This is a genomic window from Streptomyces misionensis, from assembly GCF_007896895.1.
Lineage (GTDB): Bacteria > Actinomycetota > Actinomycetes > Streptomycetales > Streptomycetaceae > Streptomyces > Streptomyces misionensis_A.
The window spans coordinates 57,891-113,665 of sequence record NZ_VOGW01000087.1; the positions used below are offsets into that span (position 1 = coordinate 57,891).

General features: G+C 71.3%; 54 protein-coding genes and 1 pseudogene (1 of these 55 only partly in view). 27 read left to right on the plus strand and 28 right to left on the minus strand.

The genetic code is table 11. The annotated features are described in order from the left end of the window. The first annotated feature begins 271 nt into the window (after nt 1–271). From FRZ03_RS15035 to FRZ03_RS15045, 3 genes are all read left to right on the plus strand, one after another. Complete coding sequence (locus tag FRZ03_RS15035) at nt 272–1,678, plus strand: family 2B encapsulin nanocompartment shell protein (protein ID WP_146465658.1); 1,407 nt, start codon at nt 272–274, stop codon at nt 1,676–1,678. 112 nt (nt 1,679–1,790) lie between these two features. Then, nucleotides 1,791–2,927: a family 2 encapsulin nanocompartment cargo protein polyprenyl transferase gene (locus FRZ03_RS15040; protein WP_146465659.1), complete on the plus strand. Its 1,137-nt coding sequence runs from the start codon at nt 1,791–1,793 to the stop codon at nt 2,925–2,927. A 152-nt stretch (nt 2,928–3,079) separates the two neighbouring features. Beyond that, entirely contained in the window at nt 3,080–3,427 is a 348-nt protein-coding gene (locus FRZ03_RS15045) for a DUF952 domain-containing protein (protein WP_146465660.1), read from the plus strand. Nucleotides 3,428–3,433: 6 nt separating this feature from the next. Here the strand turns inward: FRZ03_RS15045 and FRZ03_RS15050 are convergent, their stop codons facing one another. The 4 genes from FRZ03_RS15050 to sodN form a co-directional block, all read right to left on the minus strand. Next, nucleotides 3,434–3,853, minus strand: a complete 420-nt coding sequence (locus FRZ03_RS15050; RefSeq protein WP_146465661.1) for a VOC family protein — start codon at nt 3,851–3,853, stop codon at nt 3,434–3,436. 49 nt (nt 3,854–3,902) lie between these two features. Beyond that, entirely contained in the window at nt 3,903–4,256 is a 354-nt protein-coding gene (locus tag FRZ03_RS15055; RefSeq protein ID WP_398660440.1) for a helix-turn-helix transcriptional regulator, read from the minus strand. Between the two features lie 164 nt (nt 4,257–4,420). Then, nucleotides 4,421–4,762 carry a cysteine hydrolase family protein gene (locus tag FRZ03_RS15060; protein ID WP_146465663.1) on the minus strand — a complete coding sequence of 114 codons (342 nt, stop codon included), beginning with the start codon at nt 4,760–4,762 and terminating at the stop codon, nt 4,421–4,423. A gap of 407 nt (nt 4,763–5,169) precedes the next feature. Next, nucleotides 5,170–5,565: a superoxide dismutase, Ni gene (gene sodN / locus FRZ03_RS15065; protein WP_064535234.1), complete on the minus strand. Its 396-nt coding sequence runs from the start codon at nt 5,563–5,565 to the stop codon at nt 5,170–5,172. A gap of 145 nt (nt 5,566–5,710) precedes the next feature. Here sodN and sodX point away from each other — a divergent pair, with 145 nt between their 5' ends. Next, entirely contained in the window at nt 5,711–6,145 is a 435-nt protein-coding gene (gene sodX / locus FRZ03_RS15070) for a nickel-type superoxide dismutase maturation protease (RefSeq protein ID WP_146465819.1), read from the plus strand. Here sodX and FRZ03_RS15075 read toward each other — a convergent pair. Then, a complete protein-coding gene (locus tag FRZ03_RS15075) occupies nt 6,049–6,678 on the minus strand; it encodes a CGNR zinc finger domain-containing protein (RefSeq protein ID WP_146465664.1) in 630 nt (209 codons plus the stop codon). The two genes, sodX and FRZ03_RS15075, sit on opposite strands and share 97 nt — an antisense overlap. Nucleotides 6,679–6,779: 101 nt before the next feature. Here FRZ03_RS15075 and FRZ03_RS15080 point away from each other — a divergent pair, with 101 nt between their 5' ends. Next, nucleotides 6,780–7,538, plus strand: a complete 759-nt coding sequence (locus tag FRZ03_RS15080; RefSeq protein ID WP_146465665.1) for a class I SAM-dependent methyltransferase — start codon at nt 6,780–6,782, stop codon at nt 7,536–7,538. Between the two features lie 53 nt (nt 7,539–7,591). On the opposite strand, the gene FRZ03_RS15085 is transcribed toward FRZ03_RS15080, so the two are convergent. Further along, nucleotides 7,592–8,641 (minus strand): amino acid ABC transporter ATP-binding protein, encoded by a 1,050-nt coding sequence (locus tag FRZ03_RS15085; RefSeq protein ID WP_315902646.1) that lies wholly within the window; start codon nt 8,639–8,641, stop codon nt 7,592–7,594. A gap of 354 nt (nt 8,642–8,995) precedes the next feature. Here FRZ03_RS15085 and FRZ03_RS15090 point away from each other — a divergent pair, with 354 nt between their 5' ends. The 3 genes and pseudogenes from FRZ03_RS15090 to FRZ03_RS40295 form a co-directional block, all read left to right on the plus strand. After that, a complete protein-coding gene (locus tag FRZ03_RS15090; protein WP_146465666.1) occupies nt 8,996–9,178 on the plus strand; it encodes an SflA family class IV lanthipeptide in 183 nt (60 codons plus the stop codon). 2 nt (nt 9,179–9,180) lie between these two features. Then, nucleotides 9,181–11,730, plus strand: coding sequence for a class IV lanthionine synthetase LanL (lanL, locus tag FRZ03_RS15095; RefSeq protein ID WP_146465667.1), 2,550 nt, complete (start codon nt 9,181–9,183; stop codon nt 11,728–11,730). A gap of 167 nt (nt 11,731–11,897) precedes the next feature. Further along, nucleotides 11,898–12,109: pseudogene (locus tag FRZ03_RS40295) on the plus strand (class I SAM-dependent methyltransferase); the annotation flags it as partial. 40 nt (nt 12,110–12,149) lie between these two features. On the opposite strand, the gene FRZ03_RS15105 reads toward FRZ03_RS40295, so the two are convergent. Both FRZ03_RS15105 and FRZ03_RS15110 read right to left on the minus strand, forming a co-directional pair. Then, nucleotides 12,150–13,355 carry an acyl-CoA dehydrogenase family protein gene (locus FRZ03_RS15105; RefSeq protein WP_146465668.1) on the minus strand — a complete coding sequence of 402 codons (1,206 nt, stop codon included), beginning with the start codon at nt 13,353–13,355 and terminating at the stop codon, nt 12,150–12,152. Between the two features lie 24 nt (nt 13,356–13,379). Continuing rightward, nucleotides 13,380–14,936 carry a class I adenylate-forming enzyme family protein gene (locus FRZ03_RS15110; protein ID WP_146465669.1) on the minus strand — a complete coding sequence of 519 codons (1,557 nt, stop codon included), beginning with the start codon at nt 14,934–14,936 and terminating at the stop codon, nt 13,380–13,382. Between the two features lie 150 nt (nt 14,937–15,086). Here FRZ03_RS15110 and FRZ03_RS15115 point away from each other — a divergent pair, with 150 nt between their 5' ends. Next, nucleotides 15,087–15,683 (plus strand): TetR/AcrR family transcriptional regulator, encoded by a 597-nt coding sequence (locus FRZ03_RS15115; protein ID WP_146465670.1) that lies wholly within the window; start codon nt 15,087–15,089, stop codon nt 15,681–15,683. On the opposite strand, the gene FRZ03_RS15120 is transcribed toward FRZ03_RS15115, so the two are convergent. Then, the gene (locus tag FRZ03_RS15120) at nt 15,650–17,026 is read right to left on the minus strand and encodes an MFS transporter (RefSeq protein ID WP_146465671.1); all 1,377 of its coding nucleotides are present in this window, start codon (nt 17,024–17,026) and stop codon (nt 15,650–15,652) included. The genes FRZ03_RS15115 and FRZ03_RS15120 overlap by 34 nt on opposite strands. A gap of 162 nt (nt 17,027–17,188) precedes the next feature. Between FRZ03_RS15120 and FRZ03_RS15125 the strand changes: the two genes are divergently transcribed. Continuing rightward, nucleotides 17,189–18,373 carry a serine hydrolase domain-containing protein gene (locus FRZ03_RS15125; protein WP_146465672.1) on the plus strand — a complete coding sequence of 395 codons (1,185 nt, stop codon included), beginning with the start codon at nt 17,189–17,191 and terminating at the stop codon, nt 18,371–18,373. Between the two features lie 422 nt (nt 18,374–18,795). On the opposite strand, the gene FRZ03_RS15130 is transcribed toward FRZ03_RS15125, so the two are convergent. The 8 genes from FRZ03_RS15130 to FRZ03_RS15165 form a co-directional block, all read right to left on the minus strand. Further along, nucleotides 18,796–19,287 carry a hemerythrin domain-containing protein gene (locus tag FRZ03_RS15130; protein WP_146465673.1) on the minus strand — a complete coding sequence of 164 codons (492 nt, stop codon included), beginning with the start codon at nt 19,285–19,287 and terminating at the stop codon, nt 18,796–18,798. Then, a complete protein-coding gene (locus FRZ03_RS15135; protein ID WP_146465674.1) occupies nt 19,271–20,809 on the minus strand; it encodes an NAD(P)/FAD-dependent oxidoreductase in 1,539 nt (512 codons plus the stop codon). Before FRZ03_RS15135 ends, FRZ03_RS15130 begins: the two co-directional genes overlap by 17 nt. Beyond that, nucleotides 20,806–21,000, minus strand: coding sequence for a ferredoxin (locus FRZ03_RS15140; protein WP_070029219.1), 195 nt, complete (start codon nt 20,998–21,000; stop codon nt 20,806–20,808). The genes FRZ03_RS15135 and FRZ03_RS15140 overlap by 4 nt, the downstream gene beginning before the upstream one ends. A gap of 49 nt (nt 21,001–21,049) precedes the next feature. Then, nucleotides 21,050–22,270, minus strand: coding sequence for a cytochrome P450 (locus FRZ03_RS15145; RefSeq protein WP_146465675.1), 1,221 nt, complete (start codon nt 22,268–22,270; stop codon nt 21,050–21,052). Between the two features lie 313 nt (nt 22,271–22,583). Continuing rightward, entirely contained in the window at nt 22,584–23,243 is a 660-nt protein-coding gene (locus FRZ03_RS15150; RefSeq protein WP_261399067.1) for a TetR/AcrR family transcriptional regulator, read from the minus strand. Between the two features lie 614 nt (nt 23,244–23,857). Next, nucleotides 23,858–24,547, minus strand: a complete 690-nt coding sequence (locus FRZ03_RS15155; RefSeq protein WP_146465677.1) for a DUF4166 domain-containing protein — start codon at nt 24,545–24,547, stop codon at nt 23,858–23,860. Beyond that, complete coding sequence (locus tag FRZ03_RS15160) at nt 24,544–25,296, minus strand: hypothetical protein (protein WP_146465678.1); 753 nt, start codon at nt 25,294–25,296, stop codon at nt 24,544–24,546. The genes FRZ03_RS15155 and FRZ03_RS15160 overlap by 4 nt, the downstream gene beginning before the upstream one ends. Nucleotides 25,297–25,470: 174 nt before the next feature. Continuing rightward, on the minus strand, nt 25,471–26,409 hold the full coding sequence (locus FRZ03_RS15165) for a quinone oxidoreductase family protein (protein ID WP_146465679.1): 939 nt from the start codon (nt 26,407–26,409) through the stop codon (nt 25,471–25,473). A gap of 277 nt (nt 26,410–26,686) precedes the next feature. Between FRZ03_RS15165 and FRZ03_RS15170 the strand changes: the two genes are divergently transcribed. After that, nucleotides 26,687–27,001, plus strand: coding sequence for an SCO0607 family lipoprotein (locus FRZ03_RS15170; RefSeq protein WP_146465680.1), 315 nt, complete (start codon nt 26,687–26,689; stop codon nt 26,999–27,001). A 564-nt stretch (nt 27,002–27,565) separates the two neighbouring features. Continuing rightward, nucleotides 27,566–29,230: a ricin-type beta-trefoil lectin domain protein gene (locus tag FRZ03_RS15175; RefSeq protein ID WP_261399068.1), complete on the plus strand. Its 1,665-nt coding sequence runs from the start codon at nt 27,566–27,568 to the stop codon at nt 29,228–29,230. Between the two features lie 109 nt (nt 29,231–29,339). Here the strand turns inward: FRZ03_RS15175 and FRZ03_RS15180 are convergent, their stop codons facing one another. After that, complete coding sequence (locus tag FRZ03_RS15180) at nt 29,340–30,191, minus strand: LysR family transcriptional regulator (protein ID WP_261399069.1); 852 nt, start codon at nt 30,189–30,191, stop codon at nt 29,340–29,342. Between the two features lie 81 nt (nt 30,192–30,272). Between FRZ03_RS15180 and FRZ03_RS15185 the strand changes: the two genes are divergently transcribed. Next, a complete protein-coding gene (locus FRZ03_RS15185; RefSeq protein ID WP_186785433.1) occupies nt 30,273–30,755 on the plus strand; it encodes a cupin domain-containing protein in 483 nt (160 codons plus the stop codon). Nucleotides 30,756–30,849: 94 nt separating this feature from the next. On the opposite strand, the gene FRZ03_RS15190 is transcribed toward FRZ03_RS15185, so the two are convergent. The 3 genes from FRZ03_RS15190 to yicI all read right to left on the minus strand — a co-directional run bounded on the left by FRZ03_RS15190 (nt 30,850) and on the right by yicI (nt 35,071). Beyond that, entirely contained in the window at nt 30,850–31,512 is a 663-nt protein-coding gene (locus tag FRZ03_RS15190; protein WP_146465683.1) for a hypothetical protein, read from the minus strand. A gap of 133 nt (nt 31,513–31,645) precedes the next feature. Next, the gene (locus tag FRZ03_RS15195; protein ID WP_146465684.1) at nt 31,646–32,659 is read right to left on the minus strand and encodes a LacI family DNA-binding transcriptional regulator; all 1,014 of its coding nucleotides are present in this window, start codon (nt 32,657–32,659) and stop codon (nt 31,646–31,648) included. A gap of 144 nt (nt 32,660–32,803) precedes the next feature. Beyond that, nucleotides 32,804–35,071, minus strand: coding sequence for an alpha-xylosidase (yicI, locus tag FRZ03_RS15200; RefSeq protein WP_146465685.1), 2,268 nt, complete (start codon nt 35,069–35,071; stop codon nt 32,804–32,806). Nucleotides 35,072–35,555: 484 nt separating this feature from the next. On the opposite strand from yicI, the gene FRZ03_RS15205 reads away from it, so the two are divergent. The 7 genes from FRZ03_RS15205 to FRZ03_RS15240 all read left to right on the plus strand — a co-directional run bounded on the left by FRZ03_RS15205 (nt 35,556) and on the right by FRZ03_RS15240 (nt 42,683). Continuing rightward, nucleotides 35,556–36,818 carry a sugar ABC transporter substrate-binding protein gene (locus FRZ03_RS15205; protein WP_398660380.1) on the plus strand — a complete coding sequence of 421 codons (1,263 nt, stop codon included), beginning with the start codon at nt 35,556–35,558 and terminating at the stop codon, nt 36,816–36,818. 43 nt (nt 36,819–36,861) lie between these two features. Continuing rightward, complete coding sequence (locus tag FRZ03_RS15210; protein ID WP_261399127.1) at nt 36,862–37,776, plus strand: carbohydrate ABC transporter permease; 915 nt, start codon at nt 36,862–36,864, stop codon at nt 37,774–37,776. 5 nt (nt 37,777–37,781) lie between these two features. Then, a complete protein-coding gene (locus FRZ03_RS15215) occupies nt 37,782–38,624 on the plus strand; it encodes a carbohydrate ABC transporter permease (RefSeq protein ID WP_146465688.1) in 843 nt (280 codons plus the stop codon). Nucleotides 38,625–39,136: 512 nt separating this feature from the next. Continuing rightward, on the plus strand, nt 39,137–39,646 hold the full coding sequence (locus tag FRZ03_RS15225; RefSeq protein WP_146465689.1) for a GMC oxidoreductase: 510 nt from the start codon (nt 39,137–39,139) through the stop codon (nt 39,644–39,646). Between the two features lie 41 nt (nt 39,647–39,687). Continuing rightward, nucleotides 39,688–40,632 (plus strand): aldo/keto reductase, encoded by a 945-nt coding sequence (locus FRZ03_RS15230; protein ID WP_261399070.1) that lies wholly within the window; start codon nt 39,688–39,690, stop codon nt 40,630–40,632. A 427-nt stretch (nt 40,633–41,059) separates the two neighbouring features. Then, nucleotides 41,060–41,974, plus strand: a complete 915-nt coding sequence (locus tag FRZ03_RS15235) for a YceI family protein (protein ID WP_186785434.1) — start codon at nt 41,060–41,062, stop codon at nt 41,972–41,974. A 55-nt stretch (nt 41,975–42,029) separates the two neighbouring features. After that, entirely contained in the window at nt 42,030–42,683 is a 654-nt protein-coding gene (locus tag FRZ03_RS15240) for a YceI family protein (protein ID WP_146465690.1), read from the plus strand. A 20-nt stretch (nt 42,684–42,703) separates the two neighbouring features. Here the strand turns inward: FRZ03_RS15240 and FRZ03_RS41190 are convergent, their stop codons facing one another. Then, nucleotides 42,704–43,171: a M91 family zinc metallopeptidase gene (locus FRZ03_RS41190; protein ID WP_146465691.1), complete on the minus strand. Its 468-nt coding sequence runs from the start codon at nt 43,169–43,171 to the stop codon at nt 42,704–42,706. 179 nt (nt 43,172–43,350) lie between these two features. After that, on the minus strand, nt 43,351–43,839 hold the full coding sequence (locus FRZ03_RS15250; RefSeq protein WP_146465692.1) for a hypothetical protein: 489 nt from the start codon (nt 43,837–43,839) through the stop codon (nt 43,351–43,353). A gap of 254 nt (nt 43,840–44,093) precedes the next feature. On the opposite strand from FRZ03_RS15250, the gene FRZ03_RS15255 reads away from it, so the two are divergent. Then, the gene (locus tag FRZ03_RS15255; protein ID WP_146465693.1) at nt 44,094–44,657 is read left to right on the plus strand and encodes a GNAT family N-acetyltransferase; all 564 of its coding nucleotides are present in this window, start codon (nt 44,094–44,096) and stop codon (nt 44,655–44,657) included. 46 nt (nt 44,658–44,703) lie between these two features. On the opposite strand, the gene FRZ03_RS15260 is transcribed toward FRZ03_RS15255, so the two are convergent. From FRZ03_RS15260 to FRZ03_RS15270, 3 genes are read right to left on the minus strand one after another with little or no spacing between them, the layout of a single operon-like run. Continuing rightward, nucleotides 44,704–46,035: a flavin monoamine oxidase family protein gene (locus tag FRZ03_RS15260; protein WP_146465694.1), complete on the minus strand. Its 1,332-nt coding sequence runs from the start codon at nt 46,033–46,035 to the stop codon at nt 44,704–44,706. A gap of 60 nt (nt 46,036–46,095) precedes the next feature. Then, nucleotides 46,096–49,068: an aminotransferase gene (locus FRZ03_RS15265; RefSeq protein ID WP_146465695.1), complete on the minus strand. Its 2,973-nt coding sequence runs from the start codon at nt 49,066–49,068 to the stop codon at nt 46,096–46,098. A gap of 52 nt (nt 49,069–49,120) precedes the next feature. Continuing rightward, a complete protein-coding gene (locus FRZ03_RS15270; protein ID WP_146465696.1) occupies nt 49,121–49,561 on the minus strand; it encodes an Lrp/AsnC family transcriptional regulator in 441 nt (146 codons plus the stop codon). Between the two features lie 266 nt (nt 49,562–49,827). Between FRZ03_RS15270 and FRZ03_RS15275 the strand changes: the two genes are divergently transcribed. The 3 genes from FRZ03_RS15275 to FRZ03_RS15285 all read left to right on the plus strand — a co-directional run bounded on the left by FRZ03_RS15275 (nt 49,828) and on the right by FRZ03_RS15285 (nt 51,687). Then, on the plus strand, nt 49,828–50,322 hold the full coding sequence (locus tag FRZ03_RS15275; protein WP_146465697.1) for a winged helix-turn-helix transcriptional regulator: 495 nt from the start codon (nt 49,828–49,830) through the stop codon (nt 50,320–50,322). 70 nt (nt 50,323–50,392) lie between these two features. Further along, a complete protein-coding gene (locus FRZ03_RS15280) occupies nt 50,393–51,244 on the plus strand; it encodes an alpha/beta fold hydrolase (protein WP_146465698.1) in 852 nt (283 codons plus the stop codon). 50 nt (nt 51,245–51,294) lie between these two features. After that, a complete protein-coding gene (locus FRZ03_RS15285; RefSeq protein WP_146465699.1) occupies nt 51,295–51,687 on the plus strand; it encodes a nuclear transport factor 2 family protein in 393 nt (130 codons plus the stop codon). 40 nt (nt 51,688–51,727) lie between these two features. On the opposite strand, the gene FRZ03_RS15290 is transcribed toward FRZ03_RS15285, so the two are convergent. Beyond that, the gene (locus tag FRZ03_RS15290; protein ID WP_222443377.1) at nt 51,728–52,753 is read right to left on the minus strand and encodes a DMT family transporter; all 1,026 of its coding nucleotides are present in this window, start codon (nt 52,751–52,753) and stop codon (nt 51,728–51,730) included. A gap of 387 nt (nt 52,754–53,140) precedes the next feature. Further along, complete coding sequence (locus FRZ03_RS39115) at nt 53,141–54,133, minus strand: intradiol ring-cleavage dioxygenase (RefSeq protein WP_261399075.1); 993 nt, start codon at nt 54,131–54,133, stop codon at nt 53,141–53,143. A 230-nt stretch (nt 54,134–54,363) separates the two neighbouring features. On the opposite strand from FRZ03_RS39115, the gene FRZ03_RS15305 reads away from it, so the two are divergent. The 3 genes from FRZ03_RS15305 to FRZ03_RS15310 all read left to right on the plus strand — a co-directional run. Next, nucleotides 54,364–55,353: a S66 peptidase family protein gene (locus FRZ03_RS15305; protein ID WP_146465702.1), complete on the plus strand. Its 990-nt coding sequence runs from the start codon at nt 54,364–54,366 to the stop codon at nt 55,351–55,353. Between the two features lie 165 nt (nt 55,354–55,518). Beyond that, nucleotides 55,519–55,671 (plus strand): hypothetical protein, encoded by a 153-nt coding sequence (locus FRZ03_RS39120; protein ID WP_186785435.1) that lies wholly within the window; start codon nt 55,519–55,521, stop codon nt 55,669–55,671. Then, on the plus strand, nt 55,668–55,775 hold the beginning of the coding sequence (locus FRZ03_RS15310; RefSeq protein ID WP_261399077.1) for a cysteine desulfurase family protein. The gene runs 1,074 nt beyond the window's last position; 108 of the gene's 1,182 nt are visible here — the first part of the coding sequence; it begins with the start codon at nt 55,668–55,670; its stop codon lies off the right edge, out of view. The genes FRZ03_RS39120 and FRZ03_RS15310 overlap by 4 nt, the downstream gene beginning before the upstream one ends.

Genomic DNA, 55,775 nt, shown 5'->3' on the forward strand with positions numbered 1-55,775 from the left:
GTAGGAGGCGGCGCGGTGCGGACAGGGTTGGCCGGAGGGGCGCGGATGGATCATGGGAGTGCTGGGCACAGAGGCGGTCGGGTGCACGGGGGGGCCTGTCGCGGGGGAGGGCGCGACCGGCGCTCCCGTGGACGAGACCCCCTTTGTGCCCAGTAATCCGATGATCCATTCCCGCTCTTTCGGGTAATGGTGTCACCACCGCGCGTGATGGGACTCTCGTTGCGAGACCGGTGCACTGCGACCGGCGCGTTACATGGGAGGGCATTTCTCTATGTCGGTAGGCGATGAGGTCCGCACGGATCAGGGCAGGCCGCAGCAGTCCCTCGGGACGGCGGCAGCGCGGAACCTGGCCACCACCACCAAGTCCGTTCCGCAGATGCAGGAGATCACCTCCCGCTGGCTGCTGCGCACGCTTCCCTGGGTGGACATCCAGGGCGGCACATACCGGGTGAACCGGCGGCTGACCTACGCCGTCGGAGACGGCCGCATCACCTTCGTGAAGACCGGGGACCAGGTGGAGGTCATCCCCGCCGAGCTCGGCGAACTGCCGGTGCTGCGGTCGTACGAGGACGAGGAGGTGCTGACCGAACTGGCCCGCCGCTGCCGCCAGCGGGCCTTCGCGCCCGGCGAGGTCATCGCCGACTTCGGCAACCGCAACGACGGGGTCTACCTGCTCGCCCACGGCCGGGTCGAGAAGGTCGCCACCGGCCCCTACGGCGACGACTCGGTCCTCGGCGTCCTCGCCGACGGCGCCTACTTCGGCGACCAGGCGCTGCTGGACGGTGAGGCCATCTGGGAGTACACGGTCCGCGCGGGCACCGCCACCACCGTGCTGATCCTCAGCCGCCAGGACTTCCAGGAGGTCGCGGAACGCTCGCCCTCGCTGCGCGACCACCTCGCGCAGGTGCGCTCGATCCCGGAGCAGCGCACCAACAAGTACGGCGAGAAGGCGGTCGAGCTGGCGGCCGGCCACTCCGGCGAGCCGGACATCCCGCACACCTTCGTCGACTACGAACCCCGGCCGCGCGAGTACGAGCTGAGCATCGCGCAGACGGTGCTGCGCATCCACTCCCGGGTGGCCGACCTCTACAACCAGCCGATGAACCAGACCGAGCAGCAGCTGCGGCTCACCGTCGAGGCGCTGAAGGAGCGCCAGGAGCACGAGCTGATCAACAACCCGGACTTCGGCCTGCTCAGCAACTGCGAGTACGAACAGCGGATCCAGCCGCACGCCGGCGTGCCCAGCCCCGACGACATGGACGAACTGCTCAGCCGCCGCCGCGGGACCAAGCTGTTCCTCGCCCACCCGCGCGCGATCGCCGCGTTCGGACGCGAGCTGAACAAGCGCGGGCTGGTGCCGGAGACCATCGACATCGGCGGCAACCGCATCCCCACCTGGCGCGGTGTGCCGCTGTACCCGTGCAACAAGATCCCGATCAGCGAGGCGCGGACCACCTCGATCATCGCGATGCGTACGGGCGAGGAGGACCAGGGCGTCATCGGCCTGCGGCAGTCCGGCATCCCGGACGAGATCGAGCCGAGCCTGTCCGTCCGCTTCATGGGCATCAACGAGCAGGCGATCATCAAATACCTGGTCACGGCCTACTATTCGGCCGCCGTCCTGGTTCCGGACGCGCTCGGTGTGCTGGAGAACGTCGAGATCGGCCGCTGGAGGTGACGTTTCCGCACGTCGCGGCCGTGTCCCCGGCCGCCGGGGCGGGTACACCCTCGGGGTACGCGTCCGGCCGGGCCGGCGTCGCCGGCGCCCGCGGACCTGGCGAGGGGGAGGCATGGCCGACTTCATGACGGAGACCGAACACCGATCCTCCGGTGTGTCCCACAGCGGCGCACCGGGGGACCGGCGGGACAGCGGGGGCACCGGCCCCGGCCCGCTCGACGGGCAGGAGGCGGCGGCACTGCTGGAGCGGACCCGGGCCCTGGTGGACCCGGAGCTGCGCGCCGCCGTCGAGTCACTGCCCGACTCCATGCGCCGGATCGCGCGCTACCACTTCGGCTGGGAGCACGCGGACGGCACCCCGGCCGAGGGCAACGCCGGCAAGGCGATCAGGCCGGCCCTGGTGCTCGCCGCGGCCGCCGCGCTCGGCGGCCCGGCGGCCCGGGCGGCGGCCGTCCGGGCCGCGGCGGCGGTGGAACTGGTCCACAACTTCACCCTGCTGCACGACGACGTGATGGACCGGGACCCCACCCGCAGGCACCGGCCCACGGCCTGGACCGTGTTCGGGGACACCGACGCGATCCTCGCCGGGGACGCGCTCCAGGCGCTCGCGCTGCGGCTGCTGGCCGAGGACCCGCACCCGGCCGCCGGACGGGCCGCCGCCCGGCTCGCCGACTGCGTGGTGGAGCTGTGCGCCGGTCAGCACACCGACACCGACATGGAGCGCCGCGCCCCGGACGAGGTCACCCTGGACGAGGTGCTCGCCATGGCCGAGGCGAAGACCGGGGCCCTGCTGGGCTGCGCCTGCGCCCTGGGCGCGCTGTACGCGGGCGCCGGGCCCGAGGAGGCGGCCGCGCTGGACGGCTTCGGCCGCCAGGCGGGGCTGGCCTTCCAGCTGATCGACGACGTCATCGGTATATGGGGCGATCCGCTGCGCACCGGCAAGCCGGCCGGCGCCGATCTGGCGGCCCGCAAGAAGTCCCTGCCGGTGGTGGCGGCGCTCGCCTCCGGCACCCCGGCGGCGGCCGAACTCGCCGTGCTCTACGGCAAGCCGTACGTCTCCGGGGACAGCGAGGGCATCGCGCGGACGGCGCTGGCCGTGGAGCAGGCCGGTGGCCGGGACTGGGCGCAGGCGGAGGCGGCCGACCGGATGGCCCGGGCGATGCAGGAGCTGGCCCGGGCGATCCCCGACCCGGAGGCGGCGGGCGGGCTGCTGGCCCTCGCCGAGTTCGTGACCCGGCGCAGCAGCTGAGCGCCATCGCCGCCGGCCCGTCCGGCGGCCCGAAGGACCCGGAGTCCCCGGGCCCGTGCGGCTCCTGACCCCGCACGGCGCCCCGGGGGCTCCGGCCGGGCGGGCTCCGCACATCCCCACAGTGTGCGGGGCCCGCCGTCTACCGTGGGGCCATGCCGAAACCGACCCGCATCCTCCACCTCACCGAGCGCTCCCTGTGGGAGACGGCGCGCGAGCGCGGCACCTACGAGATGTCGACCCGCGGCCGCACCCTCCGGGAAGAGGGCTTCATCCACTTCTCCAGCCGTGCCCAACTCCCGCGCGTCGCCGCCTTCCTGTACGGAGACGACGGCCCCGAGGACCTGGTGGTCCTGGAGGTGGACCCGGACCGGCTGGACGCGCCGCTGCGCTACGAGGCGGCCGAACCCGGGGGCGAGGAATTCCCGCACTTGTACGGCCCGTTGCCGGTCACGGCCGTGGTGGAGGTGACGCCCTGGGCGGCGAACTCCTCTTCGGACTGAGGGAGTTCAGGCGGCCGCCGGCTGCTGGAAGCAGCGCAGCAGATTGCCCGCCGGGTCACGGAAGGCGCAGTCGCGCACGCCCCACGGCTGGTCGGTCGGTTCCTGGAGCACATCGGCGCCGTACTCGCGCAGCCGCTTCCACAGCGCGTCGCAGTCGTCGGTGGCCAGGATGACCCCGCGCAGCATGCCCTTGGCGAGCAGTTCGGCCAGGGCCAGCCGGTCGGCCGGGGAGGCGTCCGGGTTGGCGCCCGGCGGCTCCAGCACGATCTCCACGCCCGGCTGGTGCGGCGAGCCGACGGTCACCCACCGCATCCCCTCGAAGCCCACGTCGTTGCGGACCTCCAGGCCGAGGACGTCACGGTAGAAGGCGAGGGCCTTGTCGTGGTCGTCCACGGCGATGAAGCACTGCGCGAGTCTCACATCCATGGCATCACGCTAAGCCGCCGCGGCCGCCGCCGCGCGCGGCTCGGTCGGATCAGCAGGGCCGGCGGCGGGGCCGGGTGAACGTGCGCGCCACACAGGACGGGATCACCGCGGCCGGTTCGTGCGCGTCCGCCCGGTAGGCGCTCGGCGTCCGGCCGACCAGCTCGGTGAAGCGGGAGCTGAAGGAGCCCAGCGACGTACAGCCCACGGCCAGGCACACCTCGGTCACGGTGAGGTCGCCCCGGCGCAGCAGCGCCTTGGCCCGCTCGATCCGGCGGGTCATGAGATAGCTGTACGGCGTCTCGCCGAAGGCCTTGCGGAAGCTGCGCTGGAAGTGGCCGGGGGACATCAGGGCGTCGCGGGCCAGCTCGGTCATGTCGAGCGGTTCCGCGTACTCGCGGTCCATCCGGTCGCGCACGCGCCGCAGCCGTCTCAGATCCTCCAGGGTCACGGCCACAGCTTGGCACAGGGCACCGACACCCGGCCGGGGAAGGAGTGACACCGGTCCCGGTGCCGCATCCGTCGGGGCCGAGGCCTCCGCCGCGGCACCGGGGCCGGTGTCCCCGTCGGTCAGGCGGAGCCCAGCAGCTCGCGCAGGGCGGCCGTGTCGATGACGTGGGCACGCATCGGGAACACCTTCTCCAGCAGCACCCGGTGCACCTCCTGGTCGTGGTCGGCGACGCCGTCCGACAGCACGACGACGCGGAAGTCGCGGTCGGCGGCGTCGGTGAGGGTGGACAGGACGACACCGCTGGTGCTGATCCCGGAGAGGACCAGGGTGTCGATGCCGCGCTCGCGCAGCCGCTCGTACAGGTCGGTGGTGGAGGCCGCGCCGATGCGGACCTTGCGCACGACGATGTCGCCGTCCTGCGGCGCGATCCGCTCGTCGACCTGGGTGGCCGGGTCCTCGATCCGGCGCGCTGTGCACGAGTCCGGCCGCCTTCAGCACGGCGAGGCTCTGGGCGATGGCCTGAGGGGTGACGTGCTCCAGCACCGCGAGCTGCGCCGCCGTGACGCGCGATCCGGCGAGGGGCGGGGCCGAGGCTCAGGGGCCCGGTGCCGAGGGCGCGGCGCGCCGGCCGGCGTCCCGGGCGACGCCGCGGGACGCCGCACCCGTCGGCGACTCCGCCCGCGTTTCACCAACCGCTCGCCGGGCGGGGGCGTTTCCTCGCCGTCGAGCAGCGAAGCGAAGTCGGGGGCCAACAAAAAACCGCACCCGGACCGCCATGGCCGCCGAACTCGTCGGCGGCCTGCGGGCCGGGTGCGGGAGGTAGACCAGACGACTAAGGAAATCGCAGGTCAAACGGCATGACCGAAGGTCAGGCCTTCTTGGTCTCCCAGAAGATCTTGTCGATCTGGGCGATGTAGTCGAGCGCCTTCTGGCCCGTCGCCGGGTCGGTGGACGCCTTGGCGGCCGAGAGGGCCTTCAGGGTGTCGTTGACCAGCTGGTGCAGCTCGGGGTACTTCTCGAAGTGCGGGGCCTTGAAGTAGTCGCTCCAGAGGACGGAGACGTGGTGCTTCGCGAGCTCCGCGCGCTGCTCCTTGATGACGGTGGCACGCGCCTGGTAGTGGGGGTCGTCGTTGCCGGCCATCTTCTCCTGGACGGCCTTGACCGACTCCGCCTCGATGCGGGCCTGGGCCGGGTCGTACACGCCGCAGGGCAGGTCGCAGTGGGCGCTGACCTTGACCTTGGGGGCAAACAGGCGGGAAAGCATGGAGCATTCCTTCCTCGTGATCGTCTTCTCAGGTGCGACATTACTCCCTGAGAGACCTGTTTTCCTGAGTGCCCCCTAGGGCTTAGGACAAAAGTCCAGGGTCAGACTGAGACTGGTGGAGGAACGGACCGGGGAGGTGCCGGGAATGCCGGAGCTGTCGCAGGAGAGCGAGCGGGGGAGGTCCGCCGCGCCGTTCGGGCTGGCCGAGGTGACGGGGCCGTCCATGGTCCCCACCCTCCAGCACGGCGATCAGCTGCTGGTGCGGTACGGGGGTGCGGTCAAGCCGGGCGACGTCGTGGTGCTGCGGCATCCGTTCCAGCAGGACCTGCTGGTCGTCAAGCGGGCCGCGGAGCGGCGCGAGGGCGGCTGGTGGGTGCTCGGGGACAACCCGTACGCGGGCGGGGACAGCACCGACTACGGGGTCGTGCCCGAGGAGCTGATCCTGGGCCGGGCGGTGCTGCGCTACCGGCCGCTGCGGCCCGGTCAGCGTTCGCCGCTCGCGCTGCTGCGCTGGGCGTTCTCGGCCGCGCGGCCGCTGCTCGCCGACCGGTCGGCCTCCAGGCGCTTGCGGGCGCGGTAGGCGGCCACGTTGGCCCGGGTCGCGCAGCGGTCGGAGCAGTAGCGCCGGGAGCGGTTGGTCGAGGTGTCCAGGTAGGCGTTGCGGCAGGGCAGCGCCTGGCACAGGCCCAGGCGGTCCACGCCGTACTCGGTGAGGTGGAAGGCGAGGCCCATCGCCGCGATCGCCGCGTAGCCGGCGGTGGCGTTGGAGGGGTGGTCGGCCAGGTGCATGTGCCACAGCGGGCGGCCGTCCTCGTCCCGGTGGTCGTGGCCGGAGATCTGGGGGCTCACCGGGAACTCCAGCAGGAGCGAGTTCAGCTGGTTCACCGCGAGCGTCTCGTCGCCCCCGTCGGCCGCCTCGAAGACCGAACGCAGCCGGGCCCGCACCGAGCGGAAGCGGGTGACGTCGGCGTCGGTGGCGCGCCGGGCCGCGGACGCGTTGGCGCCGAAGAGGTCCCGCACGGCCTCGACCGAGGTCAGGGAGTCCTTGCCCCGGGCCGGCTCCTCGCTGTTGACGAGGCGTACGGCGTAATCCGAGTAATAGGCCAGTTCCACTTGTAGTCCTTACGAGGGGCGCTCTATCGTCGTACCTGCGGTCGGGTAACAGCCGATCGCGCTTCCAGGGTATTACCCAACCGAGGGGAAAGGCGGGTTCCATGACCACGGGTACCGGAACCGACTGGGCGGCCTGGCAGGAGAGCTGGGACCGGCAGCAGGAGTGGTACATGCCGGACCGGGAGGAGCGCTTCCGGATCATGCTCGACATGGTCGAGGCCCTCGTGGGGAAGGCCCCGCGCGTGCTCGATCTCGCCTGCGGCACCGGCAGCATCACCGCCCGGCTGCTGGCCCGGTTCCCCGAGGCCACCAGCACCGGCGTCGACCTCGACCCGGCCCTGCTCGCCATCGCGCGCGGCACGTTCGAGGGCGACGGGCGGGTCTCCTTCGTGACCGCCGACCTCAAGGACCCCGACTGGACCGCCCGGCTGCCGTACGAGTCGTACGACGCCGTACTGACCGCGACGGCCCTGCACTGGCTGCACAGCGAACCCCTCGCGGCTCTCTACGGTCAGGTCGCGCGGCTCGTCCGCGACGGCGGTGTGTTCATGAACGCGGACCACATGATCGACGAGAGCACGCCCCGGATCAACGCGGCCGAACGCGCCCAGCGGCACGCCCGCATGGATCAGGCCAAGGCGGACGGCGCCCTCGACTGGGCCGACTGGTGGCAGCTGGCCGCGAAGGACCCGGTGCTCGCCGAGCCGACCGCCCGCCGCTACGAGATCTACGGCGAGCACGCGGACGGCGACATGCCCTCCGCCGCCTGGCACGCGCGGGTGCTGCGGGAGAAGGGCTTCGGCGAGGCCCGGCCGGTGTGGTGCTCGCCGTCCGACACGCTGCTGCTCGCCGTCAAGTAGCCGTGGGGAGGGGGCGGTACGGCTCGCCCGTACCGCCCCCTCCCCACGCCCGGCTACAGCACCTTCGAGAGGAACGACTGCGTCCGCTCGTGCTGCGGATCGGTCAGTACGTCCCGCGGATGGCCGGATTCGACCACCACACCGCCGTCCATGAAGACCAGGCTGTCGCCCACCTCCCGGGCGAAGCCCATCTCATGGGTGACGACGACCATGGTCATGCCGGACTCGGCCAGGTCGCGCATGACGTCCAGGACGTCGCCGACCAGCTCCGGGTCCAGGGCCGAGGTCGGCTCGTCGAAGAGCATCAGCTTGGGGTCCATCGCCAGCGCCCGGGCGATGGCCACCCGCTGCTGCTGGCCGCCGGAGAGCTGCGAGGGGTAGTTGCCCGCCTTGTCGGCCAGGCCCACCCGCTCCAGGAGCTGCGCCGCCCGCTCCCTGGCCTCGCTCTTGGCGACGCCCCTGACCTGGACCGGCGCCTCCATGACGTTCTCCAGCGCCGTCATGTGCGGGAACAGGTTGAAGCGCTGGAAGACCATGCCGATGTCCCGGCGCTTCATGGCGACTTCGCTGTCCTTGAGCTCGTACAGCCTGCCGCCCCGCTGGCGGTATCCGACCAGCTCGCCGTCGACGTACAGCCGGCCGGCGTTGATCTTCTCCAGGTGGTTGATGCACCGCAGGAAGGTCGACTTGCCCGAGCCCGAGGGGCCCATCACCGCGGCGCCGCAGCCCCGGGGGATCCCGACCGACACACCGCCCACCCCGCGGACCCGGGTGCCGTCCTCCCCGTACACCTTGGCCACGCCGGCCAGCGTCAGCGCGGGCGTCCCGCCCCGTTCGCCGCCCCGGGGCCGGCCCCCGCCGCGCCCCACCCGCCCCGGCGCTCGTCCCCCCGCCTCGCCCGCCCCCGCCACCCGCCCTCCCGGCCGCTCCGCTTGCACACTGCCCCCCGCCCCCCGGCGCGCCCACCGGGCGGCCCGCCGGCACCCCCCCCCCGCACCGCGGCCCCCCCCCCGCTCACCTGCTCCTGCGGCACCCGTGAGCCGCCCGCCCGGCACCGCCGGCGCCAGCGCGCGCCGCCCGCCCCGCGGGTGCGGGCCGACCACATCGTGGCCACCGCGGCGCCCCCCTTCCCGAGCTGCTCCGCCACCTGCAGGAACTTTCCGACGCCCGCGACGACATCGCCCTGATCGCCTTCCGCGCCGACCCGGGCGGCTGACCTTGCGCGCTGATCACGAGGCGGCCGTCCGGGCAGGGCGGCCCCGGCCGTGCCCGGAGCCGTTGGTGATGGTGGTGCCGTCGTGCTTCCGCGGCACTCGCGAGAGCATTGCGATCTGACCCCTTGTCAGGATGTGCGCCGTTGCCTACGTTTGTGCGGCGAGTCCTTGGCACAGCGGGTCCACAGGCCCGCGTCGGCCATTTCCCGCTCCTCAGTGCACGACAAACCATGGAGGCTTCACATGCCCGTAGCCGTGCCGGAACTGCTGGAAGCCGACGGATTCCGCGACGCGGGTCCGCTGGAGATCGACGACGAGGCGATCGTGTTCGAGGACGACGACCGCGCCGACCGCGAGCACACGGCGTGCCTCTCCGACCCCTGGGTGACCGCCACCACCCGCTTCTCGTGTGACCTGAACTCGTAGCGGTGGCCGTCTCCATCGCCGGCCGCAGCGGTTGGTCCGACGACACGTGGTCGTACCTGAACGATCCGCGGATGCCGGCGATGGAACACGGCTGGAAACTGCACGTATCGGCGCGCCCCGGCAACCTCGACGCCGTGACCCGGCTCGTCCTGCCCGTGCTGTCCCGACACGTCTGCCACGCGAAATTCGCCCGCGACCCCGAGACGCTGCGCCGCCTCAACTCCGGGGTGGTGAGCGCCGGCGCCGTCGGAAAGGCGATCACCGTCTACCCCCTGGCAGGCACCGTGGTCGAGGTCGCCCGGGAACTCGCCGCCGTACTGCGTGACCGGGAGGGCCCGCGGGTCGTCAGCGACCGGCGGGTCGACCCTAGGGCCCCGGTCTACTACCGCTACGGCCCCTTCACCGGCGACTACCGGACCGGCCGAGCCGGACGGCTCGAATCCGTCATGACCGGGCCGGACGGCCAGGTCTTCGACGGCCTGGCCGTCGGCCGCTACCGGTGCCCACCCTGGGCCGAGGATCCCTTCGCGAGTGGTTGCGGACACGGTGACGAGCCGTCCGCGCCCGGCTTCGGCGGCGGCCGCTACACGGTCACCGCCGGCATCGCGCGTGCGCCCCAGGGCAACGTCTACCGCGCGGTCGACCGCACTCTCGGGCGGCCGGTGGTGGTCAAACAGGCGAGGGCCTTCGTGGGCGAGGACGAGTCCGGTACGGACGCCCGCCACCGGCTGCGCAACGAACACAGGGTCCTCACCGCGCTCGACGGAGTCACGGGCGTGCCCCGCGCCCGGGACTACTTCGCCCACCAGTCGGACGAGTACCTGGTGATGAGCAGCTGCGGCAACCGGGACCTGCGCAGGGAGGTCCTGCGGAACGGCCCCTACCGGGACGACGACACCCGGCCGGCGCGCGCCCTGTCCGCCCTCGCCTCCCGGCTCCTGCGCATCCTGGACGCGATCCACGGCCGGAACGTGGTCGTGCGCGATCTCAAGCCCGACAACGTCGTGCTCGACGACTCGGGCCACTGTCACGTGATCGACTTCGGGATCAGCGAGTTGGACGGCGCCGGCCTGGGCGGGTCGACCCCCGGATACAGCGAACCGGTTCTGCGCACGACCGGACCGGCCGCTCCCGCCGACGACCACTACGCCCTCGGCGCGACCCTCTTCTTCGCCGCCACCGGCATGGACCCGGTGATCGTCGACACCGACCACGAGGTCAACCGGGACAGGACCCTGGCCTGCCTGGCATGGGCATTGCCCGGACGCGCCCACCGGGAGATCCGGTCGTCGATCACCGGCCTGCTGAGCTTCGACCCCGCCGTACGGACCACCGCCGCCGACCGCCTGCGCACCGGCACGGCCGGAGCCGCACACCGGCCCGCGCGCCGGCCCGCGCGCCCCCGGCTCGACAGCGACCTGCTGGACGAACTCATCGAGCACACGGCCGCGTTCTGCGTCGGCGAAGCGCACGCGATCGTGGACCCGGTACGGGCCGCGCAGCTGAACGTCCCCACCGCGATCGACGTCTACGGCGGCAGTTCGGGACTCGGGCTGGAACTCCTCCACCATGTGCACCGGCCCCATGTGCGTTCGGCCGTCACCGAGTTGGCACGGTGGACGGCGCAGCAGTCCAGGAACCTCCCACCCGGCCTCTACACGGGGCACACCGGCGTGGAACTCTTCCTGGCGCAGGCGGAGTCGGAGACCGTGTCGGAGGCGGACACGGGGGCCCGGCATCCCGTCCTGCCGGACCGCGCGCCGGACGGCGGACCGCCGGAGGCGGACCTGATCGCGGGCGCCGCCGGAATCGGCCTGGGCCGGCTGCTGCTCGCCCGACACGCTCTGCGCTCCGGTCGCCGACACGCCGCGGACCGGCACCTCGCCGTCGCCGCCGAGTGCGACCGGATGCTGGCGTCGGGCGCCGCCCGGCTGAGCCCGACCGGTTCGGACACGGCCGGTGGCGCCGCACTCCGCGAGGGCCTCGCGCACGGCGAGGCAGGCATCGTCTGCTTCCTGCTCGAATACGGCGGCGCGACCGGGGACCCTGCCGCGGTCAGCCGCTCCGAGCAGGCCGCCACGCGCTTGGCCGCCGTGACACCTGACATCATCGCGGCGGCCACCGAACCGGGGGCGACACGCCGCTACGGCTCGTGGTGCCGGGGCCTGGCCGGCATCGGCACCGTACTCGTCCGGGCCGCCGAACGCCTCGGCGAGCCCGAGTACCTCCACCTCGCCCAGCGGGCCGCGCGTGCCTGCGCCACGCTGGCGCCACGGATGCCGCTCGTCACGCAGTGCTGCGGACTGGCCGGCGTGGGCGACCTGATGGTGGACGTCGCGGAGGCGTCCGCGTCCGAGGAGTTCTGGGATGCGGCCAAGACCGTCGCCCTCCTCATCCTGAGCCGCAGTGGCGGCACCTGGTCCCGTCCCGTGTTTCCGGACACCGGTCTGACCCGGTCGAGTGCCACCTGGGCCGGTGGCTCCGCGGGCGTGCTGGCCTTCTTCCGACGACTGCACGACCGGGGCGGTCCCCGGCTCGGCCTCGTCGCCTGACCGGGGCCGCCGGCACCGGTGGCCCGGCCGCCCACATCGTCACGGCCACGACCGGCCCGGCCCGGTCCGACCCGACCAGCTCCCCCGTCCGGGGCGTTCGCGTGCGCCGACCTCGGCGGCGTGGCGTGTCGGGTGAGTCGCCCCGCGGTCGGCGCGGCGCGCGCCGCCTCGCCTCCCGGCTGCAGATGTTCGAGGTCGATCAACCCGGCCCGCAGGCATGCAGGGCCCGCCGTTTGATCGAGCTCGGTTACGGCATCCCGGACCGGCTGCACCTCGTACCGGTCGGCTTCGAGGCCGACGCGTCCTGGTGGGAGCAGTTGATCGGCGCCGGGTCCGACACCGGCCGGCGGTCGTCGTCTCCACCGGCGTCCGCATGTACCCGCTTCACCACGAAGGCGGACGCGAGCGGCACCTCGGCGCTAATGGTGGTCGAAGGCCAGGAGCTTGGCGATGCCGTTGCGCTGGATCTCGGACGTGCCGGTCAGGATGCGGAACATGCGGATCTTGCGGAAGAGGTACTCGATCTCGTTGCCCTGGGTGAGTCCTTCCTTGCCGTGGATCTGCACGGCCTCGTCGAGGATGCGGAAGGCGGACTCGGCGACGAACAGTTTGCACATGAAGGCTTCCGCCTGCGCGTCACGGCCTGCGTCCAGGGCCGCCAGCGCGGCATAGGTCATGGATCGGGCGGCGTAGAACTCCGTGGCCATGTCGGCGAGCTTGTGCTGGATGGCCTGGAGCATCAGCAGGGGCCGGCCGCCCGCCACGTGGTGGTTCCGGGCGCGGTCGAGGGTCAGGGCGAGGGCGCGGCGAGTGGCGCCGAGGACGGTGGGGCAGTGCAGGAGGCGGTTGGTGGTGACCCGGCCGAGCGCGATGCGCATGCCCTTGCCTTCTTCCCCGAGGAGGTTGGCGGCGGGGACGTGGCAGTCGTCCAGGACGATGTCGCTCTCGATGTGTTCGCCCGACATGGGGGTCGCCCCGTCCTCGACACGGCAGCCGGGGCTGTCCAGGTCCACGAGGAATGCGGAGAACCGTGGTTTGTCGCCCTCCCGCTCGCCGGTGCCGGCCATGCGGGCGACGACGATCGCGAAGTCGGCGAAGGGGCCGGCGGAGGAGAAGACCTTGTGCCCGGTCAGCCGGTAGCCGTCACCGTCGGCGTCGCGTACGGCGACCGTGCGCATGGAGCGGACGTCGGAGCCGGCGTCGGTCTCGGTGAGGGAGAAGCAGCAAGCCCGCTCGCCGCGGATCAGCGGCAGCAGGTACGTCTCCAGCTGGTACTCGGTGGCGTGTTTGAGGATGTCGCCCGCGCGAAGGGGGCCGCCCATGTCACCGAGCACGCTGTGGGCGAGGACCCGCCCACTGGCGCCGATCTCCTCCTTCAGGGCGGCGAGCTGGGTGTGGGTGAGGTTCTGGCCGCCGTACTCCACGGGCAGGTGGATGCCGTAGAAGCCGAGTTCGCGGCTGCGGCGCCAGACCGGTTCCAGCTCGGCGCGGGTGAGGCGGCTGGCGTGGGTCAGGCCGCGTGCGTTTTCGTGGTCGGCGAGTTCGCCGTCGAGGTAGTCGCGCAGGCGGTCGACGAGTTCGGCGGTGCGCGGGTCGTCGTAGGCGGGGCGGAGGGAGAAGGTCACGGCAGGGCTCCGAACAGGATGCGGTCAGTTGACGCGGCGGGTGGCGTGCGCCCAGAAGGGTTCGCGTACGGCTTTGCGGTCGAGCTTGCCGTTGCGGTTGTGGGGAAGTTCGGGCACGAAGTCGACCGAGCGTGGTTTCTTGAAACGGTCCAGCCGGTCGGCGCAGAAGGTGATCAGTTCCCCCGCGGTGACCCGCGTGCCGGGGTGGGTGACGACGACGGCTTTGACGGCCTCGCCCCACTGCTCGTCGGGCACGCCGACCACACAGGCTTCCTGTACGGCGGGGTGCTCGTACAGGGCGGCCTCGACCTCGGTGCAGTAGATGTTGAAGCCGCCCGAGATGATCATGTCCTTCTTGCGGTCCACCAGGAAGAGGTAACCGTCCTCCCGCATCCAGGCCAGGTCCCCGGTGTGCACCCAGCCGTCGCGGAAGGTCTGCGCCGACAGTTCCGGCTCCCGCCAGTACTCCCGCACGCAGTCCGGTCCGCGCACGATCACCTCGCCGATCTCGCGAGGGCCGAGCTCCCGGCCCGTCTCGTCGACGACGCGTACCTCGGTGTCGTAGGACGCACGGCCGCACGACTGGAGCAGTTCCGGGTCCTCCTTCACGGCATGGGCGATCTCCTCGCTGCTCAGGCCCGCGACGACACTGGTGGTCTCGCCCAGCCCGTAGCCCTGGGCGACGACCGGACCGAAGAACCCCACCGCGTCCCGCAGGCGCTGCGGTGAGATGGGCGCGCCGCCGATGCGCACACTCGTCAGCGAGCGCAGGTCGTGGTCGGCGGCGCCGGGATGGGCGAGCACCGTGTTCAGCATGGCCGGCACCAGGAAGGTCGCGGTGATGCGTTCCTTCTCGACCGTCTCCAGGAAGCTCTGCGGGCTCCAGCTCGGCAGGACGTAGGTGGTCGAACCGCCGAACACCCCGGCGAGCAGGCCCATGCCGGTGGCGTGGGTGATGGGACCGCAGGCGAGGTAACGGGTACCGGGACGGGGGCGGGACTCGTCGGCCATCAACTGCTTGCGCATGTTGGCGAGGCGGTTGCCGACCGTCTGCACCGCGGCCTTGAGCGCGCCGGTGGATCCGGAGGTGAAGTTCAGGACGCAGGGAGCGTCCTCCGGGACCTCGACGCGGACGGGCGCCTCGCCGCCCTCGGCCGACAGGTCGCTGTAGGAGACCTCGCCGGGCTGTGCGCCGTCGAGGCAGATCGGCACGCATCCGGTACCCGCCGCGGCGACGGCCGCCAAGGCGTCCTCACGGTGGGGGGCGTCGTAGACGAGGGCGCGGACGGGGGCGTAGCGCAGGATGTGCTCGATCTCGCCGGCGCCGAGCCGGGCGTTGATCGGTGCGCGCGTCAACCCGGCCTTGTACAGCGCGAATTCCACCTCGACCAGTTCGCCGCGGTTCCACGCGAGGGAGGCCACGGCGTCGCCGGGGCGCAGCCCCCGGCCGGCCAGGGCGGAGGCCAGGCGGTTGGCCGCCCGATCCAGGTCGGTGAAGCTCCAGACGCGGTCCCCGCAGACGAGGGCGGGGGCCTGGGGCCAGTAGCGAGCGCTGCGTGAGAGGTAGATGCCGAGATTCATGAGGGCCTACTCGGTAGTGGGGGTTCGTTGCTAAACATGCCGATCAATTGCAGACACTCTGTTCAGTAAACGACTGACGTGTCAAGAGTCTCTAGACTGGCCCCGCGTGCGCCACCGCGGCCATGCGTGGAGATCGAGAGGGAGAGGTGCATGGCGGAGGACAGGCGGACCAGACGCTCACGCCGGGCTCTGGGGACGGCCTTGGTGGAGCTGGTCCTGGAGCGGGGCTTCACCGCGCTGACCGTGGAGGACATCACCGAGCGTGCGGACGTGGCACGCGCGACCTTCTACGCGCACTTTCGCGACAAGGAGGACCTGTTCGCGCGCGTGACCGCCGACCTGCTGTCCGAGTTGTCCGAGCGCCTGGCGCCCGCGGTCGCCGAGAGCGCGATCGGGTTCACCGGCAAGCCGGTCCTGGAGATGCTGCGGCACGCACACGAGGAGCGCGATCTGTACCGGATCGTGCTGCGCGGCGAGGGTGACGGCAAACCACTGCAGATGTTCGTGGACGCCTGCGCCCGGGCCACGACCGAGGAGTTCCGCGCCCGCGCTGAACGCAACGCCGTACGACCGCGCATCGACCCCGAACTGCTGGCCCGGGTCTGGGTCGGGGAGCAGGTCGCGGTGCTGCGTTGGTGGGTCGAGCAGGACACCCCGTCGTTGCCGGCCGCCGAGGTCGTCCGCATGCTGCTCGACCTGGCGTTGCACGGCCGCTACTGGGCCAGCGGCTTCGAGCCGCCGGCCTGAGCCGCACGTTCCCCGGCGGTTCGGCCCGCCGGGAGCAACCGGCGGGCGTCCCGCTCGGGCCGGATCGCAGCCAGAGCTACCAGACCGCAGACCGTCATCACCCCGGCCGACACCAGAAAAGCATGGGTGTATCCGGCGCCCTGCGAGGGCGCCGAGTCCAGCAGGCGTCCGGTCAGGTACGGCGCGATCAGCCCGGGCAGGGTTCCGGTGGCGGCGACGATGCCGAACACCGCACCCCGCTGCGAGGGCGGCACGACAGCGGCTGTCGTCATGTAGTGCAACGGAAAGGCGATGGAGTGCGCGCCGAACGCCACCGTGATCAGTGCCAGGAGCAGCGGCCGTGCCTCCGCGAAGGGGAGGGCCGCCATGGCCAGCGCGGCGACGGCGACGGCGATTCCCTGCGGCGCACCGCACGACCAACGGCTGCGAACTCCATGCCGGTTCAGTGCGTCGACCAGTGGTGACACGGCCAGCAGCAGGACGAAGCTGAACGCCGAGACACCGCTGATGAGTGCGGCCGCCCTGCCCGGTGGCATGCCGAGCTGCGTGCGCAGATAGGTGGGCAGCCACGCCTGACTCAGGGACAGGGCCCAGGAGGCGCCGAAGGCACCGGTGACGCTCCCCAGCACGGTGCCGTTCAGCAGTAGCCTGCGGTACGGCAGCCGGTGCGCGGACCCGGAGCCGGACGCGGCTCCGGGCGCGGGCTCGTGGCCGTACGGCCCGTCGTGCCCGGTCCGCCACCACAGCAGGCTCCACACCGCGCTCGTCACCGCGAGCGCGGCGAAGGCCGAGCGCCAGCCGAACGCGATGATCAGCCAGGTCACGACTGGTGCGGCGATCAGCGTGCCCAGCGCGGCGCCGCTGATCTGCAACGCCGACGGCAGGCCCCGCCGGCCCTCCGGGAACCACTTGTACAGCGCGTGCATGGACATGGGCGCGGCCGGCCCCTCGGCCGCGCCCAGCAGGACGCGTCCCGCCGCGAGCGCCGGCGCCGTCGCCACGAGGAGCACGGGCAACTGCGCCACCGCCCACAGGGCGGCCATGGCGACCAGGAGCACCCGGCTCGATACCCGCGCGGAAACGAACCCGACGACCAGGCCGGAAAGGCTGAACAGCACGGCGAAGGAGCTGGAGACAAGTCCGTAGGTGCTGTTGCTGATGTGCAACTCGTCCATGATCGGCACGGCCGCGAGGCCCAGGACGGACTTGTCCGCGTAGTTGACCAGCATGAACGCCACGATCAGCGCGGTGATCAGCCAGGCGCGTCGACCACCGGTGCGCGGATCCGGTGGAGGGCCGGCGGCATCCGTGCGGGGGATGGGTCGGGGCTGCTGCTTGGCCATGGGCACTCCTGCGGCTCTGGAGCATCGAGAGAGAAGTACGTTCCTGAACAGCTTGTCTTGTAACAGACGAGTTGTTTTGGCAACCTAGGCGCCGGACAGCCGCGAGGTCAACGCCTCGAGAGCACCGCACTCGGAAAACCTGATCTGCACCAGGAGTGACCCATGCCCGAGACAGCCCCGCTGAGCGATCTGCGGTGGACCCGCGGCTACACGGATCCCGCCTGGATCCGCCGCTTCATGCTCCAGGGGCGCGAACTGTCACCCAGCCGACGGGTGTGGCGGGGCCAGGGGCCCGCGCGCCCCCTGCCGCGCGCCGAGGCCGATCTCGACGCCCTCGACGTGGTGACCACCGACGCCGGCACGCTCAAGCTCCCGGACCTGTTCGCCGCGGCCCAGACGGACGCGTTCCTCGTGATGCACCGAGGCCAGGTCCTCTACGAGCGTTATCCGCACGGCGCCGAGGCGCACACCCCTCACTTCAACGCCTCGGCGGCCAAGTCCTACCTCGGGCTCGTCGCGGCGACGCTCGCTCATCAGGGGGTCCTGGACCGTACGGCGACGGCCTCCGCCTACGTACCGGAACTCGCCGGGACCGCCTTCGGGGACGCCCGGGTGCAGGATTTGCTGCACATGGGCACCCAGGTGAGCTATGCGGGCCGCCCCTTCGACAAGGCGACCGAGGCCCAGCGGTACCACGCGGTGATCGCCCCTCAGCTGCGGCCGTTCGGCTACAGCGGTCCCACGACCATCCGCGAGCATCTCCTGACGGCCCGCGCCACCGGGGCCCCGGGGAAGGGGTTCCGCTATGAGAACGGCAACGTGGAGACGCTGGCCGAAGTCCTCCGCCGGGTCACGGGCCTGACCACGTCCGCCCTGCTCAGCGACCAACTGTGGGCCAGGATGGGCGCGCAGGAGGACGCTTACTACATCCTGGACAGCGACGGTGTCGAAGCCGCCTGCGGAGGCTTCAGCGCCACCGCACGCGATGTGGCCCGGCTCGGTGAGATGCTGCGCTGCGGCGGGGCGGTGGAGGGCAGGCAGGTGGTTCCGGAGGAAGTGGCCCGCACGATCGCCAGCGGCGTGCCTGACGGCTACCCCCGCCACGTCCGCTTCCCGGCCGCGCCCCCCGCCTCACCGGCCACCCTCTCCTACCACGACCTGTGGTGGATCCTGAACGACTCCTACGGTTCCTACATGGCCAGCGGCATCCACGGCCAGCGGCTGTTCGTGTCGCCGGGCCTGGACCTCGTGGTCGTCCACTTCGGTTCGCAGGTCATGTCACCTACGGTGCCGCCGGTCCCGCTGGTGCAGGCGTTCGTCCGGATCGGGGTCCACCTCAACTCCTGACGCGTGCGCCGGGCCGGGCCGGGCGGCGCCGTCCGGCCCGGCCGCGGACGAGCGGTGCGCGGCACGGGAACATTCCGGCACCGGCTGTTCGTGCTCCTGGAGGCCATTCAGGTGGCGGTCACCACGCCGGGCACCACGTCGTGGCGGTCGGGGCCGGATGGATCCGTGGTCTCCCGCAGGACCCGGCGGCGTCCCGGGCGGCCGCTGCGGTGCGATCAGCGTCGCCCTCGCCGTCGCGCTGCGCGAGGCCGTAGCGCCTCGCCACCGCAATCGTCACCGACGCCTCGGCACCCGCTCCGGGCCCGGTCGCGCGGACGCCGGGCAGGCGTACGCGCGGTGAGCGGCGGCAGCACACCGGAGGTGGCGTCTGGCGCTGTCCGTCGCCCTCGCGCTCCGCACCGCGCGGCCGGGCCCGAGCGTGGTCAGGAATTGACGATGCTGCGCACGTTGTCGATCGAGCCGCAGTCGGCCTTCAGTCGGCGCTCGCGCTCCTCCGTGAACGCCACTCCCAGTTCCTCGCGCCGCTCCATCGCCACGTTCTCGCGCGCCCCGTTGAGGATGGTGCGTTCCTCCTCGTCGGTGTGGTGGGTGACGGCTTCCACCAGTGCCTCCAGCTTGGAGTCCCACTCCTCGGAGCCGACCTCCTTCACCTCCAGGAGGTCCAGCAGTGCCTTGTTGCCCTCGTCGTGCTCGTGCTCGCCGTGCTCGACCTCTTCGTCGTCGATGTCCTTGTATCGCTTCAGGGCGGGATAGACCTTGGCCTCCTCGGCCAGCGCGTGAGCGATCAGCAGGCCCGCGAACTCCTGGAGCGCCACGGCCCGGTCGGCTTCGACGCTGCGCATGAGGCGGAACAGATCTTCCATGCGCCGGTGGTCTTGCAGGATGAGCTCGACGACGTCATGTGTCTCGGCCATGGCAGGGCACCACTTTCGTGCGAACGGTTGGGCCACTACCGCATACCCTGACCGTCCGCGCTGATGACTTCCGGGTTCCGCGGCCCCGACCCCGAGGTCGGCGAGCTGTCCAGGTGCCGTCCAGCGATTGAGCGGGGCGGTCCACCGGGCCCCCACCGCCATGCGAAATGTGCATGAGCACCGATGTGCTCAGCGGCGACGAAAGGAGCCGCCGGACCGGCCGCGGGCAGTGCGACCGGCCGGTCGGTCTTCGGCTCAGCCCTCCACTGCCTCGGCCAGCCGTGCGGCGGCCTCCGGCCAAGCCGACGGCGTGGCGACCAGTGCCCGCAGGGACCTGACCTGGCGCGGCTGGCAGACCGATGGCCAGGGCTCCTGTGACATGGCCCGACGTGCCGTACAGCGCGGCCAGCCGCAGCGGGTCCTTGTCGAGGCGCAGCACTTGGACCCGCTCCGCGTCGGCCAGGACGCCGTACGCCTGGAGCTTCAGGCTGTACTGGTCGGACCAGAAGTAGGGCACCGGAGCGAACGGACGGCGTTCGCCGAAACGCTCGGGATCCAGCTCGGCCAGCAGATTGCGGGCGGCGGCCAGGCCCTGCTCGCTGGCGTTCATGCGGTGCTCGATCCGCAGGTGTCGTCGCAGCACGGGGTGGTACCAGCGGGCCACGTCGCCCGCGCCGTACAGCCCGGGAGCCGCTGCGCAGAACTGGTCGCAGACGAGACCGTCGGACAGGTCCGGTCCGGCCGCGTCGGCACCGGGCCCGCGCAGCCAGTCGACGGCGGGAACGGAGCCGATGGCCAGGAGGACGTCGTCGGCCTCCACGACGGTGCCGTCGGCAAGGACGATGCCGCTCACCCGTCCGGACCGCTCGGTGATGCCCGTGACCGCCTGTCCTGTGTGCAGGGCGACACCGTGGGCGCGGTGGGCCTCGGCGAGAAGCCCTCCGACCTCGGCGCCCAGCACCTGCTGCATGGGGGTGTCCCGGGTGCCGACGAGGGTTACGTCGTGGCCGAGCGTGCGCGCCACGGCGGCGGCCTCGGCGCCGAGCACACCGCTGCCGACGACGGCGAGCCGCCGGCCGGGCGCGGCCAGGCGCCGGCGCAGGCGGAGCGCGTCGTCGAGGGTGCGCAGGACGTGCACACCCTGGACCCCTGCGGTGCCGGGCAGGCCACGGGGTGTCACACCGGTGGCGGCGATGACGCCGGCACACTGCAGGACGGTCTGCCCGTCGCCGTCCAGGGTGAGCGCGCGCCGCGCCGGGTCGTAGGCACGGGCACGGGTGCCCAGCCTCAGATCGAGTTCCAGGCCGGCGATCTGAGTGGCGTCCCGCAGCGCGGTGCGCTCGGGCTCCCAGTCGCCGGAGAGAACCTGCTTGGACAGCGGCGGCCGGTCGTAGGGCAGGTGGGGCTCGTCGCCGACGAGGGTGATCTCCCCGTCCCAGCCCAGGCGCCGCAGCCCCTCCGCCGCGGCCAGTCCGGCCGCGGCGGCGCCGACTACGGCTATGCGGGGGCGGGCGGAGCTCATTCCCGCACCTGGATGGCCGCGGCCGGGCAGATGGTGGCGGCCTCACGGACCGCGGCGTGCTGCGCGGCGTCCGGGGAGGCGTTCAGCAGGACGACGATGCCGTCCTCGTCGCGCTGGTCGAAGACCTCGGGGGCGACCAGCACGCACTGGCCGGCGCCGCAGCACTTGGCCTCGTCGACGGTGATCTTCAGTGTTTCCTTCTGTGGGGGTGTGATACCTGGGGGCTTTGTGAGGGTGCGGTCACCAGGTGACCGGCAGGGCGTGGCAGCCGTAGATGACCATGTCGGTGCGGAAGGGGATCTCCTCGACCGGCACGGCGGGACGCATCCCGGGGAAACGGCGCAGCAGGGTGGTGATGACCACCTGAAGCTCGGCGCGGGCCAGGGCTTGGCCCAGACACTGGTGGATGCCGTAGCCGAAGGCCACATGGTGCTGGGCGTTGGGGCGGCGGATGTCGAGCCGGCCGGCGTCGGGGAAGGTGTCCTCGTCGCGGTTGGCGGACGGCACGGCGACGATGACGCCCTCGCCCTTCCGGATGAGCCGGCCGCCGACCTCCACGTCCTCCAGGGCAGCGCGGCGCGGACCGTTGCGGATGATGCTGTGGAAGCGCAGCAGCTCCTCGACGGCGCCGCGGATGAGGGAGGGGTCCTCGCGCAGCAGGTCGGCGGTCTCCCGGTCGAGCATCAGGGTGAGCGCGCTCAGGCCGATCATGTTGGCCGTCGTCTCGTGTCCGGCGACCAGCAGCAGCACGGCGAAAGCGACGAGGTCGTCGTGGGTCAGCTCGCCGATGTCGTACTGCTCGGTGATCAGGCGGCTGAGGATGTCGTCCCCCGGCTCGGCCTTCTTCGTCTCGACCAGGTTGTCGATGTAGGTGAGGAGCTCGGTGCGGGCCGCGCCGCGGTCCTCCTCGGGGATCTCCCGGGAGAGCAGGGCGCCGGTCAGCCGCTGGAAGGTGTCGTGGTCCTCGTAGGGCACACCCAGCAGCAGGCTGATGGCGAGCGAGGGCAGCGGCAGCGCCAGGGCCTTGACCAGGTCGACGGGGTGCTCGGAGCGGTCGACGCGCTCCATGGCGTCGCACAGCTCGTCGGTGAGCTTCTGCAGGGTCGGGCGCAGTGCCTCGATCCGCTTGACCATGAAGTCGCGGGTGACCAAGCGGCGCAGCCTGGTGTGCTCCGGCGGGTCCATGCGGATGAAGCCGCGGGTGGCGCCGGGACGCGGTCCGCCGCCGGTCATGCCGCTGATCGGATAGCCGGGGGTGGAGGTGTCGGAGCTGAAACGCGTGTCGCCGAGGATCGCCCGGACGTCCGCGTAACGGGTGGCCAGCCAGGCCCAGCCGCCGTCGTCCAGGGCGACCTTCGACAGGGGTTCCTCGATCCGCAGCCGGGCCAGCCCCGCCGGGGGGTCGAAGGGGCAACCGGAGGGCGGCTGGGTGGGAAGCGCGGGGAGTGCTGCGGTGGTCATGCCGCTCCTTGGTGGGGAGAACACGTTGGATAACAGCTGTTAGCTTACATCTGTATCTCTAGGGCGTGCGGCGGTCCGGGCGCAAGGAAAAGTGAAGAAGAACCGGCGGACCGGTGGACGGCGCGCCAGGGCCGCCCCGCCACGGAAGCACCGGCCAGGGGACGCGCCGACCAGGGAAGCGCTGCTCAAAGGTGCGCGCGAGGTGAGGGACGCACCGGTCAGGGGACGCGGCTGCGCTGGTCAGGGCACGCGGCCGCTCAGAGGACGCGGCTGCTCAGGGGCGTGCCGGGCAGGGACGTGCGGGTGGCGCGGGTCAGCGCTCCAGCAGGAGGCCAAGCAGCTCGTCGACGAACCGGTCGAGCCGGGCGGGGTCCTTGCGGCGCGGCATCACCTGCCACAGGGTGATCCGGCCGTGCAGCGCGCACCACAGCATGTACGGGGCGTCCGCGCGGGTGCCCCGCACCCTCCAGCCGGCCTCCTCGCACGCGGTGAGCGCCCGACTCAGGCCACGCAGGAGCAGCCCCGCGGGATGGCCGTGCAGGCGCTCCTCGTCCACCGGGGTCTGCCAGGTCTCGGACATCAGGCGGTACTTCGCCGGGTTCGCGATCGCGAATCGACAGTACGCGGTCAGCTGGGACCGCAGCCGTTCCTGCGGGTCGTCGGCGGGTGCCGAGTTGTCGGCCTCGGCCATGATCTCGGCCAGCCGCTCGTAGTGCTCCGCCAGCACCGCCCACACCAGTTCCGTCTTGTCGGAGAAGTGGCGGTAGATGCTCGGGGTGGCGATGCCCACCTCCCGGGCCACCGCGCGCAGCGACAGCGCGTCCTCGCTGCCCACCTGTTCCAGCAGCCCCCCGGCGGCCCGCAGGATCTCCTCACGCAGCCGTTCGCCCTGCCCGCGCGGATTGCGTACGCGGATGGTCCGCTCGCCGGCGGCCCCGACGGTCCCGCCACCGTTCTGCTTCTGCTCGGCCACCGCCGCACCTCCCTCGCATCCGGACACCGGCACCGCAGCGGCCGGAGAGCACCGTGCGCGGATCGGCACGCGGCACCGACCCGAACCTACATGACACGCCGGGCCTCCTGGCCGCCGCGGCCATCGGCGCCGCCCACGATCCGCGATGCAAGGTGGGCCCGGCGCCTCAGCGCACATGCGAAGTCGCGCACATACGAGGTCGAGCCCGCCCGTCGAGCCACACGGCCAACGAGACAGGGATGGCGGCGTCGCCGGAAGGCCGCGGACGGCCCGGTCTACGAGTCGCTTCGCCCTGCGCGGGTCGCCCTGGCGACCGGAGTCCCTTCGGGCCGGCTCGATCAGGTGCTCCGTGAGCATGATCTGGGCCTGGGCCTCCGCTTCGGCGCGGGCCGGCTTGCGGCGGACGACCGGTCGCCGTTCGAGCGGCGCCCTGTCGTCTCGGAGCCGGGCCGCGTCGAGGGCGGCCGGTTCAGCGGCACCCGGCGGCGTGGTCGACGCCGGCCGCCGTGGCGACCGTACGGGCCCGCGCCTGGCGGCGCCCTGTTCGATGAGCATGCGCAGGCCGCCTTCCAGGAGCTTGGTCCTCGTCTCCTGGGACTTCGCCGCGGACGGGCTCACCCGCGTGCCTCCTCCCGCACCGGGCGAAGTCCCGGCCGCGTCCCAGGGGCGGCGGCGTCCGTGTACGAGGCCGTGAAGGAGCCCTCGTAGCCGAAGAGCGGGCCGAAGCGGCGGTTCACCACTCTCACCCGGATCCGGAAGCGTCCGGTGGTGTCGTCGAAGGACTCGCGCACCTCGGCCGTGGCGCCGAGGAGTTCCGGTACGCGCACGTCCACCGGGCCCTCCCGGAAACGGTGCTCGCCCGAGCGGATGAGCAGCGAGCCGTCCGGCTCGGCCGCGAAGTGCAGTTCGCTGGCGAGGTGTTGGTGGGTGCCGAGGTAGTCGAGAATCCGGTCGCCCTTGGGGCTGAGCACCATCTGGGCGTCGAAGCGGCGCGGGCGGCCGGGCAGGTCGAAGGTGCGCACGAAGCTCACCGTCTCGCGGCCGAAGGTGTCGGTGTACGGCACATTCTCGATCACGAAGGGGACGTCACGGCCGGCCCGCGGGACGAGGATGTTACGGGTGGCGCCGAGGGCGAGGAACGGCTTCACGTACGCCGGGCCGTGCCAGATCCGGTGCATGACGCCCCGTCCGATACAGGCCTCCCCGCTCGCCAGGCCCACCGAGAAGCGGCGCCGCAGCTCGGGGTGGAGGCGGCCGAAGCCGTCGCCGAGCACGGTGCGGAACATCGAGGCGGGCGCGGTCATCCGTGCTTCTCCAGGGTGCGCAGGACGCGGGGAGCCCGGGTAGGACCCGCCGGGGCGCGCAGGCACCGGCGGGCGGCGGGGGTGCAGGCGAGGGGGGCCTTGAAGAGAGCGAGCGACATCACGGCGATCAGCAGGAGCGGGCAGAGGCAGGCCGCGCCCGCCCCGGACCGTCCGAAGAGACCGAGGGCGGACTCCGGTCCCAGACCGGCCAGGCACCCGGCGAACAGCAGCGCCCGGACCGCCAGTTCGGCCAGCCAGTTGGCCCGGGCCCGCTCGGGACCGATGCCCCGCTCCAGCCACAGCCGCAGCCGGTCGAAGGACCAGGCGGTCGCCCAGCCCATCAGGGGGCGGAACACGAGCCGGTCGGCGAGCGCGCCGAACACGCCCCAGCGGGGCTGGTAGTCGTAGCCGGTGAGGAAGCGCACGCCGTGCGCGTCGGGCACGTAGCGCCAGTAGCCGCTGCCGCGGGCGAGCAGGGAGAGCGGGTGCGGGGAGACGAAGCGCAGGGCGGAGGTGCGGGTGCCGTCGGGGCGTTCCCGCTCGCCGGCGGCGATCCCGGTGCCGGAAACCGTGAGGAAGGGCAGGACGCGTACGGCGTACCGGAAGCGCTGGGGCTCACCCTCCGCGCGTGGGAGCTGGTCGATCTCCGAGAACCGCACGTCCCAGCGCCGGTGCTGGGCGGGATCCTGGGTGCGCGCCCAGAGTTCGTCCAGATCGGCTCGTATATGTGTCTCTATGTAGAGACCCATGGTGTTCCCCCCACATCCCCTAGGCATTTGAGCGAGTGCTCAAATCATCTGGCAGGGAAACTACACCTGTTTGAGCGATCGCTCAAAGTCCTGGTGCCGAACCGGCCACCGCGGTGACCGCCAAGAACCGCGGCCGGGCGGTGTGGTCGGGGTGCCCTGCCCGGGCCGCCGACCTCACATCAGCACGGCGATCGTGCCCCGCACTCCCCCCTTTCGGCGGGTCTCGACCGCCTCCGTCATCCCCACGAAGGGCAGGGCGGTGGTGCGGAGGGTGAGCCGACCGTCCGTCAGATCCCCCAGCAGCCGGTCGAACACCTCGGCGGGGACATGGCGGCGCACCATGTTCATCGGCAGCAGGGCGACGTCCCGGGACATCAGCGCGGGAAGGTCGACACGGAGTGCGGTGCCGGCCACGTACCCGATCAGGACCACCCGCCCACCGGGCCGCATGGCCCTCAGGAAGTCCGGGACGGTGTTCCCGCCGACGGTGTCGAGCAGGACGTCGGTCTCCCCCTTGATCGCGACCTCTTGCGGGTCCGGGCGGACCAGGACCTCGTGAGCAGCGTCGGGCACGGCGCCGGCCGCGTCCTCGCCCCGGACCACGGCGACGACGTACGCCCCGGCTCGCGCGGCCAACTGCACGCAGAGCGAGCCGACGGCGCCGGCCGCGCCGGTGACCAGTACCCGCTCCCCCTTCCCGATCCGGCCCACCTCCTCCACGGCGGCCCACGCGGTGGTCATCGGTGAGTAACAGGTGGCGGCGAGCGCGGCGGGGGCTTCCCGGGGGACCACACGGATCGCGTCGACCGGGACGCCGACGCGCTCGGCCCAGGTACCGTCCCGCTCCAGGCCGATGCCGCCGCCACGCACCAGCACCCGGCGTCCGAGCAGCGCGGCGTCGCCTGTCACGACGGTGCCGACGCCCGCGGTGCCGGGGGTGAAGGGCAGCGCGGGCCGGTGCGTGAAGGTACCGGTCATGACGATGAGGTCCAGGTGGGTGACGGCGGCGGCCTCGACCTCCACGATGACCTCCCCCTCTCGCGGCGGCCCCGAAAACTCGGTCTCCTCCACGTCCGGTGCGGTGTCCCAGCGATGCAGACGAGCGGCGATCATGGCGTTCTCCAGGGGGCGTTTCCGTCAGGGGTGGTGCCTCACGAGGGGAACACCGCGACGAACCCGCGGTCCAATAAGTCCGCACGCCGAAACTGCCCGCGCCTGCAAGTATCAAGGCACGCCGGCGGTACATCCTGCGATCGCCCCCGCCGCCGCTGCTCCCCTGCAGAGGTACTCAGGCCGCGTTCGCCGTGAATGAGTACGTGCGCCGATGCGTCGACGCCTCCCCCGGGCCGAGGCTCGAACCGTCAACGACCGATCCCGTCCAAGAGGAAACATGACGACGCACCGCACCCGGCGGGCTCCCGGAACCACCGTGATCCTCACCGCCTGCTCCATCGCCGCCCTCGCCGCTCTGCTCACCGGTTGCACGACCGCCGACGCGATCTGCGGGAACGGGCAGTACCCCGTGCAGTACGTCGGCGCGACCGGCGGCGATTGCGTCGACAACGGCCACAAAGTCCCGAAGGGCGCCTTCCGCTACCCGAAGGACAAGACCCCGAAGCACGTGGACGACAAGTGGGACCGCTACTGGCAGACGCACACCCTGGACGAACACGGTGCCGTCGTCCAGGCGCCTCCGGGCTCGTAGCTGCGCGACCCGCTGCCGACCGGGGCGATGGCGACCGAGGGACAAGTGCCGGTCGGGGCGCGTGCGCGTGCCCGGCGAGCCGCGGGCCCGGACCGCCGTGGCCTCGGCCTCAGGGGCCGGTCCGCCGGCTGGACTCGGTCGAAGTGGGCGAGGGCTACGGCGGGGTCCCCTGCGCCGCGACGGCATGCGGTGCTCCTGGGACCGGTACACCCATGACCCCGGCCGGAACGCCCTCCGCTTTCCGCGCGACGGACTTCGGCACCCGAGCCGTTCCCCGTCGGTTGCGCAGCCTTGACGGTGTTGGTCCGGGCCAATACCGTCTGCCTCGCACAGAACTCCACATGGCTCAACACCGCCACCTGTCACCAGAGTTGGTGATGCATCCGCCGGTCGTCATCCAGGTCCGCAAAGGCGCGTGCACTGCTCACCGGAGATCACCAGAGGTGGCACAGCGAACAGCAGCGATCATGTGATTCTTCGGAGGCCAGACCTATGCAACCACCCCCTGGAAGGGCACCGCGCCGCAGGTGGAAGAGAGCGCTCTCTCTGCTTCCCGTCGTCGTGATGACGGTGGCGGCCACCGTCACCACGACCCTGAACGCCCAGGCAGCGGTGCCCCCGACACCGTCGGGCTTCACGCTCACTTGGAGTGACGACTTCAACGGTGCGTCCGGCACAGGCATCGATCAGAGCCTGTGGAAGTACGACACCGGGCCGGGCAGCAACTTCGGCACCGGTGAGATCGAGACGATGACCAACAGCACCTCGAACGTCTACTACGACGGTCAGGGTCATCTGGTGCTCCAGGCCCTGCACTCGGGCTCCGACCCGCGCAGCGGATGGACCTCCGGGCGCGTGGAGACCCAGTCGGCGAGCTTCGGCGCCCCGGCGGGCGGTGTCGTACGCATGGAGTCCGTCCTCCAGCAGCCCAACGTCACCACCGCCAACGGCGCCGGTTACTGGCCGGCGTTCTGGATGCTCGGCGCGCCGCTGCGCGACGGTGTGACCTGGCCGAAGTCCGGCGAGATCGACGTCATGGAGGACATCAACGGCCGCAGCTCCGTCTTCAGCACCCTGCACTGCGGGGTGAACCCGGGCGGTCCGTGCAACGAGTCGACCGGCATCGGCTCGGGTGAACGCGCCTGTTCGGGCTGCCAGACCGGCTTCCACGACTACGCGGTGGAGATCGACCGCTCCATGTCGCCGGAGCAGATCAGGTTCTATCTCGACGGGAACAACTTCTACACCATCAACGCCAACCAGGTGGACGCGACGACCTGGTCGGACGCGGTCGACCACCCCTTCTTCATCATCTACGACCTGGCGATCGGCGGCGGCTTCCCGGACGCCTTCGGCGGGGGCCCGAACGCGTCCACGGTCTCCGGCGGCAAGCTGGTCATCGACTCGGTGGCCGTCTACAACAAGGCGCCCGGCTCCTCGGGCGGCGGTGGCGGCGGCGGTTCGGTGAGCGGCCAGACGATCACCGGCCCCGGCGGCAAGTGCGTGGACGTGGCGGGCGACGACACCGGCGGCGACGGCACCGCCGTACAGCTCTGGGACTGCCAGTCGGCGGCCAAGGACCAGCACTGGACCTGGAGCGGCCAGACCCTGCAGACCCTCGGCAAGTGCCTGGACATCGCCGGAGGCAACAGCGCCGCCGGTACCAAGCTGCAGCTCGCCACCTGCAACAGCGGCGGCTACCAGTCATGGGTGCGGCAACCCGACGGCTCGCTGCGGAACCCGACCAGCGGCCGGTGCATCGACTCGCCGTCGGGTGCCACCGCGAACGGCACACGCCTGCAGATCTGGGACTGCAACGGCTCCGCCGCCCAGCAGTTCGCCATCGGTACCCCGATCTACGGACCGGGCGGCAAGTGCGTGGACGTGGCGGGTGACGACACCGGCGGCGACGGCACCGCGGTCCAGCTCTGGGACTGCCAGCAGGCCACGTCGCTCGACCAGAAGTGGACCTGGAACGGCCAGACCCTGCGTACGCTGGGCAAGTGCCTGGACATCGCCGGCGGTGTGAACGCGGCCGGCACAAAGCTCCAGCTGGCCAACTGCAACGGCGGCGGCTACCAGAACTGGGTCGCCAACGCCGACGGTTCGATGTCCAATCCGACCACCGGCCGGTGCATCGACTCGCCGTCGGGTGCCACCGCGAACGGCACACGCCTGCAGATCTGGGACTGCAACGGCTCCGCCGCCCAGAAGTTCTCGCTGGCATGAGCGAGGTGAGCCCTGTCTGAGACGAGCCGGGGCACGTTGAAGGGCCGCACCTCGACGGGTGCGGCCCTTCGGCACGTTGTCCGCACCGCAGGACCGCCGGTTGGCGGTCTCAGCGACGGTACGCGGTTGTCGCGATCTCGATGAAGGACCGGATCAACGGGTTGGTGTCGCCTTCCTTCCACACCGCCACCACTCTGCTCGGCGGCATGTCGATCAGCGGCACCACGGCCAGCTCCGCGGGCAGTTCGTGTCCGAGCGGGGCCAGGCCGACCGTGCCGTTCCACAGCACGGTCTGCAGGCATTCCTGGACGGCGCGCACCACTGGGCCCTCGCGCGGCCTGCCACCGTCCCAGTACGACTGCCAGAGGGGGTCGGTGCCCTGCGGGAACCGGAACCAGCGGCGCTCGCTCAGTTCGGCCAGCCGCAGCCGGTCACGGCGGGCCAGCGGATCGTCGGCGCGCAGGACCACACCGACCGGATCGGCCCGCAGCGCGCGCACCGTCAGGGCCGTCGCGTCGAACGGCGCCCGAGTGAGCGCGACATCGACCAGTCCGGCGCGCAGCCCGCAGGTGGGGTCGGTCAGATCGGTGTCACGGATGCGGATGTCGATGCCGGGATGGCTCCGACGGTAGGCGGCGGCCAGCCGGGACACTCCCGGGTCGGTGCCGTCGCCCAGGATGCCGATGGTGAGGGTCGCGCGGCCGGCCGCCGCGTGCACGCGCATCCGGACCCGGTCGGCATGGTCGAGCAGGGCCCGCGCCTCGTCGAGCAGCACGGTGCCCACCGGAGTGAGCGTGACCCCCGTGGGCGAGCGGGCGAAGAGCAGAGCCCCGACATCGGCCTCCAACTGCCTGATGGCCCGGCTCAGCGGCGGCTGGCTCATGTGCAGCCGGGTGGCGGCCCGGCCGAAGTGGAGTTCCTCGGCGACGGCCACGAAGTAGCGCAGGATCCGTAGCTCCACGCTGCAACGATACCCAGGCGGTATCGGCGCCGCGGGACAGGTCTTGGACAGTGCCGGGGGCCCGGCGGTGAACTCGTGGGCATGACCGAAGAAACGAAGACCAGCGAGCCGCAGACCCACCCCGCTGTATCGGTGACGAGGCCCGGCGACGGCGAGCTGATCGTGCTGGGTACCACGCGCATGCGGGTTCTGGAGGACGGCAGCCACACCGGGCACCGCCTCGCGATCGCCGAGTCCGTCCTCGCCCCGCACACCCAGGGACCGCCGCAGCACCGCCACGCGCGACACGACGAGGGTTTCTACGTGCTGTCCGGCACCGTGCGGTTCACCGTCGGGGACGAGCACCACGACGCCGCCGCGGGCACGCTCGTGATGGTTCCGCCCGGTGCCCCGCACACGTTCGCCAACCCGACCGACCAACCCGCCGTCATGCTCAGCACCTTCACCCCCGACCTGTACGTGCAGTACTTCCGGGACCTCCAGGACGTACTCGCCGGCGGCCGGCCACTGACGCCACAGGCCAACGCCGACGCGATGAGCCGCTACGCGACCGAGCCCGCCTGAAAGCGAGGGCACGGCCCGGTCCTGTCCGCGCGCGGTCCGCGATCTCCGGGAGCGACAACAGCGGTTCCCTGGCTGCGATGCCCCGGCCCCCGGCTCACGCCGGCGAGGGCAGGTGCACCGCGGGCAGCAGCCCCTGCTCGATCTCCCGGCGCGGCAGCGACAGCCCGAGATGCTCCCCCACCGCCCCGAACAGCCGTCTGGCCAGCTCCTCTTCCTCGTCCTCGGGGTCCTCGCAGCCGGGGAACGTGTCCCTCACCGCCCCGGCCCGGCGTACGGCCGCGTCCAGCGCGGCGAACGCGCCGAGCCGGTCCCTGGGCGGGACCACGGTCTCCAGCAGGCTGTCACCGGGCTCGCCGGAACTCGACTCGCCGACCGCGTCGACGTAGCACACCCACGGGGCTTCGTGCAGGAAGCGATCCAGGCAGACGAGTTCCTCGCCCCGTCGCACCAGGGTGTCCCGGCCCAGCCGGTCGAGGAGGACGAGGTGCCAGGTGGACCGCTCCGGCTCCAGGACGTACGTCCACTCGCCGCTGCGGCCGAACATCGCCACGCTGTCGCCCGGGGGCACGCCTCGCCTGTCGAAGTCCTTGAACAGAGCGGGCCGTTCGGCCTTGCGGCGGTCCGCACCGAGGCGGACCACGAGGTCCACCGGGTCCACGCCCCGCACCGCCGTGAGGGAGATGTCACCGAGCATCCCGCCCTTGACGATCGCCCCGCTGTACCAGTGCTCGCCGATCCACCCCAAGCCGTCCGTCATCGTCCCCTCGCCTCCGTCTTCCCGTACGTCACCGAGCCTCGCTCCCCCGGCAGGCGCCGCCCGCCCGTGCTGCCCGTGCTCGTCGTGCGGGTCGTCGGCGGCGGGTGGCCACGGGAGACGGAGCCGGGAAGGGTCAGGGAATCGTCGGTGCCGTTCCCGAGCTGGCCCGGACGGTCAGTTCCGGTGCGATGAGCACCACGTCGTCCGTCTCGCGCCCGTCGAGTTTGCCCACCAGGAGCCCGACCGCAGTCCGGCCCATCTCCTGGGCAGGGACGGCGACCGAGGTGAGCCGCACCGAGGCCTGGACGGCGACCTGTTCGGGGCAGACGGCCACCACCGACACGTCCTCGGGCACGGCCCGCCCCTGCTGGCGCAGCACGGCGAGCAGGGGTTCCACCGCGGATTCGTTCTGCACGACGAAGCCCGTGGTGCTCGGACGCTCGTCGAAGATCCGGGACAGGGTCGCCGCCATCGCGTCGTAGCCGCCCTCCCAGGGGCGGTGCACGACCCTCAGTCCGAGTTCGCGTGCCCGGGAGCGGAGGCCGTCGAGAGTGCGCTCGGCGAAGCCGGTGTGCCGCTCGTAGACGGCGGGGGCCTCGCCGATGACGGCGACGTCCCGGTGGCCGAGCTTCGCCAGATGCTCCACGCAGAGCGCGCCCGTCGCGCTCCAGTCGAGATCGACGCAGGTCACACCGGCGGTGTCGGTGGGCAGACCGATCAGCACGGCGGGCTGGCCGGTCGCCCGGAGCAAGGGCAGCCGCTCGTCCTCCAGTTCGACGTCCATGAGGATCATCGCGTCGGCAAGACCGCTGCCGGTGACCCGGCGCACCGCGTCGGGGCCCTCCTCACCGGTGAGCAGCAGGACGTCGTAGCCGTGTGTCCGGGCGGTGGTCGCCACGGCGACCGCGATCTCCATCATCACGGGGACGTACATGTCCGTGCGCAGGGGGATCATGAGGGCGATGATGTTCGACCGGTTGCTGGCCAGGGCGCGGGCGCCCGCGTTCGGGTGGTAGCCCAGTGCCCGGATGCTCCGCTCGACCCTCTCCCGGGTCCCCGCGGAGATGGACCGCTTGCCGCTGAGGACATAGCTCACCGTGCTCGCCGAAACTCCGGCGTGCCGGGCGACGTCTGCGAGAGTGACCAACCGGCTCTCCAGGATGTGAAGCGCTTCGACAGTGCGCGATCAGACTTGGCTGAACAAGAAAAGTTCTACCCAATATACCAGCGAGGATGACGGCGTCGACCGCTGTCGAAGCGCTTCGAAAAAGGGTCAGACCGGGATGACTGCTCAGGCCGTCGTCACCGTGACCCGGCCGGTCCCGGTGGCGCTCGGACCGCCGACGATCCGCACGGTGAACGGCTTGTCGCTGCCCTCCGCGGTGACGTGCAGGGCCTCCCCTTCCCGCCGGAGGCGGAACGTGGCGCTGGTGGCGCCGGTCCGGTCCGGGACGGTCACGGTTCGTTCGTCGCCGCCCTCGGCGGCCGGGTGGACCAGCAGGGTGAGGCCGTCCAGCCAGTCGTCGGGGCGCCGGCCGTCGGCGGCCAGCGGCAGGACGGCCCCCTCGCGGACGTACAGCGGCAGGCTGTCGTAACCGTGGCGCTCGGTGCGCCAGGCCGGGCCGGTGACCGTCTCGCCGGTGAGCAGGTGCGTCCAGGCACCTTCGGGCAGGTAGACCTCGACCTCGCCGTCTTCGGTGAAGACCGGGGCGACCAGCAGATCGGCGCCGAGCATGTACTGGCGGTCCAGCGGGCGGCAGGCCGGGTCGCCGGGGAACTCCAGCAGCATCGGGCGCATCGACGGCACGCCCGTGCGGTGGGCCTCGACGCCGACACCGTACAGGTACGGCATCAGACGGTGCTTGAGCAGGGTGAAGCGGCGGGCGACGTCGACGGCCTCGTCGCCGAACTCCCACGGCACGCGGTAGGAGGAGGAGCCGTGCAGACGGCTGTGCGAGGAGAGCAGGCCGAAGGCCAGCCAGCGCTTGAACACCGAGGCGTCGGGGGTCCCTTCGAAGCCGCCGATGTCGTGGCTCCAGAAGCCGAAGCCGCTCAGCGACAGGGACAGCCCGCCGCGCAGCGACTCGGCCATGGCCTCGAAGGAGGACCAGCAGTCACCGCCCCAGTGCACCGGGTACTGCTGGCCGCCGACGGTCGCGGAGCGGGCGAACAGCACCGCCTCGCCCTGCCCGCGTTCCTTCTCCAGGAGATCGAAGACGGTCTTGTTGTACAGCTCGGTGTAGTAGTTGTGCATCCGCTCGGGGTCCGAGCCGTCGTGCCAGACGACGTCGGTGGGGACGCGCTCGCCGAAGTCGGTCTTGAAGCAGTCGACGCCCTGGTCCAGCAGTGGCTTGAGCTTCGACTGGAACCAGGCGCAGGCCTCGGGACTGGTGAAGTCCACCAGCCCCATGCCCGCCTGCCACAGGTCCCACTGCCACACGTCGCCGTCGGCGCGGCGCACCAGGTGCCCCAGTTCGGCGGCCTCCTCGAACAGCGGGGACTTCTGGGCGATGTACGGGTTGATCCAGACACTGATCCTCAGGCCCTTGGCCTTCAGCCGGGCCAGCATGCCCTCGGGGTCGGGGAAGACGTCCGGGTCCCACCGGAAGTCGCACCACTGGTACTCGCGCATCCAGAAGCAGTCGAAATGGAACACGGACAAGGGGATGCCGCGCTCGGCCATGCCGTCGACGAACGACATCACCGTCGCCTCGTCGTAGGAGGTGGTGAAGGAGGTGGTCAGCCACAGGCCGAAGGACCAGGCCGGCGGCAGGGCCGGGCGCCCGGTGAGTCCCGTGTAGCGGGTGAGGACGTCCTTGGGGGTGGGACCGGCGACGACGTAGTACTCCAGGGACTGGTCCTCGACGCTGAACTGGACCTGGCCGACGGATTCCGAACCGACCTCGAAGGAGACCTTGCCGGGGTGGTTGACGAAGACGCCGTAGCCGCGGGAGGAGAGGTAGAACGGGATGTTCTTGTACGCCTGCTCGCTGCTGGTGCCGCCGTCGGCCTGCCATATGTCGACGACCTGGCCGTTCTTGACGAACGGGGTGAAGCGCTCGCCGAGGCCGTAGACCTGCTCGCCGACGCCGAGCGCGAGCTTGGCCACCATGTGGTGCTCGCCCCGGTCGGTGACGGCGAAGGCGGCGCCCTTGGTGCCCGCCCGGGTCAGTTCGCGGCCGTCGGCGTCGCGGAAGCTCAGCGCGAAGGGGGCGGAGCGGTCCAGGCGCAGGGTGAGCGGGCCGCTGGTCAGCTCGGTGACGCCGCCTTCGGCGCGGACCTCGCCGACACCGCCCTCGTCGCCGCCGACGGTGAAGTCGGGGCCGGTCCGGCGCTTGCCGGAGTGGTGGGTGAGGCGGATGCCGATGACGCCCTCGGCGGGCGACCAGCAGTCGACGGAGATGAGCGGCGCGTTGAGCGTGTCGCCCCTCCGCCTCACGCGCTGCACTGCGGCATGGGCAGTGATGCGCTTCGACTCCGTCTGGACGTCACGCACATCGATGGCGTATTCGATGCGTACGCCATCGCGAACACGCCAGAAGCCGTCGGTGAACTTCATGATCTCCCTCAGGGGGTGCGGAGACTGTCGAGCCGGGACGCGGACCTCGTCACGAAGGCTCGGATGAGGCCGGATTGTGCAGGCGACACCTTGCTGCACGACGAGTCGCGAAGCAAGAAGCGAGTGCACGGGGGCTAGCGCCCGGGCGACCTCTTGGCGTATTAGTCATCCCACACAACAAACCCGTCCGGCAATGCCTCCGGACTGCGCGACAGCAAGGGCCGCACATGTCGATTCTGTCGAAGCGCTTCAACACCGCCCCGGTGAACAGGCTCTTCCCTGGCCTGGCGACCGGTGGCCCGCGCTGTCCGCATCACCCGTTCCGTGTTCCGCGCCACCCGCGCCGGGCACAGAGCTGAGCCACCTCCACCCACACGCGTCCGCCGGAACCGCGTCCAGGGCCGCTGGCCCGCGCCGATCCCCGCCACCCCGGCGGGCACGGCGTCCACCGGATCCGGCGCCTCTCCCACCCAAGGGCATCATCGTGAGAGCACACCCACCGAACGGGCCATGGCCCGGGCGCCGGCGGGTCCGCCGGCCCGCCCTCGTCGCGCTCACCGTCGCCTCGGCGGTCGTCGGCAGCACGGCGCTGACCGGCTGCGGCCAGTCCCGCGACCCCGGCGTGTACACCGTCCTGAACTCCTCGACGGACGACTCGTACCACAGTTGGGACGCGGCGACTCTCGAACGCTGCGGCAAGCGGCTCGGCGTCACCGTCCGGCAGCAGTCCGTCCCGGCCGACCAGGTCATGACCAAGTCGCTGCGGATGGCGTCCTCCAAGTCGCTGCCGGACATCATCCAGTTCGACGGCTCCGAGATGCCGGCCTTCGCGGAGACCGGCGGTCTGATGGACCTCCGGAGACTGGGCGTCGACACGACCGACGTGCCGCAGGGCATCCTCGACTACGGCTCCTACAAGGGCACGTACTACGGCGCGGCCCGCACGGTGAACACGCTCGCGCTGTTCTACAACAAGGACGTCCTCGGCAAGGCCGGCGTCAAGGTGCCGACCACGTGGGAGGAGATGCGCGAGGCGGCCCGCAAGCTCACCCGGGGCCACCGGTACGGCATCGCCCTGAGCGCGGGTGGGGCGGAGGACGGTGTCTACCAGTTCACGCCGTTCATGTGGTCCAACGGCGGCGACGAGACCGACCTCGCCGGCCGGCAGGTGATCCAGGCGCTGGACTACTGGAAGTCGCTGCTCTCCGACGGGTCGCTGTCGAAGTCCACGATCAACTGGACCCAGGCCGACGTCAACGACCAGTTCATGGCCGGGAACGCCGCCATGATGATCAATGGCCCGTGGCAGGTGGAGACCCTCAACACCAAGAAGAGCCTGCACTGGGGCATCGCGCGGATTCCCGTCCCGAGGGCCGGGGACGACTCCGTTGGCCCGCTGGGCGGCGGTGAGCTGACCATCCCGGACATCGGCGACACCACGCGCGAGAAGACCTCGGCGAAGATCGTCAACTGCCTGACGAGCGAGCAGGAGGAAGTGACCTACGCGCTCAACAGCTGGATGATCCCGGCCAATCGGAAGGCCGCCGCCGTCTGGCGCAAGAAGGTGCCCTCGCTCAGCTCGCTGGCCGACCAGGTCGCGGTGGCGCGCTCGCGCACCGCCAAGGTCGGCTCCGGCTGGACGTCGATCTCGCTCGCCCTGCAGAGCGCGTTCCAGTCGGCGCTCACGGGCCAGTCCTCCGCGTCGGCACTGAAGCACGCGCAGGCGCGCGTCGAGAGCGGGAAGTGAGGCAACCACGGTGTCCACCACCACTGTTCCGGGCCCCGCGGCCATCGGCAGCTCCGCCGAAGCCACCCCCGACCCGGCCCGCGCCCGCCGCCGGCGCACGCTCGCGCAGTGGGGCTTCGTCGCCCCCGCCGTGCTGTTCATGCTGCTGTTCTTCGGCTACCCGCTCGTCCGCAACATCGTGATGAGCTTCCAGCACTACACGCCGTCGACCTTCTTCACCGGCAAGGCCCCCTTCAACGGCCTGGACAACTGGCGCAAGGTCTTCGGCGACGGCCTGTTCGGCAAGGCCCTGTGGCAGACGATCCTCTTCACGATCGGCTCGCTGATCGGGCAGTTCTGCATCGGCCTGGCCCTGGCGGTGTTCTTCAACCGCAGGTTCCCGCTGGGCGGTGTGCTGCGCGCGCTGATCCTGCTGCCCTGGCTGGTGCCCATGGTCGTCTCCGGCATCGTCTGGCGGCGCATCCTGGACCAGGACATCGGCGTGCTGAACTCCTTCCTCGGGCTGTTCGGCATCGGTCACACGCCATGGCTGACCAGCACGCACGTGGCACTGCTCGCCGTGATCCTGGTGAACGTCTGGATCGGCATCCCGTTCAACATGGTGATCCTCTACGGCGGACTCCAGGAACTTCCGCGCGAGGTCTACGAGGCCGCCTCGCTCGACGGCGCCTCCGCGTGGCGCACCTTCCGCTCGATCACGCTGCCGCTGCTGAAGCCCGTCATCACCGTCGTGCTCGTACTGGGCTTCATGTCCACGGTCAAGATCCTCGACCTGGTGCTGGCGCTCACCGACGGCGGCCCCGCCGACTCCACGCAGACCTTGGGGACGCTGACCTACCAGGACTCCTTCGTCCAACTGGACTTCGGGGCCGGCGCCGTGGTCGGCAACGTCCTCGTCCTGATCTCCGCCGTGTTCGCGGTGTTCTACCTGCGGGCCAACCGCACCGAAGGGAAGTGACGGGCATGGCGACCACCACCGACACCACCGCGGCCGTCGGCAGGCCGAAGCGCCACTGGGGCACGACGGCCGTCGGCCTCCTCATCCTGTGCGTGATGTTGTTCCCGCTGTACTGGATGGTCGACACCGCGCTGCAGCCCGACTCCGGTCTGCTGGAGGTGGACCCGGTTCCGCACGGACTGGACCTGTCCGGCTTCTCCTCGGCCCTGACCGAGCAGGGTGGTCATCTGCTGACCTCGCTCGCGGTCGCGGTCGGCGCCGTCGTGATCTGCCTGGCGTTCTCCGCGCCAGCCGCCTACGGCCTCGCGCAGTTCCGGCTTCGCGGCGCGAGGACCGTGGTGTTCGGCACCCTGATCACGCAGATGGTCCCGGGGATCGTCATCGCCAACGCGCTCTACAGCGCGTACGTGGACCTCGGCCTGGTCAACTCCTACTTCGGGCTGATGCTGGCCGACGCCTCCCTGGGCATCCCCTTCGCGGTGGTGCTGATGCGGTCCTTCATGGTGGCGATCCCGCGAGAGGTCATCGAGGCCGCCGAGGTGGACGGTGCCGGCCGGGTGCGCACCTTCGTCCGGGTCGTACTGCCGATGAGCCGCAACTCGCTGATCACCGCCGGGCTGTTCTCCTTCCTGTACGCCTGGAGCGACTTCATGTTCGCGCTCACCCTCAACACCACCGACCACGTCAAGCCGGTCACCCTCGGCATCTACCAGTACATCGGCGCGCACGTCGGCGACTGGGGCTCGGTCATGGCCGCCTCCGTCCTCGCCGCGATCCCCGCGGCGATCCTGCTCGTACTCGCCCAGAAGTACATCGCCGCCGGCATCACCGGCGGTTCCGTCAAGTGACCATGCCGTGCGCCGCCCTCTCGCGCCGGCTGCCGGGCAGGCAGGGCGAGCGCCCGGAGCGGCGCCGGCAGTCGCCCGGGCAGCAGCCCGCCCCCTGCCCACACGCCGGCCGTGCGCCGCAGTGTCTGCGCCACCGTCCGCGCCCGGTCGATCCGGGGGAAACGAGCGCGCGGAACACGTCCTCGGGTGCCGGTGACGCGGGCGGCGTGCCCTTGCCGACCACGTCGGCGCATCTCCTCGGGATCTCGGTTACGGGCGAGGACGGGGCACCGCCGCGCGGCGGGGCACGCGACCGCCCGGCACCGGGATGCGGGCCGGGCGGTCCTGCCGGACGGCGGCCGCCGTCCGTCGTCGGCGGCCGTCGTCACGCGAGCGGTACGGCGGTCAGTTGCGCCAGGTGTCGTTCAGCGTGACCTCGCCGCCGGCGGGAACGGTGGCCCCGCTCTCCCAGGTGACGCTGCCGGAGGCGTCCTTGCGGATGTACTCGTACGCGAACGACGTGCCCGCGGACCATGCTGCCCACGGCCGGCCCGCCGCTGTTCGGCAAGCTGCCGCCGGGGCGGTACGAGGCCGGGATCTCCGCCTTCCTGATGAAGCCGGTCTCCCGCGGGCAGGTACGGCTGCGCTCGGCCGATCCGCTCGAACCCCCCGTCATCGACCCCGCGTTCCTGACGGACCCCGACGGCCGCGACGTGGCGGTGCTGCGCTCGGGGCTCAGGAAGGTGGCGGACCTGGCCGAGACGCTGCGGCCGCTGGCGGCTGCGACGGACGCGATACCGGCCCACGCCCTGTCCGACGCGGACCTGCGCGGACGGGTGGGCACCTACTGGCACCCCGTGGGGACCTGCGCCGTGGGCCCGGCCGACGACCCGCGAGCGGTGGTCGACGGGCAGGGAACGGTCCACGGTGTGACGAACCTCCGGATCGCCGACGCCTCCGTCCTGCCGACCGTCCCCGCCGCCAACACCCAGTTGCCGGTCCTGGCCGTCGCCGAGATGCTGGCCGACGCCCTTTCCGCCTGACCGGCCTGCCCCACGCCACCCCACCTCCGCGGAGACTTCTGATGGCAGCACAGACCGACATACGCGCGCACCGGCTGGTGTACGGCTGCATGGGCCTGGGCGGCGGCTGGGACGGCCGGCCGTACACGTCCGAGGACATCCGGCACGCCGAGACCGCGATCGAGGCGGCCCTGGCCGCCGGGATCACGGCGTTCGACCACGCCGACATCTACCGGTACGGCAAGTCGGAGGCCGGCTTCGGCGAGGTGCTCGCCCGGACGCCCGGGCTGCGCCGGCGCATCGTCCTCCAGGGAAAGTGCGGCATCCGGCTGCCCGACGGCGAGCGGCCCGGACACTACGACCTGCGGGGCGCGAGCATCCGGCGGCGGGTCGAGGAGAGTCTCGTCCGGTTGCGCACGGACGTCCTGGACGTCCTCCTGCTGCACCGGCCGGACCCGCTCGCCGACCCCGAGGACATCGCCGAGGCCCTGACGTCCCTGCACGCCCAAGGTCTGGTCCGGCAGTTCGGCGTCTCGAACATGAGCGGGCCCCGGATCGCGTTCCTCCAGGCCCATCTGGACGTTCCGCTGGTCGTCGACCAACTCGAGATGAGCCTGGCCCGGCGGGACTGGGTGGAGGCAGGCGTCCTGTTCGACACGCCGGCCGGCGCCGCCAACGGCTTCGCGACCGGCACGCTGGAGCACTGCGCGGCCCAGGGCATCCGGCTCCAGGCCTGGGGGCCGCTCACCCGGGGCAGCCTCACCGCCGACCCCGACTCGCCGGTGTGCCGACTCGTCACGGACCTCGCCGGGCGCAAGGGAACCACACCGCAGACCGTCCTCCTGTGGTGGCTGCAACGCCATCCGGCGGGCATCGCCCCGGTCATCGGCACGGCCCGGCCCGAACGCATCGCCGCCTGCCGGGACGCGGCCCTGCGCGAGCCGGACCTCACCCACGAGGAGTGGTACGCGCTGTGGGTCGCCGCGCGCGGCGTGCCCCTCCCCTGATACGGCCGCCGGGCCGCAGCGGGTCGAGCAGGACGAGCCCGCACGCCGGGACGGAGCCGTAGTCGGACCTGCGCGTCGAGGCGGCGCGTCACGTTCTGTGTCAGGTCCGTGAGGAAACCGCAGACCGGTTGTGAATGTCCCGGCCCTTTCCCGTGTCCTTCGCCACAGCATTGCCGCAAAGCAACGGAGCCGAGGTGTGGCGATATGGTCGGCCGATGTACTGATATGTGGCCTCGCATTCATCGGCAGGCGGGTTGAGCAGCTTCGACATCGGGGCGAACGTCCTGCGCGTCGTGAGCTTTATGATCGTCGGCGAACTACTGGCTTTACGTCCGTCCTCCTGTCGTCGACGGTTCTTGGCGACCGCGAATGTAAAAATTTTGCGCGGATCGCGTGTCCGTGACGCAGGGGAAGAAGGGTGAACTCCATGGCTCTCGGGCTGCTCCGTCGTCGGCGTTCCCGTGGTGCCTCCGGTGCCGGATCGAGCATCTCGGTCCCCCTGCCGCCCGGTGCCGGGGCGTTCGGCTTCGAGGTGCTCGATCCCATGGGGCAGCCCATGGGCGGAGCCGAGGTCACCGTGACCGCACTGGACAGCCACCGGGTCGCGACACGTGGCACCACGGACCCCCACGGCTACTTCATAGCGACGCTGCCACCGGGTTCCTACAGCGTGATGGTCGTGGCCGAGGGCCTGTCACCCGCTCGGGAGAACCTCGACATCGCAGCCGGTGTGGCGCTGCCCCCCGTGCGCATCGCGCTCCAGCCCGCCCGCCAGATGGAACTGCCGACGGCCGGGACCTGGCTGTTCGACCCTCCGCACACCGCGATCCGGTTCATCGCCAAGCACGTGGGCATGGCCCATGTCCACGGGCGGTTCACCCGCTTCCAGGGCAGCATCCGCGTCGCTCCGAACATGGCCGACTCACAGGTGGCGGTGCGCATCGACGCCGCCAGCGTCACCACGGGCAACAACACCCGCGACAACCACCTGCGTTCCGCCGACTTCCTGGACGTCGAGCGATACCCGTACATCGACTTCACCAGCACGCGGTTCGCCCACCGCGGCGGCTCCAAGTGGACCCTGCACGGCACGCTCACCATGCACGGCACCAGCCGTTCCGTCGGCCTCGACACCACCTACCTGGGGTCGATCAACGGGGGCTACGAACAGGAACTGCGCTGCGCGGCCCTGGCGAAGGCCGAACTCCATCGGGAGGACTTCACCCTCAACTGGCGTTCCATGCTCGCCCGCGGCATCGCCGTCGTCGGACCGACCGTCCAACTGGAGTTGGACGTACAGGCGATGTACCGCACCCACGACACGCCCACGCCACCGCAGTAGACCCTCACGGGGGGGACTCCTGACCGAGCAATCAGATGGGAAAGGGCTCACGATCATGGGTATCTTCGGCCGACGCCAGACCGCCGACAGCGAGCCGGCCCCGGCTTTCGGCACCGGCGCCTCCGTCGCGGAGGCCACGTCCCGGGGAGTCGCACTCGACCCGGCACTGGGAGCACTGACCGGGCAATGGACCATCGACCGCCCGCACAGCCGCATCGGATTCTCCGTGCGGCACGCCATGGTCACGACAGTCCGGGGGGCCTTCACCGATTACGACAGCACGTTGTACTTCGACGGGGCCCAGCCCTCGGAGTCGCGGGCCGAACTCGTCATCCGGGTCGCCAGCGTCGACACGGGCGTGGAACAGAGAGACGCGCACATCATCGGCCCTGACTTCTTCGACGCGCGCCGCTACCCGGAAATGACCTTCCGCAGCACCTCCACCGTCCACGAGGGCGGAGAGACCTTCCGCATGACCGGGGACCTGACCATCCGCGACGTCACCCGGCCTGTCGATCTGCAACTCGACTATCTCGGCTCGGTCCTGGACCCCTTCGGCTACGAGCGCGCCGGCTTCGACGGCACCACCACCATCGACCGCACCGAATGGGGTCTGGTCTACAACCAGCGCCTCAAGGCAGGCGGCACCATGGTGAGCGAGAAGGTCCGGCTGCAGTTCGACATCTCGGCGATCCGGTCGACGTCATAAGCGGCAGGTGAGGACGCTGCCTAGCAGTCGTCCACGGAGTCCGGCAGCTTCGCCGGACCGGACTCGGTACCGTACGCGGTTCGCGTAGGGAGGTTCCGGTACGAGCGATACGCGTTCTCCGCGAAGACGGCTACCACCTCATCGGTCTGTATGCGGGGAGCTCCGCGGCACCAGTGGAGGTCGAGGGTGCCGCGGGACATGTCCAGCGCGTGGGCCATCTCGTGATATAGCTGCGCGCAAGGATCCCTCGGAGTGCCGTCGCTCATCGGACGAGTGTCCGTGCTGTTCCAGGCGATGACGCTGTCCGTGCCCGACCCGTTCTGCGCGCTGGCCCAATCGTCGTTGGCGGGCCTGTGGAGGAATCGCCAGGGTCTTGCGGCGTGCGATCGTTGAGGACGATCCGCACCGTGCGCGGAGAGAACTCGAGGTAGCGCACGATGTTCAGGGGGTCGCCGCTCTCGTCCTCGGCCCGGTAGTTCCTCATGCATTTGTCGAACGCCGAGGTCACTTCTGGACTCACACTGATCAACGCCTGCGCCGGCGGGGCGACACCCACGACCGAACCGGCACTGGAGAGGGTCGTCAGCAGGGCGAGACCGACCGATATCCGACGTACACGAGTACGCCCACGAATACGCCTCATGCCCAATCGTCCCTTCTCCGGACTTCAGGCACCTATGATCGCGAGGACCGTCATGGCGTAGGGAATACCGCCTTTTGCCGCATCGATGGTGCCGCCGATGTCGAGGCCGGCTTTCGCCGAGCAGCTCGGCACGTAACTCGAAGCCTCGTCCCACACGCTGGGCAGAGTCTCCAGGCGGCCCTCCCGCTGCCAGTTGAAATCGCGCGACCCGCCGAACACTCCGCCCATGCCTCCACGGACGTCGAAGATGTAGGTCGCGCCCGTCTCGAAGCGGATGACACAGGCCTCGCCGTAGTTGTAGCCGACGCCACCGGAGTTGTGCATGTGCCCGGTCCAGCTGTACGACCCGTTCGAGTGCAGGGTCAGCGACGACCAACCGCCGACCGGGACACCGCCGTTGAAAGTGATGTTCCGGCTCTCAGTGAAATTGTCGGTGTATTGCGGAAGGAGCGTGATCGAGCCCGCTGGGTAATTCGGTCTCGTCGCCAGACCTGAATCAGCCGCAACCGCCATGGCCGGCAGAAATGCGCTCCCGGCCAACAGTACCGAGGCGAAGACTGTTGCGCTGTAACGCTTGGTTTTGCAACTCCCGCGCAATAAGTTGAACGGGCGATATTCACTCCGTCATCATTGGGGGAGCAAGCGGCCGAAACCGGCCGGCGCCGGTCCCCCGGCATGAGGGTGCGGGCGGGGCGACATCATGGCGGCGGCGCCGAGTCGCAGAAAAACCGTTGGGCTCCCCGGCATGGTCCAGGCATGATCGACTCGTGGACACCTACCTGGAGACCGAGCGTCTCACCCTGCGCCGCTTCACCTCCGATGACGCGGACCTGCTGATCGAGCTGGACAGCGACCCGGCGGTGATGCGCTATCTGACCGGTGGCATGCCCACTCCGCCGGACATCGTCCGCGAGCGCCATCTGCCGAACATCCTCTCCGGCTACGAGAAGTGGGGCGGCGACCTCGGGCTGTTCGCCGCGCACGAGAAGGACGGCGGCGCGTTCATAGGCTGGTTCATCCTGCGTCCCGAGCCGCAGGGACCGCTGGACGAAGTCGAACTCGGCTACCGGCTGCGGCGGGCGGCTTGGGGCAAGGGCTATGCCACCGAGGGCTCTCGGGCCTTGCTGGCCAAGGCCTTCACAGAGCTGGGCGTGCGCATGGTCTGGGCCGAGACGATGTCCGTGAACCGCGGCTCGCGCAACGTCATGCAGAAGCTCGAGATGTCGCTCGCGGACACCATCCCCACTCCCTCCGACATGGAGATGGTCGAGGGCTCCGAACTCGGAGGCGTACGGTACGAGATCACCAAGGAGCAGTGGGAGCAGCGTTAGGCGGGCGGCGGGAGCCGTACGAGGTGGAATCCGAGGCCCGGCTACGTCACCTCACAGGGGTCACGCCCCGTGTGAGCTCGGTCAGGCAGAGCCGTGAGCCGAGGATCCGCTCGGCCGCGCGGTGCCCCGACTGGAGCGCGCCATGGACGGTGGCCGGCTCGCGACCGCAGGTCGCTTCTCCCGCGAAGTGGAGAACGCCGTCGACGGGTTCTGCCAGCGCGTCGTGATCGTCGTGCGAGGAGCCGACGGCGACGTAGGAGTACGAGCCGAGGGCATGGGGGTCGTTGCCCCAGCGTGTGATCCAGTGCGCCACGGGCTCGGGGACGGAGTCGCCGTGGATCTCGCGGAGGGCAGCGAGGACCGAGGACACGACCTCTTCGTCTGTCTTCCGCTCGATCTCCCGTCCCCAGGCACCGCCCGCGAAGGTCAGCAGCATCGGCTTGCCGCTCACCGCGGAGACGTCGTACCAGGAGTGCCAGGGGAAGCCGGCCCGGCCGTGCCGGCGGATCGCGTAGACGGCGTCCTGCCAGAACCGGCCTGGAAACTGAAGGAAGACCTTGTTGAACACGCCCATGCCGAGGCGGGCGATCGGTCCCGCGACGGCCCCGGGCAGCGCGGGCGTGAACTCGATCGCCCCTGCCTTGAGCACGCCCAACGGCACGGTGACGATCGCCCGGGCCGCCTCGAAGGACTCGTCCTCCGTGTCGACTCGCACCCCTGCGGCCGTCCTGCCGACGGCGGTCACGGTCCGTCCCAGGCGCACGTCCAGGCCCTGCGCGAGGGCCCTGGGAAGCACATCGTAGCCACCCGGAAAGATCACTTCGTCGCCCTCGACGGCGTCCTCGTCGAGGGCGTGAGCGGCTACCTGTTCGGCCTCCGCGCCGCACTGTTCCTCCGTGCGATGCCGGTAGAACGCGCGGACGCGATCGGCGCGTCGGGGCTCCCATCCGGTCGCGGCGAGGGCGCGCTCGGCCACGGTGGCGTAACTCTCGCCGGGGCCGGATGCCGCGACGATCCGCTCGAGGAGGGCGTCCGCCGTGTCGACGTCGCCGGCCCACCGCCGTGCCGCCTCATGGTCGAGCAGGCGCCGTGATTCGTCGTAGTCGGCGATCGGCCGCCCGGCGGCCTGGAAGCTTCCCACGGTGAATTCGTGTGTCTCCATCTCGAGCGCGGCGACAACTCCCGTGAGCGGGTTGCCGGTGAGGCCGTGGATCCACGAGGCGCCGCGGTCGACCGGGAAGCCCGCCGTGCGGTCCGTCCAGATCCGCCCACCGACGCGGTCTCGCGCCTCCAGCACGACCACGCGTTGTCCCGCGGCGTGCAGCAGTCGGGCTGCGGTGATGCCGGCGATTCCCGCGCCGACGACGATCGTGTCCATCGTCTTCTCTCTTCTCCCGGGAGCTCGCGGCCGGGTCCGTGTGTCGGTCGTCGGAACCAGTCACCCGGTGTGGCCGTGGAGTTGGACGAGGGCCAGGTCGAGCGTGTCGGCGAAGAAGTCCGCGGCGGCGGAGTCGATGCACAGCGGCGGCTTGATCTTCAGGATGTTGAGATGGTCGCCGGTGGGCTGGACGATCACGCCGAGGTCGAGCATGCGGTCGCAGAGTTCGGCGGTCTCTTCGGTGGCGGGCTCCAACGTGGTGCGGTCGCGGACGAGTTCGAGGCCGAGGTAGAGGCCCGAGCCGTGGACGGCGCCGATGACGCGGTGGCGGTCGGCCAGTGCCTCGAGCCGGCGTTTCAGATGGCTGCCGACGCGGACGGCGTTGCCCTGGAGGTCCTCGTCGCGCAGGGTGTCCAGGACGGTGAGGCCGACGACGCTGGAGACCGGGCTGCCGCCGGTGGAGGAGAAGAAGTAGCCCTGCTCGCGGTAGCGATCGGCGACCTCCTTCGAGGTGATGACGGCACCGAGGGGGTGGCCGTTGCCCATGGCCTTGGCGACGCAGACGATGTCGGGCACGACACCTTGCTGCTCGAAGCCCCAGAACCAGTGCCCCAGGCGGCCGTAGCCGACCTGGACCTCGTCCGCGACGGCGAGGCCGCCGTGGCGGCGCACCGCCGCGTACACCTCGGCGAGGTAGCCGTCGGGGAGGGCGACGCCTCCGGCGTTGCCGTAGTAGGTCTCGCCGATGAACGCCCCTGCCGGGCGGCCGGAAGCGGCCAGTTCGTCGATCACCGCGACGGCCTCGGGTCCGTAGCGTACGGAGTCCGGCCCGCGGTGCCGGCCCCGGTAGGAGTTGGGGGAGTCCACGGTGTGGACCCAACTCGGGCGGGTGGACAGGGCGTTCGGGTTGTCCTGGAGCGAGGTGGAGACGGCGTCGGAGGCGTATGTCCAGCCGTGGTACGCCTCGCGCAGCGCGACGACGTCGTGCCGGCCGGAGGCGCCGATGGCCAGCCGGAGGCCCAGGTCCACCGCCTCGGAGCCGGAGTTGACGAGGAACACCGTGTCCAGGGGCTCGGGAAGCAGTTCGGTGAGGCGTTCGGTGAACTCCACCACGGCGGAGTAGTGGAATCGCGAGTTGGTGTTGAGCCGCCGCAACTGCCGGGAGACCGCCTGCTCGACCCGGGGGTGGGCGTGGCCCAGCGGGGTGACGTTGTTGACGATGTCCAGGTACGCGCGGCCCTCGGTGGACAGCAGGTGATGGCGCCAACCGCGCTCGATACGGGGCGGGTCGGCATAGTAGTGCCCCTGCACGGTGGCGAACGCGGCGTCGCGCCGGTCGAGCAGGTCCCTGTCGCGCGGGCGGCCGGAGCCGGCCGGAAGGCCGAGGAGGGGGGCGGGGTCGGCGGTGAGCGCGAGCCAGCCGGCGGCGTACTCGGGCCGGACCAGGCGCGGGACGGCGGGACCGTCGGCGGCGCGCAGCGCGATGTGGACCAGGGCGCCGGAGGCGAGGTGGGCGATGTCCTCCCCCGCCCGCACCGTCGCACCGGCGCCGACGACGGGCCGGCCCTGCCGGGCGAACGACAGCGACAGCACCTGCGCGCCGCAAGCGAGTTCCACACGGTCCGGTGCCGCGGTGCGGACCCTGCCCGCGGCGGGCGCCTGGACCACGGCGTCCCGGCCGAGCCAGAGGTCGATTCCGGTGGGCACCGTGGCCGTCGAGACCGCCGACAGCACCTGCGTCCGAGTGAGCCGCGCACGGCCGTACCGGGTGGCGACCGCGGCCGCGCCCTGCGCGAGCGCGGAGGCCGCCAGCCGGTCCTCGATGCCGGCGTCCATCCAGGATCCGTGGTCCATGTCGTCGGCGTCGATGGACAGGTCGAGGAGGGAGATGTCGTCGGCGGCAACGCCTCGCAGGAGAGTGCGTACCGGGGTGTCGGCGTGCGCCGTTGCGGCAGGCGCGTCGGCCGTTTTGGTCGCATCCCTGACGAGGCCGGTCATCACCGGCAGGGGCAGCCGGATGGCCTGTTCGAAGATGTGCCACTCGCGGTCGAGTGCGGCCTTGGCGTAGGCGTTGTCCTCGTCGACGGCGGCCTGCTGCCGCCCGCTGGCCACCAGGACGGCGGCGCGCAGGATCACGAGCGGCCACAACGCCTCCGTCTCCGCTCGGGAGAGCGGCCGAACGGCGTGGAAGGCGCGGACGGCTGGCAGCAGGTGGTGAGGCTCGATCCCGTCGTGGTGGAGCATCGAGGACAGCGCCACCGCGAGTTCGCCGACCGCCCAACTCCGGGTGACGTCACCGAAGTCGATGATCCCGTCCGGCATGGGCGGACGGGCGTCGGGACGACGGATCAGATTGTCGTCGGTGAGGTCGAGATGCACCGCCTGCGACGGCAGTGCGGCGGCGACCTCCTGGACGCGCGCCCAGGCCTCGGCGGTCGCGTCCTGGACGGCGGCCCGCCGGTCGGGTTCGTCGATGTGCCCGGCGAGCCTGCCGACGACGCGGTCGGCGTGCTGCGGGTCCCACTGGAGCACGCGGTCGAGTCCCGGGTGCCGGAAGCCGCGCAGGGCGGTGCTGACCTCCCCGGCGATCGTGCCCATGGCCGCCACCATGGTCGGTGACAGGTGCCGGGGTCCGGAGAGCGTGCCGCCGGGCAGGTAGCGCAGCAGCCGCGCGACGGCCGGACCGTTCTCGGTGTTCACCGTCGTGCGCCGCGGGGAGCCGTCGGGGCGGCGCAGGACGGTGGCGATGCGCAGTTCCGGACGGGCGGAGGCGATCAGGTCGGCCGCCGCGTCCTGGGCGTCGATCTCCGTGACGCCGAAGGCGGGGTTGGCGATCTTCAGGACCGCCGCGGGCGTCCCGTCGTCGGCGTGGAGCAGGAAGTTGGCGTCCTGCTGGCTGCCCAGCGCCTCGGCGCGAGCAGTGACGCCGAGGTGTTCGGCGGCGATGCGCTCCGCCTCGGCCGGTGCCACGCGGGGGGCGGGAAGGGCGTCCTCGGCGAAGAAGTCGATCGTGCGGTACTCGTCGGGCAGCATGCGGGGTTCCTCGGCTGGTGCGGGCAGACAGGGGCGGAGGCGCTCGGATGCCTCAGTCGACGTGCCACAGGAAGCGGTGCGTGTGGATCCCGAAGTAGGGGAAGTTCTCCACCGACTCGACGCCTTCGACGGGCCGCACGACGTCGTTGATGAAGTCCAGTAGCTCCCGGGGCCGGCCGCACACCACCTCCACGAACAGGTCGAAGCCGCCGGCCGTCAGGACCGTGTACACGACTTCGTCGTGCCGGGACAGTTCGTCGGCGACCGCCCGGGGGTCGCCGTCGACACGCAGGCCGAGGAGTGCCATCGCCTGCTGGCCCATGGTCATCGGGTCGGTCACTCCCACGACCTGGACGGCCTTGGTGTCGATCAGCCGCTGCAACCGGAGCCTCGCGGCAGAGGGTGACAACCCGACCTTCGGCCCCAGGTCGGCGTACGGGATCCGTCCGTCGATCTGGAGCTCCCGCAGGATGGCCCGGTCGATCTCGTCCATGAAGCACCTCTCCCGCCTGCGCCAACCGCAGGCATCGCGCTTGTTTCAAGCACGATGCCGGATGATCGCGCGTGATTCAAGCGTTAAGGCGATCGAATCGCGCGATGCAGGTGCACGAGTCCTCGTGAGCTGTGGAGTCCGGGTGGCGGCGAGAGCTGCGGAGCCGAGAGCAGCGGAGAACGACCGAGGCACGAATGACGCGGAGGCGGCGGTGTCATAGGTATCGTATCGATACTAGTTTCGCTTCCCTACCATAAGGAGTCCCTGTGGCGGACAAGGAACGGCCGGTCGTCTTCCAGCACGGGCAAGCGTTCCTGGCGGCGGTCTCCGAGCGCTGGAACTACCAGATCCTGCGCGAGGTCTTCTTCGGGGTCCACCGGTTCGGCGAGCTCAAGCGCGGGCTGGGCATCTCGGCGACGATGCTCACGGCGCGACTGAATCACCTCACCGAGCTGGGCCTGCTGGAGAAGCACGCGTATCGGGAGGACAAGCCCTGGTACGAGTACCGACTGACCGAGGGCGCACGGGAGTTGGTGGTGCCGGCCATCGTGACGGTCACCCGCTGGGCGGAGAGCCACGCCGACGGCGAGGCGGCACCGGCGCGGGCCCTGCTGCACACCTCCTGCGGATACGAGACAGAGCCCTATCTCGCCTGCAGCCACTGTCACCAGCCCATCGAGGCGGCCGACCTGCACCCGCTCCCGACGGAGGAGGCGGCGAGCACGGACAAGGCGGCCGGGGAAGAGGCCGAAAACAGGTAGTCAGCATTTGCTACTACTTGCAGTACGCTACGAGTAACGGCTCTGCTCGATCCATGAGTGAGGAGTGACCATGTCACGCACGAACTGGCTCGACGACACCACCGAGAAGCTGATACCGACCTCCCTCGGTCTGATGAACGTACGGGTGGGCGGTAGGACCGACGGCCCGGCCATGGTCTTCTGGCCGAGCCTGATGATGGACGGCACCATGTGGCGGTTCCAGTACGAGCACTTCGCCCCCACGCACCGCGTGGTCCTCGTCGACAGCCCCGGCCACGGCCACTCCGACGCGCTGCGGCGGATCATCGACCTCAAGGAGTGCGCGGACGCGCTGGTCGAGGTCCTGGACGCGCTGGGCCTCGACAGGTGCGTCCTGGTCGGCAACAGCTGGGGCGGCATGCTGGCCGGGGTGTTCCCGGCGTACCACCCCGAGCGCACCGCCGCTGCCGTCGGCATCAACTGCACCGCCTCGCTGCCCACCGCGTTCGAGAGCGTCTGGGCGACCGGACTGGCCGCCTGCCTCGCGGTGCACGCGCGCATGCCGCGACTGGCCGCCAGGGCCGCGCGCGCGGCGTTCGCCGGGCCGACCGCCGAGGCCGAGAACCCCGAGTTCCTGAAGTACATCGACGTCGTGCTGGACAACGACCCCAAGTCCGTGGCGTGGGCGCTCCGGGGGATTCTCATCGGGCGCAGGGACGAGCACCGGCTGCTCGCGACCATTCCCGCCGGCATTCCCGTGCTGATCGTCGCAGGCGAAGAAGACAGCCAGTTTCCCGTGCACGCGGTGCGGAGGATGGCCGACGCCATCGAGGGCAGCACCTTCCGCGTGCTGCAGCGCACCGGCCACCTGGCCGCGCGGGAGAACCCGGACGAGGTCAACGCCGCGATCGACGCCTTCCTCGCGGCCCGTCCCGCTGCCTGACCCGACGGCGACGGCAGTGGATCGCGGGAAGGACCGGAAGGAGAAGAACGATGACGCAGCAGGCCGCTCCCGCCCCCGTACCAACATGGGTCCGACAGCTCATGCGCGAGATCGACACCCTCGAATTCGGCGAGGGTTTCGCACGGACGACCGACGACACCGAGATGTTCTTCGGCACCGCCCACGTGGTGGGCGCCGAGGCCATCAAGGCGTTCTTCGTCAAGATCGACGAGCCGCTGCACATCGAGCACACCGTCCTGGAGTGCTGGGAGGCCCCCGACGGCGTCCTGTTCCTGCGCGGGGAGGCCACCATGGCGAAGAAGACCGACCCGAACACCACCGTCCGGGCTCCGTTCATGCACCTGTACCGCCTCGACGACCGCGGAACGATCCGCACCATCCACATCACCGCCGGCCCGCTGCACACCGACGCCGTGCTGTGAGACCCGCGGACGGCCGGCCCGCGGCCGGGTCGCACACGCTTCAGTCCGCCGTCCCCTGCGGACCCGAGGCGCTCCCGTCCGCGCCGCGGTCCGGCCGGCGGCGCGGGCGGATCTCGCGGACGGCTGCGCAGTAGGCGCTGACCAGGATCAGGACACAGCCGGCCAGTTGCAACAGGGTGGGTCGCTCCCCCAGTACGACCGCGCCCAGCGCGACCGCTCCCACCGGAGTCAGCAGCAGGAGCACGGCGCCGACGTGGCTGCTCAGCATCGGCGAGGCCGAGGCGACCAGCAGCCACCCCACCACCTGGCTGGAGACCGCCACCGCCAGCAGCCAGCCCATGACCTGCCAGCCCGGAGTGAGATCCAGCCCGTAGGACAACCGGCCGGCCAGCAGCGACACCACCGCGGCGCAGGCGATCACCACGACGTAGCGCTGCCGGACGAGCCCTCCGTGGCCGCCGCGCCGCAGCAGGAACAGGAACACCGAATAGCACACGGCCGCCAGCACCGCGTGGAGCGTGCCCGCCCGCGGATCACTGCCGGACGCGCCGCCCTCGACCACCCCTCCGGTCAGGACGACGCCCAAGAGGATCACCGGCACCCAGAGCAGGAAGGAGCGCGGCACCGGCTCCCGGTCGATCGCCCGGGCCAGCAAGGGGACCAGCACGACCTGCACGTTGACCAGCACGGTGGACAGGCCCGCGCCGACCTCGGCGATCGCCTGGGTCCACAGCAGCATGTCCCAGGCGAACGCGGCGCCCGCGAGCAGCGCGAGGCCGTACTGTCCCCGGGGCGGCGGCCCCTGCCGGCGACGCTCCGGCACCGCCAGCACCAGCAGCGCGGGCAGCGCGAGAACACAACGGTAGAACGACGCCGTCCCGGGCTCGGTCCGGGCCAGTCCCAGCAGCACCGCCGAAGCGGACACGCACAGGGCACCGACCGCCATCCCCCAGGCGGGATGGCGCAGCAGACGGGATGCCGGCCGGGCCGCCCGGGACCGCGCCGGGCTCGCCCGCCGGTCGGCGGGGGTCGCGGGGGCGGCGCCGCGTCTGGCCGGTCGGGGCATCACAGACCTCCTCGCTGCTCCCCCGCCTCAGTGCCCTGGGCGGATCAGCGGACCCCTCCCGCGGCTGGGGCCGGACGCCGTCGTCGGCCTGTGCAGATCGGCCGCTTCCGGTCGTCCGTGTGTCCCGCGGGAGTTGTGCCCGGCGCGAGGCTACCCGGCCGGCCGGCTGCGGCCGGGCACGTCGACACGGCGTTCCCCCGATTCGCTCCGCTCGCCCCGCCGGCCCACCGCCGCCCCGCGGGTGCGCCGCAGCGGCTTCCCGGTGCCCTTCTCCCGGGGGGCGAGTGGGTCGGTGATCCCGGTGGCGGGCCGGGGAGCGGCGGCGGCCCGGACACCGTTCGGGTGTCCGGGCCGCTCTGGCTGTCGTGCGTGCCGACGTCGTCGCCCTCAGACGGAGGGTGTCGGGGAGGTGGTGGGGGCGGGGCCGCCGCCGGGTGCGCCCTCGCCGTCGTTCGTGGCGCTGGGGTCGACCGCCATCGTGATGTAGCCGATGACGCCGCGCTCGATGTGCCTCTCGTCGTAGACGAGTTCGAGCAGACCGCCCTGGGTGCCGGTTCTCGGGTAGATCGAGTCCGCGTCGAGGGTGACGCGTGAGACGGTGTTCGCCGCGTAGGGGGCGATGTCTTCGGTGGCCTTCACCGCGTCCTCGGAGAAGTAGAACTGCCCGGTGTGGCAGGTGCGTCCGCCGGTGTAGCCGTCGGAGGTCCGGGAGCCGCCGGTGTGCACCTTGGTGTGGATGTGGACGGCGCGGCCGGTGTACCAGCCGGGGAAGACGGTCCGGAAGGTGACGAAGCCCTGGTGGTCGGTCATCTGGATGCCGCGCAGCCAGGTGAGGTCGTCGGTCGGGGCCGCGTGGCCGCCCCCGCCGCCCGGGCCCCCGGGGCCGCCGGGACCGTCCGTGCCGCCCGGAGGTGCCGTCGGCGTACCGGAGGGCGGCGGACCGGGGGGCGTACCGCCGCCGCCGTTGCCGGTCTGGGTGTAGCCCGAGTAGACGCCGGACGCGTCGCAGTGCCAGATCTCGACGGCCGAGTTACGGATGGGTTCGCAGGTCGCGCTGTCCACCGCGCGCAGCACGAGGAGGAGCGGGATTCCGGTGCGGTCCTCGACCACGTTCCTCCGGAAGAGTTCATAGTCGATGTAGTAGGGGCCCTCGATCTGCTCCGTGGTCAGCGACATGCAGGCGCTGGACGCGGAGGCGGCCGACTTCACCGAGTCGAGAGTTCCGGCGCCGGCGGCGTTCCGGTCGGCGGCGCTCGCGACGGCACCCGCCCCGCTGAGGGCGACGGCACCGGCCGCGCCGCCCAGGACCAGCATGCGGCGGCGGGACACGAGTCGGGAGACGAGAGAGTTGTCAGGCTCTTCGGGAGAGAGTCTAGGCATGCGCACGACAGTAGGAACGCTGTCTGTGAACCCCATGTGAAGCACGCGCCCCTAACAGGCCAAGTCCTGGCCGGTAGCGGTCTGGCCAGGGCCCGCAACGGCGTGTCGGCCGCGTGGCGGCGACCGGTGGGGCCGGCCGGGGTTTTCAGGGCGATATCAAGCCGGTGCGGCGGAATATCACCGGCACGGGCCGTGTTGGACGCCATTGTTGATCAACAAGGAGGAGTTCCATGCCTGCCGTCCTGCGGCCCCGTGCGCTGCGTTCCGGGGACCTGGTGGTCGTCACCGCGCCGTCGGGCCAGCTCGAGCCGGGTGAGGAACCGCTGCTCGCCCGCGGTGTGGCGATCCTCGAGCGGATGGGTTTCCGCGTGCGGGTGAGCCCGATGGTCGACCCGGCGCGGAAGCGCTGGTGGGCGTCGGGCACTCCGGCGGAGCAGGCCGACGAACTCAATGCGCTGCTCCGGGACCCGGAGGTGCGGGCCGTCGTCGCGCACACCGGTGGACAGGCGACCATCGGCTATCTCGATCTGATCGACCTGGACGCGATCCGGGCCGACCCGAAACCGATCATCGGCTACAGCGACATCTCGCTGCTGCACATGGCGTTGCACGCCCGCACGGGCCTCGTCGGATTCCACGCCGACATCGCCACCCACGGCTTCGGCGGCGATTGGTACACGCTGGGCGACGCGGCCCGTCGCTCCGAGCTCGTCGACCTCTACACCCGAGTGCTCACCAAGGCCGAGGCGCCGGGCGCGCTGCCGGCGAAGGAGGCCTGGGAGACCTGGCGGCCGGGCAGCGCGCAGGGACCACTGTTCGGCGGCTTGCTGAACCGCCTGGTCCTCCTGCAGGCGACACCGTTCGCGCCGGCCCCCGAACGGTTCGACGGCGCCGTGTTGTTCTGGGAGGAGCTGCAGCGGCCGGTCTCACGGATCTGGAACGACCTGCACACCTTGCGGCTGTCCGGTGTGCTGGACCGGATCGCCGGCATGGTGGTCGGCATCCCGACCGACGTCACGCCCCACGAGGGTGGCGGACAGCGCGCGGATCTACGCGACGTGGTGCTCGACGTCCTGGGCCGACGGGACATCCCGGTGCTCGCACAGGTCGACTTCGGTCACACCTCGCCGAACCTGCCGCTGCCCATCGGCGTCCGCGCGCACATGGACGCGGACAACCGGACGCTGTCCCTGATCGAGCCGGCGGTCACGGAAGGCTGAGGCCTGTCGGATGCCGGCTCGGGCCCGGAGGGCCGCGGCGCGTCGTGTTCCGTCTCTCCCGATCGGCCTGCCGGTCATGCCCGTCGCGCCGGCTCGCCCGATCGTCCGCCGCCGCCCCGGTGACGTGATCAACCCCGAAGGACGCCGGCCGCTTAGCATGCCTTCGTGACGTGGTCCTGGACGATGCGCAAGACGGCGGAGGAGTCCACCGTGCTGCTGGGAACAAGTCCTGCCGGCGTGGAAGGCGGCCGCCGCACGTTCGCGCGGGGAGAACCGCGCCTGGCCGGCCCGGCGGTCCGTGGAGGGGTGACGGCGTGAACCCCTATACCGACCATCTGCCCCCGCATCCCGCTCTCGCCGGCGGTCCCGTCTACCTCGATCACAACGCCACCACCCCGGTCGACCCCCGCGTCGCCGAGGCG

Bases quoted from the DNA above. Each gene is read 5' to 3' on its own strand.
- FRZ03_RS15035 (WP_146465658.1), top strand. From the start codon at position 272: ATGTCGGTAGGCGATGAGGTCCGCACGGATCAGGGCAGGCCGCAGCAG.
- FRZ03_RS15040 (WP_146465659.1), top strand. From the start codon at position 1,791: ATGGCCGACTTCATGACGGAGACCGAACACCGATCCTCCGGTGTGTCC.
- FRZ03_RS15045 (WP_146465660.1), top strand. From the start codon at position 3,080: ATGCCGAAACCGACCCGCATCCTCCACCTCACCGAGCGCTCCCTGTGG.
- FRZ03_RS15050 (WP_146465661.1), bottom strand. From the start codon at position 3,853: ATGGATGTGAGACTCGCGCAGTGCTTCATCGCCGTGGACGACCACGAC.
- FRZ03_RS15055 (WP_398660440.1), bottom strand. From the start codon at position 4,256: ATGGACCGCGAGTACGCGGAACCGCTCGACATGACCGAGCTGGCCCGC.
- sodN (WP_064535234.1), bottom strand. From the start codon at position 5,565: ATGCTTTCCCGCCTGTTTGCCCCCAAGGTCAAGGTCAGCGCCCACTGC.
- sodX (WP_146465819.1), top strand. From the start codon at position 5,711: ATGCCGGAGCTGTCGCAGGAGAGCGAGCGGGGGAGGTCCGCCGCGCCG.
- FRZ03_RS15080 (WP_146465665.1), top strand. From the start codon at position 6,780: ATGACCACGGGTACCGGAACCGACTGGGCGGCCTGGCAGGAGAGCTGG.
- FRZ03_RS15090 (WP_146465666.1), top strand. From the start codon at position 8,996: ATGCCCGTAGCCGTGCCGGAACTGCTGGAAGCCGACGGATTCCGCGAC.
- FRZ03_RS15110 (WP_146465669.1), bottom strand. From the start codon at position 14,936: ATGAATCTCGGCATCTACCTCTCACGCAGCGCTCGCTACTGGCCCCAG.
- FRZ03_RS15115 (WP_146465670.1), top strand. From the start codon at position 15,087: ATGGCGGAGGACAGGCGGACCAGACGCTCACGCCGGGCTCTGGGGACG.
- FRZ03_RS15120 (WP_146465671.1), bottom strand. From the start codon at position 17,026: ATGGCCAAGCAGCAGCCCCGACCCATCCCCCGCACGGATGCCGCCGGC.
- FRZ03_RS15125 (WP_146465672.1), top strand. From the start codon at position 17,189: ATGCCCGAGACAGCCCCGCTGAGCGATCTGCGGTGGACCCGCGGCTAC.
- FRZ03_RS15130 (WP_146465673.1), bottom strand. From the start codon at position 19,287: ATGGCCGAGACACATGACGTCGTCGAGCTCATCCTGCAAGACCACCGG.
- FRZ03_RS15135 (WP_146465674.1), bottom strand. From the start codon at position 20,809: ATGAGCTCCGCCCGCCCCCGCATAGCCGTAGTCGGCGCCGCCGCGGCC.
- FRZ03_RS15145 (WP_146465675.1), bottom strand. From the start codon at position 22,270: ATGACCACCGCAGCACTCCCCGCGCTTCCCACCCAGCCGCCCTCCGGT.
- FRZ03_RS15155 (WP_146465677.1), bottom strand. From the start codon at position 24,547: ATGACCGCGCCCGCCTCGATGTTCCGCACCGTGCTCGGCGACGGCTTC.
- FRZ03_RS15160 (WP_146465678.1), bottom strand. From the start codon at position 25,296: ATGGGTCTCTACATAGAGACACATATACGAGCCGATCTGGACGAACTC.
- FRZ03_RS15165 (WP_146465679.1), bottom strand. From the start codon at position 26,409: ATGATCGCCGCTCGTCTGCATCGCTGGGACACCGCACCGGACGTGGAG.
- FRZ03_RS15170 (WP_146465680.1), top strand. From the start codon at position 26,687: ATGACGACGCACCGCACCCGGCGGGCTCCCGGAACCACCGTGATCCTC.
- FRZ03_RS15175 (WP_261399068.1), top strand. From the start codon at position 27,566: ATGACGGTGGCGGCCACCGTCACCACGACCCTGAACGCCCAGGCAGCG.
- FRZ03_RS15185 (WP_186785433.1), top strand. From the start codon at position 30,273: ATGACCGAAGAAACGAAGACCAGCGAGCCGCAGACCCACCCCGCTGTA.
- FRZ03_RS15190 (WP_146465683.1), bottom strand. From the start codon at position 31,512: ATGACGGACGGCTTGGGGTGGATCGGCGAGCACTGGTACAGCGGGGCG.
- yicI (WP_146465685.1), bottom strand. From the start codon at position 35,071: ATGAAGTTCACCGACGGCTTCTGGCGTGTTCGCGATGGCGTACGCATC.
- FRZ03_RS15215 (WP_146465688.1), top strand. From the start codon at position 37,782: ATGGCGACCACCACCGACACCACCGCGGCCGTCGGCAGGCCGAAGCGC.
- FRZ03_RS15225 (WP_146465689.1), top strand. From the start codon at position 39,137: ATGCTGCCCACGGCCGGCCCGCCGCTGTTCGGCAAGCTGCCGCCGGGG.
- FRZ03_RS15230 (WP_261399070.1), top strand. From the start codon at position 39,688: ATGGCAGCACAGACCGACATACGCGCGCACCGGCTGGTGTACGGCTGC.
- FRZ03_RS15235 (WP_186785434.1), top strand. From the start codon at position 41,060: ATGGCTCTCGGGCTGCTCCGTCGTCGGCGTTCCCGTGGTGCCTCCGGT.
- FRZ03_RS15240 (WP_146465690.1), top strand. From the start codon at position 42,030: ATGGGTATCTTCGGCCGACGCCAGACCGCCGACAGCGAGCCGGCCCCG.
- FRZ03_RS41190 (WP_146465691.1), bottom strand. From the start codon at position 43,171: ATGCATGAGGAACTACCGGGCCGAGGACGAGAGCGGCGACCCCCTGAA.
- FRZ03_RS15250 (WP_146465692.1), bottom strand. From the start codon at position 43,839: ATGGCGGTTGCGGCTGATTCAGGTCTGGCGACGAGACCGAATTACCCA.
- FRZ03_RS15260 (WP_146465694.1), bottom strand. From the start codon at position 46,035: ATGGACACGATCGTCGTCGGCGCGGGAATCGCCGGCATCACCGCAGCC.
- FRZ03_RS15265 (WP_146465695.1), bottom strand. From the start codon at position 49,068: ATGCTGCCCGACGAGTACCGCACGATCGACTTCTTCGCCGAGGACGCC.
- FRZ03_RS15270 (WP_146465696.1), bottom strand. From the start codon at position 49,561: ATGGACGAGATCGACCGGGCCATCCTGCGGGAGCTCCAGATCGACGGA.
- FRZ03_RS15280 (WP_146465698.1), top strand. From the start codon at position 50,393: ATGTCACGCACGAACTGGCTCGACGACACCACCGAGAAGCTGATACCG.
- FRZ03_RS15285 (WP_146465699.1), top strand. From the start codon at position 51,295: ATGACGCAGCAGGCCGCTCCCGCCCCCGTACCAACATGGGTCCGACAG.
- FRZ03_RS15290 (WP_222443377.1), bottom strand. From the start codon at position 52,753: ATGCCCCGACCGGCCAGACGCGGCGCCGCCCCCGCGACCCCCGCCGAC.
- FRZ03_RS39115 (WP_261399075.1), bottom strand. From the start codon at position 54,133: ATGCCTAGACTCTCTCCCGAAGAGCCTGACAACTCTCTCGTCTCCCGA.
- FRZ03_RS15305 (WP_146465702.1), top strand. From the start codon at position 54,364: ATGCCTGCCGTCCTGCGGCCCCGTGCGCTGCGTTCCGGGGACCTGGTG.